52 protein-coding genes and 2 pseudogenes (2 of these 54 running past the window's edge) are annotated in these 56,706 nt (G+C 68.9%); 20 read left to right on the top strand and 34 right to left on the bottom strand.

Going from position 1 to position 56,706, the window contains the following annotated elements:
* From AC0IY1_RS10395 to AC0IY1_RS10525, 27 genes are all read right to left on the bottom strand, one after another.
* Window positions 1-1,429: the beginning of a hypothetical protein gene (locus tag AC0IY1_RS10395; RefSeq protein ID WP_471769362.1), read on the bottom strand. Its footprint begins 1,871 nt before the window's first position; the window shows 1,429 of its 3,300 coding nt (coding positions 1-1,429); the start codon lies at window positions 1,427-1,429; the stop codon falls past the left edge of the window.
* On the bottom strand, window positions 1,429-3,558 hold the full coding sequence (locus AC0IY1_RS10400; protein ID WP_471769364.1) for a hypothetical protein: 2,130 nt from the start codon (window positions 3,556-3,558) through the stop codon (window positions 1,429-1,431). Before AC0IY1_RS10400 ends, AC0IY1_RS10395 begins: the two co-directional genes overlap by 1 nt.
* A 4-nt stretch (window positions 3,559-3,562) precedes the next feature.
* Window positions 3,563-4,309: a hypothetical protein gene (locus tag AC0IY1_RS10405; RefSeq protein ID WP_471769366.1), complete on the bottom strand. Its 747-nt coding sequence runs from the start codon at window positions 4,307-4,309 to the stop codon at window positions 3,563-3,565.
* 9 nt (window positions 4,310-4,318) lie between these two features.
* Window positions 4,319-4,474 (bottom strand): hypothetical protein, encoded by a 156-nt coding sequence (locus AC0IY1_RS10410; protein ID WP_471769367.1) that lies wholly within the window; start codon window positions 4,472-4,474, stop codon window positions 4,319-4,321.
* Window positions 4,471-5,892, bottom strand: coding sequence for a hypothetical protein (locus AC0IY1_RS10415; protein ID WP_471769369.1), 1,422 nt, complete (start codon window positions 5,890-5,892; stop codon window positions 4,471-4,473). The genes AC0IY1_RS10410 and AC0IY1_RS10415 overlap by 4 nt, the downstream gene beginning before the upstream one ends.
* Complete coding sequence (locus AC0IY1_RS10420; protein ID WP_471769370.1) at window positions 5,892-6,272, bottom strand: hypothetical protein; 381 nt, start codon at window positions 6,270-6,272, stop codon at window positions 5,892-5,894. Before AC0IY1_RS10420 ends, AC0IY1_RS10415 begins: the two co-directional genes overlap by 1 nt.
* A gap of 1 nt (window position 6,273) precedes the next feature.
* A complete protein-coding gene (locus tag AC0IY1_RS10425) occupies window positions 6,274-6,870 on the bottom strand; it encodes a hypothetical protein (RefSeq protein ID WP_471769372.1) in 597 nt (198 codons plus the stop codon).
* 89 nt (window positions 6,871-6,959) lie between these two features.
* Entirely contained in the window at window positions 6,960-8,195 is a 1,236-nt protein-coding gene (locus tag AC0IY1_RS10430; protein WP_471769374.1) for a P22 phage major capsid protein family protein, read from the bottom strand.
* Window positions 8,196-8,227: 32 nt separating this feature from the next.
* On the bottom strand, window positions 8,228-9,079 hold the full coding sequence (locus tag AC0IY1_RS10435) for a hypothetical protein (RefSeq protein WP_471769375.1): 852 nt from the start codon (window positions 9,077-9,079) through the stop codon (window positions 8,228-8,230).
* A 249-nt stretch (window positions 9,080-9,328) separates the two neighbouring features.
* Window positions 9,329-10,087 carry a hypothetical protein gene (locus tag AC0IY1_RS10440; RefSeq protein ID WP_471769377.1) on the bottom strand — a complete coding sequence of 253 codons (759 nt, stop codon included), beginning with the start codon at window positions 10,085-10,087 and terminating at the stop codon, window positions 9,329-9,331.
* Complete coding sequence (locus tag AC0IY1_RS10445) at window positions 10,087-12,561, bottom strand: sialate O-acetylesterase (RefSeq protein ID WP_471769378.1); 2,475 nt, start codon at window positions 12,559-12,561, stop codon at window positions 10,087-10,089. Before AC0IY1_RS10445 ends, AC0IY1_RS10440 begins: the two co-directional genes overlap by 1 nt.
* Window positions 12,562-12,566: 5 nt before the next feature.
* Window positions 12,567-12,803: a hypothetical protein gene (locus AC0IY1_RS10450; protein ID WP_471769379.1), complete on the bottom strand. Its 237-nt coding sequence runs from the start codon at window positions 12,801-12,803 to the stop codon at window positions 12,567-12,569.
* Window positions 12,804-12,860: 57 nt separating this feature from the next.
* Entirely contained in the window at window positions 12,861-13,349 is a 489-nt protein-coding gene (locus tag AC0IY1_RS10455; RefSeq protein WP_471769380.1) for a hypothetical protein, read from the bottom strand.
* 2 nt (window positions 13,350-13,351) lie between these two features.
* Window positions 13,352-13,681, bottom strand: a complete 330-nt coding sequence (locus AC0IY1_RS10460) for a hypothetical protein (protein ID WP_471769381.1) — start codon at window positions 13,679-13,681, stop codon at window positions 13,352-13,354.
* The gene (locus AC0IY1_RS10465; RefSeq protein WP_471769382.1) at window positions 13,681-15,981 is read right to left on the bottom strand and encodes a portal protein; all 2,301 of its coding nucleotides are present in this window, start codon (window positions 15,979-15,981) and stop codon (window positions 13,681-13,683) included. The genes AC0IY1_RS10460 and AC0IY1_RS10465 overlap by 1 nt, the downstream gene beginning before the upstream one ends.
* Window positions 15,981-17,558: a hypothetical protein gene (locus AC0IY1_RS10470; RefSeq protein WP_471769383.1), complete on the bottom strand. Its 1,578-nt coding sequence runs from the start codon at window positions 17,556-17,558 to the stop codon at window positions 15,981-15,983. Before AC0IY1_RS10470 ends, AC0IY1_RS10465 begins: the two co-directional genes overlap by 1 nt.
* A complete protein-coding gene (locus tag AC0IY1_RS10475; RefSeq protein WP_471769384.1) occupies window positions 17,551-17,982 on the bottom strand; it encodes a DUF2280 domain-containing protein in 432 nt (143 codons plus the stop codon). Before AC0IY1_RS10475 ends, AC0IY1_RS10470 begins: the two co-directional genes overlap by 8 nt.
* Window positions 17,983-18,001: 19 nt before the next feature.
* The gene (locus AC0IY1_RS10480) at window positions 18,002-18,634 is read right to left on the bottom strand and encodes a putative metallopeptidase (RefSeq protein WP_471769385.1); all 633 of its coding nucleotides are present in this window, start codon (window positions 18,632-18,634) and stop codon (window positions 18,002-18,004) included.
* A complete protein-coding gene (locus AC0IY1_RS10485) occupies window positions 18,634-18,900 on the bottom strand; it encodes a hypothetical protein (RefSeq protein WP_471769386.1) in 267 nt (88 codons plus the stop codon). The genes AC0IY1_RS10480 and AC0IY1_RS10485 overlap by 1 nt, the downstream gene beginning before the upstream one ends.
* Window positions 18,901-18,902: 2 nt before the next feature.
* Window positions 18,903-19,262: a hypothetical protein gene (locus AC0IY1_RS10490; RefSeq protein ID WP_471769387.1), complete on the bottom strand. Its 360-nt coding sequence runs from the start codon at window positions 19,260-19,262 to the stop codon at window positions 18,903-18,905.
* A complete protein-coding gene (locus tag AC0IY1_RS10495; RefSeq protein ID WP_471769388.1) occupies window positions 19,262-19,474 on the bottom strand; it encodes a hypothetical protein in 213 nt (70 codons plus the stop codon). The genes AC0IY1_RS10490 and AC0IY1_RS10495 overlap by 1 nt, the downstream gene beginning before the upstream one ends.
* Window positions 19,471-19,677, bottom strand: a complete 207-nt coding sequence (locus AC0IY1_RS10500) for a hypothetical protein (protein WP_471769391.1) — start codon at window positions 19,675-19,677, stop codon at window positions 19,471-19,473. The genes AC0IY1_RS10495 and AC0IY1_RS10500 overlap by 4 nt, the downstream gene beginning before the upstream one ends.
* Window positions 19,674-19,814 carry a hypothetical protein gene (locus AC0IY1_RS10505; protein WP_471769393.1) on the bottom strand — a complete coding sequence of 47 codons (141 nt, stop codon included), beginning with the start codon at window positions 19,812-19,814 and terminating at the stop codon, window positions 19,674-19,676. The genes AC0IY1_RS10500 and AC0IY1_RS10505 overlap by 4 nt, the downstream gene beginning before the upstream one ends.
* Window positions 19,811-20,416 (bottom strand): site-specific integrase, encoded by a 606-nt coding sequence (locus tag AC0IY1_RS10510; protein ID WP_471769438.1) that lies wholly within the window; start codon window positions 20,414-20,416, stop codon window positions 19,811-19,813. Before AC0IY1_RS10510 ends, AC0IY1_RS10505 begins: the two co-directional genes overlap by 4 nt.
* A gap of 155 nt (window positions 20,417-20,571) precedes the next feature.
* Complete coding sequence (locus tag AC0IY1_RS10515) at window positions 20,572-21,597, bottom strand: hypothetical protein (RefSeq protein WP_471769394.1); 1,026 nt, start codon at window positions 21,595-21,597, stop codon at window positions 20,572-20,574.
* A 1,622-nt stretch (window positions 21,598-23,219) separates the two neighbouring features.
* The gene (locus AC0IY1_RS10520) at window positions 23,220-23,996 is read right to left on the bottom strand and encodes a calcium-binding protein (protein WP_055950448.1); all 777 of its coding nucleotides are present in this window, start codon (window positions 23,994-23,996) and stop codon (window positions 23,220-23,222) included.
* Window positions 23,997-24,913: 917 nt separating this feature from the next.
* The gene (locus AC0IY1_RS10525) at window positions 24,914-26,539 is read right to left on the bottom strand and encodes a hybrid sensor histidine kinase/response regulator (protein ID WP_055950451.1); all 1,626 of its coding nucleotides are present in this window, start codon (window positions 26,537-26,539) and stop codon (window positions 24,914-24,916) included.
* A gap of 399 nt (window positions 26,540-26,938) precedes the next feature.
* Here AC0IY1_RS10525 and AC0IY1_RS10530 point away from each other — a divergent pair, with 399 nt between their 5' ends.
* Together AC0IY1_RS10530 and AC0IY1_RS10535 are read left to right on the top strand one after the other, a co-directional pair.
* The gene (locus tag AC0IY1_RS10530; protein WP_471769396.1) at window positions 26,939-27,268 is read left to right on the top strand and encodes a CsbD family protein; all 330 of its coding nucleotides are present in this window, start codon (window positions 26,939-26,941) and stop codon (window positions 27,266-27,268) included.
* 48 nt (window positions 27,269-27,316) lie between these two features.
* Window positions 27,317-28,234: a PhnA-like protein gene (locus tag AC0IY1_RS10535; RefSeq protein WP_471769397.1), complete on the top strand. Its 918-nt coding sequence runs from the start codon at window positions 27,317-27,319 to the stop codon at window positions 28,232-28,234.
* A gap of 161 nt (window positions 28,235-28,395) precedes the next feature.
* On the opposite strand, the gene AC0IY1_RS10540 is transcribed toward AC0IY1_RS10535, so the two are convergent.
* A complete protein-coding gene (locus AC0IY1_RS10540) occupies window positions 28,396-28,683 on the bottom strand; it encodes a hypothetical protein (protein ID WP_055949687.1) in 288 nt (95 codons plus the stop codon).
* Between the two features lie 181 nt (window positions 28,684-28,864).
* On the opposite strand from AC0IY1_RS10540, the gene ada reads away from it, so the two are divergent.
* The 7 genes and pseudogenes from ada (at window position 28,865) to AC0IY1_RS10575 (ending at window position 38,635) form a co-directional block, all read left to right on the top strand.
* Complete coding sequence (ada, locus tag AC0IY1_RS10545) at window positions 28,865-29,956, top strand: bifunctional DNA-binding transcriptional regulator/O6-methylguanine-DNA methyltransferase Ada (protein WP_471769399.1); 1,092 nt, start codon at window positions 28,865-28,867, stop codon at window positions 29,954-29,956.
* A gap of 218 nt (window positions 29,957-30,174) precedes the next feature.
* Window positions 30,175-32,529 (top strand): annotated as a pseudogene (locus AC0IY1_RS10550) (TonB-dependent receptor family protein).
* A 388-nt stretch (window positions 32,530-32,917) separates the two neighbouring features.
* Entirely contained in the window at window positions 32,918-34,465 is a 1,548-nt protein-coding gene (locus AC0IY1_RS10555) for an ABC transporter substrate-binding protein (RefSeq protein ID WP_471769439.1), read from the top strand.
* A 204-nt stretch (window positions 34,466-34,669) separates the two neighbouring features.
* Window positions 34,670-35,623, top strand: a complete 954-nt coding sequence (locus tag AC0IY1_RS10560; protein WP_103709611.1) for an ABC transporter permease — start codon at window positions 34,670-34,672, stop codon at window positions 35,621-35,623.
* Window positions 35,623-36,552 carry an ABC transporter permease gene (locus AC0IY1_RS10565; protein WP_055949698.1) on the top strand — a complete coding sequence of 310 codons (930 nt, stop codon included), beginning with the start codon at window positions 35,623-35,625 and terminating at the stop codon, window positions 36,550-36,552. The genes AC0IY1_RS10560 and AC0IY1_RS10565 overlap by 1 nt, the downstream gene beginning before the upstream one ends.
* Complete coding sequence (locus AC0IY1_RS10570; RefSeq protein WP_471769401.1) at window positions 36,549-37,610, top strand: ABC transporter ATP-binding protein; 1,062 nt, start codon at window positions 36,549-36,551, stop codon at window positions 37,608-37,610. The genes AC0IY1_RS10565 and AC0IY1_RS10570 overlap by 4 nt, the downstream gene beginning before the upstream one ends.
* The gene (locus AC0IY1_RS10575) at window positions 37,607-38,635 is read left to right on the top strand and encodes an ABC transporter ATP-binding protein (RefSeq protein ID WP_471769402.1); all 1,029 of its coding nucleotides are present in this window, start codon (window positions 37,607-37,609) and stop codon (window positions 38,633-38,635) included. The genes AC0IY1_RS10570 and AC0IY1_RS10575 overlap by 4 nt, the downstream gene beginning before the upstream one ends.
* 152 nt (window positions 38,636-38,787) lie before the next feature.
* On the opposite strand, the gene AC0IY1_RS10580 is transcribed toward AC0IY1_RS10575, so the two are convergent.
* The 6 genes from AC0IY1_RS10580 to atzD form a co-directional block, all read right to left on the bottom strand.
* The gene (locus AC0IY1_RS10580) at window positions 38,788-39,678 is read right to left on the bottom strand and encodes an ABC transporter permease (RefSeq protein WP_471769403.1); all 891 of its coding nucleotides are present in this window, start codon (window positions 39,676-39,678) and stop codon (window positions 38,788-38,790) included.
* Between the two features lie 2 nt (window positions 39,679-39,680).
* Entirely contained in the window at window positions 39,681-40,631 is a 951-nt protein-coding gene (locus tag AC0IY1_RS10585) for an ABC transporter permease (RefSeq protein ID WP_471769404.1), read from the bottom strand.
* 70 nt (window positions 40,632-40,701) lie between these two features.
* Window positions 40,702-41,976, bottom strand: a complete 1,275-nt coding sequence (locus AC0IY1_RS10590; protein WP_103709606.1) for an ABC transporter substrate-binding protein — start codon at window positions 41,974-41,976, stop codon at window positions 40,702-40,704.
* Window positions 41,977-42,027: 51 nt separating this feature from the next.
* Window positions 42,028-43,023, bottom strand: a complete 996-nt coding sequence (locus AC0IY1_RS10595) for an ABC transporter ATP-binding protein (RefSeq protein ID WP_471769405.1) — start codon at window positions 43,021-43,023, stop codon at window positions 42,028-42,030.
* A gap of 124 nt (window positions 43,024-43,147) precedes the next feature.
* Window positions 43,148-44,569, bottom strand: a complete 1,422-nt coding sequence (gene hydA / locus AC0IY1_RS10600; RefSeq protein WP_471769407.1) for a dihydropyrimidinase — start codon at window positions 44,567-44,569, stop codon at window positions 43,148-43,150.
* A 4-nt stretch (window positions 44,570-44,573) separates the two neighbouring features.
* Entirely contained in the window at window positions 44,574-45,680 is a 1,107-nt protein-coding gene (gene atzD, locus AC0IY1_RS10605) for a cyanuric acid amidohydrolase (protein ID WP_471769408.1), read from the bottom strand.
* 174 nt (window positions 45,681-45,854) lie between these two features.
* Between atzD and AC0IY1_RS10610 the strand changes: the two genes are divergently transcribed.
* The 11 genes and pseudogenes from AC0IY1_RS10610 to AC0IY1_RS10660 form a co-directional block, all read left to right on the top strand.
* Complete coding sequence (locus tag AC0IY1_RS10610) at window positions 45,855-46,013, top strand: hypothetical protein (protein ID WP_471769410.1); 159 nt, start codon at window positions 45,855-45,857, stop codon at window positions 46,011-46,013.
* Window positions 46,014-46,068: 55 nt separating this feature from the next.
* Window positions 46,069-47,322 (top strand): ABC transporter substrate-binding protein, encoded by a 1,254-nt coding sequence (locus AC0IY1_RS10615; RefSeq protein ID WP_471769411.1) that lies wholly within the window; start codon window positions 46,069-46,071, stop codon window positions 47,320-47,322.
* An 8-nt stretch (window positions 47,323-47,330) separates the two neighbouring features.
* Window positions 47,331-48,203 (top strand): branched-chain amino acid ABC transporter permease, encoded by an 873-nt coding sequence (locus AC0IY1_RS10620; protein ID WP_471769412.1) that lies wholly within the window; start codon window positions 47,331-47,333, stop codon window positions 48,201-48,203.
* A 59-nt stretch (window positions 48,204-48,262) separates the two neighbouring features.
* The gene (locus tag AC0IY1_RS10625) at window positions 48,263-49,291 is read left to right on the top strand and encodes an ABC transporter permease subunit (protein ID WP_471769441.1); all 1,029 of its coding nucleotides are present in this window, start codon (window positions 48,263-48,265) and stop codon (window positions 49,289-49,291) included.
* The gene (locus tag AC0IY1_RS10630; RefSeq protein WP_055949727.1) at window positions 49,288-50,031 is read left to right on the top strand and encodes an ATP-binding cassette domain-containing protein; all 744 of its coding nucleotides are present in this window, start codon (window positions 49,288-49,290) and stop codon (window positions 50,029-50,031) included. Before AC0IY1_RS10625 ends, AC0IY1_RS10630 begins: the two co-directional genes overlap by 4 nt.
* Complete coding sequence (locus AC0IY1_RS10635) at window positions 50,028-50,741, top strand: ABC transporter ATP-binding protein (protein WP_055949730.1); 714 nt, start codon at window positions 50,028-50,030, stop codon at window positions 50,739-50,741. Before AC0IY1_RS10630 ends, AC0IY1_RS10635 begins: the two co-directional genes overlap by 4 nt.
* Window positions 50,742-50,780: 39 nt before the next feature.
* A pseudogene (locus AC0IY1_RS10640) lies at window positions 50,781-52,326 on the top strand (amidase).
* Window positions 52,327-52,763: 437 nt separating this feature from the next.
* Window positions 52,764-53,516 (top strand): DeoR/GlpR family DNA-binding transcription regulator, encoded by a 753-nt coding sequence (locus AC0IY1_RS10645; RefSeq protein WP_471769414.1) that lies wholly within the window; start codon window positions 52,764-52,766, stop codon window positions 53,514-53,516.
* Window positions 53,491-54,789 carry an allantoate amidohydrolase gene (locus AC0IY1_RS10650; RefSeq protein ID WP_471769415.1) on the top strand — a complete coding sequence of 433 codons (1,299 nt, stop codon included), beginning with the start codon at window positions 53,491-53,493 and terminating at the stop codon, window positions 54,787-54,789. Before AC0IY1_RS10645 ends, AC0IY1_RS10650 begins: the two co-directional genes overlap by 26 nt.
* A complete protein-coding gene (locus AC0IY1_RS10655) occupies window positions 54,786-55,760 on the top strand; it encodes a phosphotransferase family protein (protein ID WP_471769417.1) in 975 nt (324 codons plus the stop codon). The genes AC0IY1_RS10650 and AC0IY1_RS10655 overlap by 4 nt, the downstream gene beginning before the upstream one ends.
* 19 nt (window positions 55,761-55,779) lie before the next feature.
* Window positions 55,780-56,706: the 5' portion of a phosphotransferase gene (locus tag AC0IY1_RS10660; protein WP_471769419.1), read on the top strand. It continues 12 nt past the right edge of the window; the window shows 927 of its 939 coding nt (coding positions 1-927); the start codon lies at window positions 55,780-55,782; the stop codon falls past the right edge of the window.

Here is a 56,706-nt window from a genome sequence, read left to right on the forward strand (position 1 = left end):
TGCCCACGCCGGGCACGGTAAAGCGGTGCAGATCAGTCGCGGCGGCGTCGCTATCCAGGCGTAGTCCGCCGTTCCGCGCGATGAAGCGGGCGAGGCTTTCCGGGCCGGGCTCGGCCGCCACAGCGCCGGGGCGCTCGAACGGCTCGACCGGGCGCGGCGCATCGGCCTCGAATTGAGGGCGCGAGTAGGCGGGCTGGGTCACGATCGGCTCGCCCGGGCGCTCCACCGTCACGGTGCTCTCGACGCCAACGTTTTCGGGCGCGGCTCGCGCGGCAGCATAATCGCCATCGGCCTGCACCTTGCGGGCGGCCTCGCGCGCATCAGCGACGCCGCGCATCTCGCGCTGGATCACCTGCCCGGCCTGATCCTGGGTAACCCGCGGGCCGGCGGCCTGCTGCGCTCGGATCACGGCCTGACCTTCGGGGGTCGCGGCAACGCCGGCCTGCGCGACGGCCTGAACCGTACCTCCGAGCGCGGTCGGCGCTTGGTTCTGGGGACCGATCCCATCGAAGCCAGCGCGTCCGACGTTGTCGACCGCAGCGGGGCGTCCTGCATAGAACTCGCCCATGATGCGGCCACCTTCGCCGCCGGAGTTGCCGATCACCCGGGCGAGCTGCGAAGCGCGCGTGGCCTGGCCGCCCGTGACGGCGTTCAGCGCCTCGTCCAGGGTCAGGTTCACCCCGCCGCCGGGCAGGTTCTTGGCCTGCTCGATCAGGTACTGAGCCGAAGCGAGATCCTTGTCCGAGATGCCGTCCAGCGCCTCGGTCACAAGGGCTTGACTGCGTCCCTTACTGGTCAGCGCGCCGACGCCCTTGCCGACGAGTGCGCCGACGGCAGGGCCAGCAGCACCAAGCGCGCCACCGAGGCCAGCACCAACGAACGTCTGCTTGCCATCACCATCGGATCGGACCGCGCTATCCGCACCACCGAGAGCGGCGCCAGAGAGCAGCGAGGCGCCCATTCGGACAGGCAGCGAACCCGCGCCCGCGCCGAACGCAGCCGGAGCCGCCGCCACCAACGGCAGGGTGCCGGCGACGCCGCCGACGAATTCGCCCAGGCCGGCGGCCTTCGGGTTCTCCTTGGCCGTGGCCTCGCCGAACTTCTCGACCCGCTTCAGCTCCTCAGGGAAGGTGGTGCCGTTCTGGAGCGTGCGGGCCGCAGCCATTGCGCGGTTTACACCGCCGAGCAGATACGGACCGATGACGGGCACACCTTCGATGATACCGCGGCCGACCGCGGCCGAACCGTCGCCGGGTGTGCCATCGGCGGGGAGATCGCCCGTCGCTGGCCGAGCCGGTGCTGCCTGCTCGACAACCGGGGCAGCTACCACCTTGGGACGGAACGCAGCCCAGTCGTCCGCTGCCGGCGGGGCGGCATTAACGGCAGGAGCGGCGGGCTTCCGGAACGCGGCCCAGGCATCATCGCTCATTAGGGCACCACTCCTTCGGACCCATCGGGCAGGATCAGGCGCGTCCCCGACGGGTAGCGCTTCATCACATCTTCCGGCTTCATCTGAGGCGTCACGCGGACGGGCAGGGAGTTCCGGAGCTCAGTCGGCTTCGGACCGCCGGGCGCGCCGTCCTGCTTGTAGTAGGTCCCGCCGCGCAGGTCCTCGGCGCGGCGCTGGTTGAAGTCGAGCCGCTTCTGCGCGAGCGCGATGCCCCGGTCGAAGATCTTCTGGCGCACCACGTCCGGCTGATTCACGGAGCCTTGGATATCCAGCAGGATCTTCCGCTCACCCTCGGTCGGGTTGCCGCCGAAGATCGCCTTGAGCTGGCCAAGCGCGTTCGTCGTGACGACGTTGTGCAGGTCCTCGGTGGCGACACCAGCCTCGTTCCCGAAGATGCTGGTGACCGCACTACGCGCCCCAGCGGTCGGACCCTCGTAGGCCTGCCGCGAGAGCGTCTTGGCTTGGCCCAGCGCCTCGATCGCGGTCTGGGCCGAGAGCACGCCCTCGTCCGCCTCCTGGATGGCTTTCTTGTCCGTGGCAGACAGGTCCTGGTCGCGGCCGATCTTGCCCGTGCCGACGTAGGACTGCCAAGCGGGCGTGCCTTCCTTCAGGTTCAAGCCAGGAGCGGCCTGCCGGCGGGCTTCGATCTGAGCCGTGATCGCCGCCCCGCCATCCTTGTCGACCTTCGTCTCCGGCAGGGTGCCGTTGAGGATATATCGGCGGTTGCCCTCCTCGTTCGGGTCCAGGCCCCGGCCCAGAATCTCCGCCTCGCGGGCGCGCACCTGCGCTGTGATCTGCGCACCGGGATCTTTCTCGGCCTTCATGACGAGGCTGCGTTCGCCGGTCGTGGCGTTCCGCTTGAACTGGCTTCCGTCTGGATCGGTCTCGTCGGTGAAGCGCGGCCCCATGCCTGTGACGGGCACGATCTGCTGGGTCCGATTGTTCACCCAGGCCGACTGACCGTTGATGCTTTCGATCTTCCAGGGGCTGTCCTTACCCGTGAGGATCTGCTGGTAGAGCGCCGTCGCCATCGGTCGGGTGACGGGGTTCTTCCATGCCTGAGTGAGGATTGCCTGCTGCTCGGGAGACATGCGCGAGGCGGTGGTGCCGAACCCGGCGAAGCCCTGGGGCGCGGCGGGCGCAGCCGGAGCGGCCACGGGAGCGGCCGGCGCCGTGGCGCCCTGACCCGGGACGAAGAAGCCGGCCGGGCGCGCGTCCGGCGCCGGCATGTCGGCCTCAGCCGTGGCGGCGGTCGCACCGGCCGGCATCATGCCCATGCGCTGCTCCAGCGCCTGGGTCTGGGCCTCGTTCTCTGCGACCTGGACCGGGCGCTGAGCCGTGAAGGCGGGCGGAGCCGCCGCCACCATGCTCGGCACACCAGGAGCGTTCGGCGCCGCCGCAGCCGGCGCGTCGCCCCCGAGCTTCGCGAGGTAGGCCCGGGTCGAGTTGAGCCGCGCCTGTGCCTCGCCGCCGGGCCGATTGTAGCCCGCGAACTTCCAGGCGTCCGCCATCAGGCGGTTGGCCTCCTCCGGCGACTTGGCGTTCTGCAGCGCGAGGGTGAGGTCCGGGTTCTCGGTAAGGGTGAACTTGGCCTGCGCGACGACCGGATCCTGCGCACCGGCCGTCAGCCGGCGCATATTGGCGAACCGATCGCCGCGCCACGACAGGATGCCGCCCGACGTGCCGGGCGCGCCGCTTTCGCTCGGGTCCGACCACGAGCCGTTGATGTTGTTGCCCTTGTAGCCACTCTCGTGGGCGGCATAGGCCGCCACCGCCGCGAGGCCGTAGGGGTTGGTCAGGCCGCCATCCTTCAGCGCGCCGATGAACCGCTTCTCGGTCTCGCCACCGTTGCCGGGCGAGCGCATGGAGGCCTGCCCACCCGCGAAGGCGGGCACGGCGTTGCCGGCTGGCGCTGAGCCCTGTCCGAGGGTTCCAAGCGTGGTGCCTGGCGCCCCGGCGGCAGACGGTGCCGCAGTCATGCCGATCAGCTTCCCGAACAGGTCCGGGGCCTCATCCTCCTGGGCTTGCTTGCGCGCCGACTCGTAGGACTTCCCGAAGGAGTCCCCGATGCCGGTGATCATGCTGTAGATGCTGGTGCCGCCGCTCATCAGGTCACCCGAAGATCGAGAAGGCAGACTTCACGCCGCTGCCGAGCGACGACAGGTTCTTGCCGATGTTGCCGAGTGCGCTGCCGTTGCCAGCGAGGCCGCCCAGCGCGGAGCCGAACAGGTTGCCGATGCCCAGCACGGCGCCGAGCTTGGCCTCGTTGGCTTTCTGCTCCGCCTCGCCGACCTTGTAGGCGCCCTGCGCGACGGCGTTGCCGGCGTTCACGTCGATGCCCGCCTTGGCCGCGCCGGTCTGGTACCCGAGGTTTCCGAGCGCCCCGAGCGTGCCGGCCTGCCCCGTAGTCGCGGCGAGCGTCTTGCCGTCGTAGCCCGAGAGGTTCTGGAGCCAGGAGTTGAAATCCTGCGAGGCGAGGCCGCTTGCGAACTTCATCGCGTCGGTGTCGGCGTTGCCTGAGGCGAGCGTACCGTTGACCGCGCGTGCGCGCTGCAGGCCCTGGAGACCTTGATCCAGGTTAAAGGTGTAGCCCGGCGTCGCGGTGTAGGCCGAGCGGGCCGCGTCACTGGCGTCCTTGCCGTTCACGCCCAGCGCGTCGGCATAGAGCTTCGAGCCGGCCCCGTAGCCGGACGCGAGGTTGCCGAAGAGGCCGCCGGCCTGCCCGTACAGGTCCGCCGCCTGGTCATAGCCCTGGTCGAGCTGATCCTTGCCCTGGATTTGGCCGGTCTGGATGGCCTTCGCAGCGGTCGCGACGGCATCCTTGGTCGGCTTCGCGCTGAACGCGCCGAATAGGCCCATCGGGAACTCCTACTTCTGTTCGAGAGCAGAGATGCGGGCATCCTGCGCGACGAGCGCGGCTAGGAGGGCCTGCAGGAAGGTGAACCACTCGCGGTTCAGCACGCCGGTCGAGGCGACCACGGCGGGTGCCTGCGGGGAGGGGGTCGTCGGGAGATTGGAGCTCATTCGGTGCGGGCCTCGACTGCCATCGCGCCGCCCAGTAGGGCGCAGTAGACCGGATCGGACACGTCGATGCGCCAGATGCGGCCCTGCACGCCGGTCAGGCCGGTGCGAAGCACGTTGATGCGGGTGCGGGACTCGCCCTGACGGCCGAGCGCCCGGCGCAGCGGGTTCGACCAGGTCAGCCCACCATCATCCGACCACGAGATCAGAACGACGGGATCGCGGATGGTCGGATCGGCCGAGAGCCGACCCACCCCGAGCGTGAAATCGAAATCGGCCCGCGGGATCTGGAGTCGTTGGGGGAAGCCCTGGCCCGGCAGGCTTTCGACGCGGAAGCGCAGCGGGGCGCCGTCCTCGTCGAACACGTCCTCGCGAACCTCGAGGAGGCCGGTGCCGGCACTGTCGCCGATCAGCCAGCGCCCGAAGGCGTTGGTGCTCTGGGTGCCGCGCCACCGATCCAGGCCGGCGCTGGCGCGCTCGAACCATTGCTCGGTGGTCAGATCGTAGACCCAGGTCCGGTTCGGCATCGAGACGACCCAGAACGCGTGGCCGCCGATCAGGTGGACCGAGGCCTCGATCGCGGTCCGGTCGACCTTCGCCGCCGCGGCGAGGTCCCGCTCGACGTCATGGTTCGAGACGCGGGCCGGGGCGTAGCCCGTCAGCTTGTAGACGACCGAATCGTCGCCCACCCACAGCATCTCGTTCGACCATCCCTCCTCGTGGCCGGCGACGGCCCACGGCCCGATAAGGCCGCGCGGGATGCCGGTGACCCGGGCGAGCGGGAAGCCGTTGGCCTGCGCCTGGCCGCCGTAGACGCCGATCCCGGACGGGCCGAAGAGGAACAGCTCGTCGCGGAAGGCGATGCCGCGCAGCAGCCCGCCGGGCCGTGCCTGCTCCGTGGTCTTGTCCAGGGTGTTGAAGGTGGTCGCGTTCAGCCCCGACGCGAAGCAGGTCCCGTCGCCCGCCGTGAAGAACAGGAAGCCGAACAGCTCGCAGACCGAGTTGGGCTGGGGCAGGGCGTCCGGGATGATGAGGGGCTGGGGCTGGCCGTCGAGACGCAGCGTGTAGGCGCCATATTCCGTGGTCGCGACGATGTCCGGCGCCGGCGCGCGGTTGTTGCGCCCGATCGTGATGCGCTGCGATCCTGGGAGCGGCCCGAGCACCCGCACCGTGCCGTCCTCGGAGATCCGGGCGACCTGGTCGCGATAGCCGGCGAGCACATTCGCGCCGATCTCGCGCATGCCGCGCGGCCCGCGCAGGCCCGTGTCGACGAAGCGGCCCAGGCCCGGTGCACGGCGGCGGGACACGGGCGCACGGGCACCGTCGCCGAGCTTCTCGACAAAGGCATTGATCAGCCGGCCCGAGCCCTCCGCATCGGAGAGCCCAGGGCGCGACGAGAGCGGCCAAGCGATCGCGGGCATCAGCAGCGCCCGCGTCGTGAGCCGCAGCCGCCCCAGAACGGCTCGACCCGCATCGGCGGCCGGGCGTCATAGACCTTGTAGGCCAGCTGCAGGGACGTGCGCGCGCGCTCGGCGTTCGCCATCAGCTCCTGCGCTCGGGTGCCGCCGATGCCGAACGGCACCATGGCGGCTTCGGCGATGATCGCGGCGAGCGGCAGGTACACCGCGTCGTCGATCTCGTCGCCGTTCACCTTCGCGACCTCGTCCGCCAGCAGCTTGGCGCACACCGGCTCGATCAGGTCGTCGATCTCGGCCCGGTCCTCATCGGAGGGCTGCTGCCCGGCCGCGAGCACCCCGACGTCCTTCAGGACGCGTTTGATCAGGTCCTCGCGGGTGCGCATGCTACTTGGCCGCCTTGGAGGCCTTCGGCGCCGTGGCAGCGTCGAGGTCGACGCGGGCCTGGGCGAGTTCGGTCCGGAGTGTCTCCAGATCGGCGTTGGCGGCGTCACGCTCGGACACCGCGAAGCCGCCATCGGCCTGGGCCTGGGTGAGCTGCGCCTGCAGGTCGGTCAGGGCGGTGGTGGCGCCATCGAGCGCGGTCAGGGTGTCGGCGTGCGCGGCACGGGCCGTCTCAACCTCGGCGAGGGCTGCGTCGCGGGCCGCCTCTACGGCCTCGATCTCGTCGACCAGCTTCTCGTTCTCGGCCGTGCCGGTCTCGATGATGGTTGAGAGGCGGGCGATCTCGGCGAGCGCGTTGGTGAGGTCGGCATCCAGGACGGCGGTTGGTTGGGCGGTGGACTCGTCCAGGAGGTCGAGCATGGCCGGGGAGGGGCGGCCATCCACGCGGGCGGTCAGCGCCTCAGCGGTCGCCAGGGTCGGATCGGCGATGCAGTCGGGGGAGGCGTGCCAGCCGTCGGGCAGGCCCTCGCCGGGGGCAAGGTCGAAGATCTCGGCGGACCCGTCGGGCTTATAGCCCCAGGTCGGGGTGGTCTCGTTCATCGTGGGCCTCGTCTGCTGCGGGGCCGGGCCCCAGAACGACGAAGGGCGCCACGAGGGCGCCCTTTCGTCTTAGCGGTGGTGGGATGGCGTCAGCCGGCGAGGCGGACGGCCAGGTCCGGGTAGATCGCCTCCCAGCCGAACAGGATGTCGGCGCGGACGATCTCAACGTCGTTGGTCTCGTCGTAGGCCTTCAGGATGCGGACCGAGAGGCCATCGGCATCTTCGCGGGCCTTCCACACCACGCTATCGGGCATCTCCAGCGGGACGGTGACCATCGCCAGGGCGTTCTTGTGGAAGCAGAGGTTCTGCGGGAACACCTGGTTGGCTGCGCCCACGATGGTGATCGGGGCGCTGTCGGCCGGGGGCGCCGAGACAGTCTGGTACGGGCCGGAGACGATGATCGCGGGCGAGATCGTCAGGGTGCCGTTGCCCGAGGCGTCGGAATTGACGTTCGAGCGAACCACGAACTGCTGGAGGTAGGGCAGCACGGTCTTACCGCTGCCGCCCTCGCCCGGGACCGGGTTGACCGCGAATACGCCGCCGATGGTGAAGACGTCGCCCTCGCGGAGCACGCCAACCGAGGAGGCGGTCCAGCCCTTGGTGGAGAGGGTCTGCACACCCGTCTTCATCACGTCCCGGTAAAGGGACACCTGGCCAGCGCCGTTCACGAGCGGGGTACCCGCCTTGGTGCCGACGGTATGGCTGCGCAGGTTCACCGACTCGTGGGTGTTGAGGCCGGCGAGGTTGCCGATCTCACCGGTGGCCCAGGCGTCCGCGGCCTGCTGGGGCATGTTGAGCGTGGTCAGGGTGCCGGCGATCTTGTGGAAGGCCTCCGAGGTCATCACCGCGCGGCGATCCTGCTTCGGCACGGCCATTTCGGTCATGCGCTGGGCGACGGCACCGGCCGCGGCGTAGTTCGCCGGGGTGGTGCCGGGCGTGCCGACCACGTTCCAGACCTTGCGGTAGAGCGCGGCACCATAGGTGTCGACGGTCTGGGCCAGAGTGATCATCGCCGGCTTGATGTAGCGCTCGGAGTAGTCGTCGATCGAGAGCGTGAGGTCCTGGGTATTGAAGCCCCAGGAGACGTGCTTGCGCTGGTCGATCTTGATCGAGGTGCTGCCTTCCTCGACGTCCTGGTTGACGCGGGTGGCACCGTCCGTGGTCACGAACTTGACCGGCTTGCGGATGGTCACGGTGTCGCCGACCTTGGCGAACTCTTTCTTGTACTGGCGATGGGCCAGCTTGCCGAAGACGAGGGCGTTCTTCAGCTGCATCAGCGCCTCTTTGGCGATGATGGAGGGGACGAGCAGGGGCGTATTGGCCATGGGTCGAGGTGTCCTTCAGTCGGTCTGGGGGATCAGCGCTTGCCCGCGCGCCACTTCTCGTACTCGGCGAAGGACATCTTCGACGGGTCGGGACCGGGCGCGGCGGAACCCGTGACGGGCTTCGCGGGGGCAGGGGCGGCGGTGGCCTTGTTGGGTTTCGCCAGGGTCAGGCGAGCTTCGAGCGCGCCCACGGCCTTCGCGGCCTGGAGCGGGCTCATCCCGTTGAGCTTGGTCAGCTCAGCGGGGTTCTTGGCGAGGTAGTAGGTGAGCAGCCCACCCTTCTCGCTGTCGACGACGAGCTCCTGGACGTGAGCCTTGATCTCACGCTCAGCAGCACCCTTCACCACCGTGTCGAAGTCCGAGATCTTCTCCCGGGCATCGTCCATGCGGTCGTGGAAGGCTTCGATCGCCGCTTCACGGGCCTGCGACTGGGCGCGCGACGCGTGGGCGTCCCGCTCGTTCAGGCGCTGCTCGGCGAGGGCCTTGGAAAGGCGATAGTCCGCCTTGGCATCCTCGAACGCGGCATAGTCCTCGAAGTCGGCTTCCTTCGGGGGGGCTCCGATCTCTTTCTCGATGTCGGCCTTCCGATCACCGCTGGCACCCGTCGGCGCGCTGCGGGTTGCGGCAAGCTCGGCCTCGAGACGTGCGATCTTGTCCTTCGCCCGCTGGTAGCCGCTACGCTTCTTCTGCTTCTCCGCCTCGCTTTCCTCCTCGCCCTCGGGCTTCGGAGTGTCAGCGGCCGGATTGGCCTGCTCTGTCCCTGGCTGTGCGGCCTCGGCGCCTTCGGCCTGCTGGCCTTCGGGGGCTTCGGTCGCTTCCGAGGTCTCGCCACTTGCCGCTGGCGTTTCCGCCTGCGCGCCCAGCACGATCAGGTCCTCGTCCATGTGGTTCGTCCATGAAAAAACCCGCCCTGGTGAGGGGCGGGTGCGGGCATCATCGCGGCCTGCGCTTCATGCACTGGCCTGCGTGAAGGGGAGCGGACGTGCGGCGGGCCCGAGCGGGTCGGCCGGCACGTCGGAAATGGGGGCTGGCGCGAGCAGGGCCGATGCGGCCCACGCGTCTCGCGACAGGTAGCTATTGCGCGCAGAATGCCTGTGAGGTCAAGCGCGTTCGCCCGAGGAACTGCCGTCGGGTCAAGGGGCGGGCGTGGCGCCCCACGCGATCGCCTCGACCTGGACGACCAGGGGGAGCTGCCGGGCGGTCCATCGGTCCTTCGCGTAGATGCCCCATCCCGCATAGACGTCGCGCACGTCGTCGAAGCCGGTGACGCCGGCATAGTCGCAGACGGTCCGGGGTGCCTTGCCGTCTTCCGTGACCACGATGCGGAGGCGGCCGTTCGGCCCCCCCTTGGCGTCGACATAGTCCTTGCGGACCTTGAAGCCGTTGTTGCGCGGCACGATGACGTTCGCCGGCCCGACCTTCACGCCGCCTGGTGCTGCAGCGTGGCTCACGACGGCCTGGAAATACTCCATGCCGTTGCGGTTCACGATCTGCAGGGCGACCGGCGGGGACGTGGGCTTGTCGCCAGCGTCGGGTATGCGCTGGATCTGCGAGAGAACGAACCAGAAGTCGATGCGCGGGTCGGCGTAGCCCATCCGCGCGGGGGTGCCCTTGATGAGGAACCGGGCCTCGAAGAACGAGGGCACCAGGGCCGGCATCACGCCGACGGCGCCGGGGTTCAGCTCGTAGGGCGCAGCCATGGTCCGCACCTTCGCCTGGCCCGGGTCGTGGGCGACGACGGAGTTCGTGTCACCAGCCTGCAGCCGGAAGGTCTGACGCCCGACCTCGTCGACCTCGAGGCAGTGCCCGAGGCCGCAGTTGTAGGCGATCAGCCGTCCGAGTTGCGGAGCGGAGGGCAGGCGGAAGACCTGCCCGTCGAGGAGGCAGGCCATCAGTAGTTCGCCGCAGCCAGCGCCTGGTACTGGTTGTCGTTGAGCAGCGACGGCCCCACCGCGAAGAAGTCGATGCCGCAGTTCGGGTACGAGGCGGTGGACCCGCTCTGAGCCCGCATCAGCTGCACCGCGGTGTGCGCTGTGACCGCCTGCGTATCGGAGGCCACGGCCCCGCCGTTGAGGCAGAGGCGCCGCCCTGCCGGCGAGTAGCCCGAGGCTCCGCCGAACGCGCCGCCGAGCCCGCCGCTGCCCGCCGTGGCGCTCAGCGTGACACCGCCGGCCGTGGTCTGCAGCTGACCGCCCGCGCTGCGTGACATCAGCGTTTCGTTCGCCGTGTCACCCGAGGCGAAGGTCGCGGCGGACTGGGTCGGCCCCGTCGCGCGGACGATCAGCGTTCCGGCCGAGCCCTGGAGCAGGGCAAGGGCGGCCGACGACAAGCCGAAGTTCTCGGACGCGCGTGTCACCGCCGAGTTGGTCGTCTTGATCGCCGGGGTAACGAGGTTGACCTCGGACTGGCAGAACTGCACCGCGACGGCGTCGCCAGAGACCGCGAGCCGGAAGCCGACCTGCGGATTGGCCAGGGTCTGGCCCGAGACCGAGAACCGCGCCCAGGTCCCTGTGACCGCGACGGTGGTCCAAGTCGCGCCGCCGTCCTGGGTCATCTGCACGGCGCCCGTGCCGGTGATCCGCTTCAGGTGGGCCGAAAAGAACCGCAGAGCCGAAGCCGCCGTGATCGACTGCAGGATGGTGGCGTTGGCGGTCGTGGCCGTGATCGACAAGGCCGCGTTCGTCGGGCTGGTGAATTCCATCCCGGTCTGGTCGAGGGCCGCAGTGATGCCGCTCGAAACCCAGGTCGCCGACTGCGTCAGGTCGTGGCTGTAGAGGGCCGCGTTCTGCTGCTGCCCGTCCATGCGCAACTCGCGGCGGCTGCCCACGTAGTTGATCCGCATCGTGTTGGCGGCGAGATCGTTACGAAGGAAGCCGAACGCGTCGATGTAGGTCCGCGCCGTGGTCGCGGTGGTGGTGACCGCCAGCACGTCCGACAGGCGGCACGACTTCATCGTGGACAGGTCGCCGGCCACGAAGGGGATCGCGCAGCGGTCGTTCGTGATGTCGGCGATGGCGGCGAGGCCCGTGAACGGAGCCTTCGCCCACCAGCGGGTGCTCACGTCGTAGAACCGGGCGCCCATCGTATCGACGGCACCCGTGGTCAGGTGCAGGCTGTCGCCGATCGTCGCCAATCCGTCGGTCGAGACGAACTCGACGTCCTGGGCCGACGTCGCGAAGGTGCCCTGCGCGGCGTAGACCGTACCCCATCCGGCCGTGAAGCCGCTGTTGGTCTGCTCGATGTGCAGACGCATCAGCAGGAAGCGGCTGAACCCGAAGTCGGTCTGCGCGGTCTGCTTGAAGTTGCTGAGGTTGGTCCCGTAGTTCCCAGCCTTGGTCGCGTCTCGGGCATCCTGCTCGCCCTGGCACCACAGCATGATATTGCTGGCGATAGTCTTGCCGGCCGCGGCGATGAGCGTCTTGGCCGCCTGAACCTTGTTCTTGAGGGTCAGGTAAAGCTCGTTGGTCGAGGGCGACCAATCCTGCTGGCTCGCGTCGGCCGCCAAGCCGGTCGAGCCGATGCTGTGCTTGACGATGACCAGCGGGACGCCGGGGTTGTCGGCGAGGTAGCGCAGCGCGTAGGCGGCCTCGGGCCCCCAGGTGTTGCCCGGGTTCGCGCCCTGCTCGCTGTTCACGTAGGGCTGATACTGAGCCAGCGTGTTCGAGGCGGCGTCATAGATCAGGAGGTTGGCCGACGGACCGGTCCACCCGGCCGGCAGGACCTGCGAGGCCAGCGGGCCGCCGTTCGCCGTGGTGGCGGTGCCGAGCGACTGGCTGTTCGACTGACCCGCAACGATCAGAAGGTTGACGGCGGTGCTTGCCGCGGCCGGCGTCACGGTCGCCTCGGCGGTGCGCACACTCTCACCCGCGCCGTTCTTGGCGCTGAGCTGGTAGATGTACGGGGTGCCGTTGGTCAGGCCGGCGTCGACGTAGGGCGAGCCGGTGGTGATGAAGCCGACGAGTTGCAGGTTGCCCGAAACCGTGCCGCGGTAGAGACCGTGGCTCGTGATGGCGGATCCACCATTGGCGCCGTCGGTCCAGGCGATCGAGACCTGCCCGTTGCCGGCGGTCAGCGTCATGGTGGGCGCGGCCGGCGCGACGACCTGGCCCGGGCCGGCGTCCAGGCGCACGGGCGCGTCGATCACGTAGGACTGGCCCGGCTGCTTCACAGTGGTGAAGCTCGCCTTGCCCTGCGCATCTACCGTCACGGTCTCGATGGCGCCACCGCCGGCCGTGACGTTGAAGAGCGACGCGGAGGTTCCGGGCTTGAGACCGCTGGCGCTCGGCCGACCGCTGGTGTCGGTGGTTGCGGAGCCAGCGCCGGAGCGCCCGCCGCCGAAGACGGTGAAGGGGAAGCGCTGACCCATGGCGGTTACGCCAGAACCGTGACGACGGCCGTGGCGGTGGTGCCCGCCACGTTGACGTCGGTCACCTGCACATCGTCGATCTGGGCGTGCCCAACGGACGCCTGGATCGGGTAGAGCGAGCCATCCGTCATCACGAGCATGACGATGCCGGCCGCCGAGCAGGCAATACCGACGCCGTTGCCGGAGGTGACGCCGCCCTTGTTCGGGGTGATGACGCGCGCGGTCGTGTATTTGGCGGCCATGGTGGTGGCTCCATTCGGTAGGGATGCGAGGTGGGCGAGGGGTGGCGAGCGGACGCGCTACTGCGTCGGGTCGGCCGCGAAGAGGTTGACCTTGGTGGCGCCGGCGGCGGCCCCGAACAGGTCGAAGTTGATCAGGGTTGCCAGGGACAGGATCGTCGCCGGCAGGGTGCGCGAGCGCTGCGCCTTGATGCTCACTGCGGTGTGGGTGTCGTTCGTACCGTCGCTGGTGAAGGTCCGGCCAGTGATCTGCACGACGACGGGCGTGCCCGGGTCCTCGACCATGTACGTGATCGGCGGGACCTTCCCGGCCGCACACACGATCGGCCGCGCGAAGGTCCAGGTCAGCGTTCCATCGGTCGCAGTGGTCAGCACGGTCCGCTGCACGCGGGCGGCATGGGTGTGATCCTCTCGCGCGAACCGGGCCGAGGTTCCCTTGCCGCTGTCGAGCGCGGTCGCGGGCGGCGTCACGGTGGCCGGCGCCGGCATCATGGCGGTCACCATCGCCTCGACCAGCTGCTGGCTCTGGCCGGTGCCATACCCAGGCATGATCAGCCCCCGACCCCGGTGGTGATCTCGACCGACGGCGTGCCGGACTCCACCGCCAGGGCGACGAAGTGCTCGGACTGCTGGACGGTCCAGTACTCGACCGCCCCCGGGGCGATGCCGGCCGAGCCGCCGGACGCGCCCGGGATGGTAGCGACGACGCTGGCCCTGCCGAACTCGACGAAGACCTCGACCGTGCCGCGGTTGCGGACGCGGACCTGACAGCCGCCGCCAGAGGGGGCGCCGGCGAGGCGGACCGCGGCGCCGGGGGCGGTTATGGCGGACAGACGCAGGGTCGCCGCCGGGTTGGGACGGAAAGGCTGAAGGTCGGACATCACGCACCCATCATCGGAGCCGCGGGTTCGCCCATCGCGCTCGGGTCAAAAGAAAAGGCGCCCTGGGGCGCCTCGGTTGGTTCAGTGGGCATCTGGCCCGGTATGGGGTCCGGCAGCCCAGGCGGGCCGCCCTGCGCAGCGGGATCGGGCACCTGCGCCTCGGCCGGAGGGGTCATCTCTTCCATCAGCATCGAGACGAGGTCGGACAGGTGCTGGAGCGCGGCTGCGATGGCGTCGACACGCGGATCCTCGACCGGAGCACCGGCCGCGCCCTCGGCTGGGCGGTTGGCCTCGGCGATGCGGGCCTCGTGCTCGAGCACGGCTTTCTGGACCTCGCCCTGGATCTTCGCCATCTCGGCCTGAAGCTTCTGGTGCTCTACCTCGAGCTTCGCACCTTCGAGCTGATGCTTGGCCGCTTCGAGCTGCTCCTGCCGCTGCTGGGCCTGCATCGCAGCCTGCTCCTCGGGCGAGGGCGGCACGGGCGGCGGCGGAGGCTCGCCACTCTCCAGCGCCTCCTCGGCTTGGATCTTGGCCGGCAGCATCGTCTTGATGCGCTTGGCGATCTTGTCCGCCATCGGCCAATCCTGGGCCTTGGCCAGGAGGTCGAGCACCAGGGGCGCCACGTCGGGCGCGGCCTGGACGAGGGAGATCATGCCGTCGAGCGCGGCCTCGCGCCGGGTCGTGTACGAGGCACCCATCTCCATGGCGACGTCGTAGGCGCCGACCGTGACGTCGTTCTCGATCACCTGGGCTTGGCCATCCAGCGCCACACCCTGCGGCTTGTTGATGTCGACGAGGTCGACCTTGCCGTCCTCGCCCACGATCCGGAGCGTGCGCGCCGTGTCGTAGATGTGGGGGATCAGGTCGCAGACGATCGCGCCGGTGTGGCGGATCGAGCGGCTGAAATTCACGATGTAGACGAAGGACCCGACGTCGCCCTCCTGCTGCCGGGCGCGGATCGCCTTGCCAGAGGTCTCATTTGAGCGGGCGCCGAGCGAGGCGTCGTAGATGCCGGTCACCGCCTTGATGTCCTCAGCGGACTCGCGGGTCAGCTCGGCGAGGCCGGACGAGGCGACGGGCGGGGTCTGACGCTGCGGCGGGGTGGGAAACTTCGGGTCCGGGTTGAACGGCAGGAAGGGGTGAGCCTCGGTGTTGGCCGTCTCCCAGATGTGCTCGTAGCCCTTGAACTGCGCTGCGGTCCCGACGAACCCGGCCTTGGGCTGGAGCGCCACGACCTCGGTCTGGGTCGAGCGAGCATAGTTGTAGGCGCGCTGCGCGTCCTTGGCCTTGCGCACGACGCCACGGCGGGTGCGCTTCTTGCCGATGGTCATCTCGATGCCGATCGCGGGCACCACCGGGATGAACCGGCCCTTCCATTCGATCGGGCCTTCGAGGATGTCGGTCGCGCTGATCAGGTAGCTTTCGACCTTATGGCCGTCGCGCTGCTCGATCCGGGCGCCGACCGACTCGGCCAGGGCGAGGTTCTCGGCATAGTCCTCGGCGGCCTTGTCGGTCAGGTCTAGGATCTCGCCATCGGGCATCAGAGCGAGGGTTTTCTTGACCGGGGTCTTCACCCAGTACTTGGCGATCCGAACGATGTCGGCCGTCACCCATTCCGTGAGGCTGCGGCCAGCGTTGTCCGCGTCGCCGATGTCAGCGGCCGGATGGTCGGGATAGGTCTCGTCGTAGATGTCCCGGCTCATGTCGAACGGCACGAAGCAGAACTTGGCATCCTCCCGGGTCGGGAGCACCGCGTCGGGGTCCCAGCGCACGCCGATGCCGTCCGGGATCGGGGCGATGCGGATCTCCTGCTCAAACGTCGAGTCGGAGCCGTACTCGGTCAGGACCTGCCAGTGACCGATGCCAGCGGTGACCTGTTGATCCGCCGCCGCGAAGTAGGCCGCGGGCGCGTCGGAGCGGTTCTCGACGTACCGGGTCATGCCGGCGATGGTGTCGGCCGTCTTCACGTCGCCGCGGCTGTCGACCGGCACGACCTTGATCGCGGGCCGCATCTGCCGGATGTCGCCGGTGATTTGGAGGATGGACGTGCCGAGGCGATCAAACTCCAGGCAGGGCCGGCCTTCACGGGCGCGCTTCGCCTCCTCAGTCCACTGCGCGCCTTCGACCTCGACGAACTCCAGGTCGGAGTAGGCTTTCTCGCGGTTCTCGCGATCAGCGTCGTCGGCGCGATGCCAGCGGCGCATGGCGATCTCGTGCACCGAGAGCTTCGCTGTCGCGGCCTTCGGCTCCGAATTCGCCTCGGTGGCGGCCTTCGAGCGACGTGGTTGCTTCGCGGCCATCAGGCACCCATCCAACCGCCGGCGCGCCGGGCGCCGGTCTTGATCACGAGCGGAGCGGCGTCGACCACGGGCTCGGCGAAGGTCAGCGCGACGGCATCCCAGAGGTCAGGCGAGGGGATGCCCATGCCGCGCATCTTCTCTTTCGACCAGAGCTGCACCTGGCCGCGCGAGTTGTGGCCGTAGCCGGTGGAGCAGGCGTCGGCCTGGATCTCGTCCTCGTCCGGCAGGTCGACGCCGGCGGGGTCTTCGAGCCATTCGAGCGAGTTGAGCCAGATCTCGGCGCGCCGGTTAAGCGGGCCGGGCAGCTTCTCGCCGGTGGTGGGCGAGTAGCGCTCCTCCTGGATCGGAGAGCCGCCGAAGTTGACCGGGACGACGATGCCCCGGCCGGGCGAGCCGTAGCCGCGCTCCACCAGGATGTCGTAGACGCCAGCGCCGTAGCCGCCCGTCACGTCGATGAAGCACTTCACCGGGTTGTCCCGGTCGATGTGGCCCGCGACGTAGTTCGCGCTTTCCGGGATCGACATGCCCGGCTTGCCGCCGGCCCAGAGCACCTTGCGGCCGCGGCGCTTGGCCAGCGCGTGGCGGTCGCCGCCCTGGTGGGCCGGGTCGTAACCAAACACGAGCGGGCCCGAGGGCTCCACGGTGCGCTTGCGGGCGGCCATGACCAGTTTGGCGCTGATCAGCCCGTTGGTGTTCGCCATCTGGAAAGCCTCGGCCGCCGTGGCGGGATATTCCTGCCGGAACAGGGACTCGCCGAGGTCCGCGATCTTGCGGCGGCGCCAGAACATCTGATCGTGGTCGAGGCCGTGAGCCTCGGCGTAGTCGATCTCGGACTCGCCCTGCTCGTCGGGATCGGCGGAGAGCGCGAAGTCCGGGGGTGCGACCTTCCGGTAGCCGTCATCCCAGAACCACGGGACGAAGATCGGCTGAAACTCGGACTCGCCCCGCTCCGCCTTCCGCCATTGCTGGTGGAAGTAGTTGCCCACCCCGTTGGCCGTGCTTTCGAGGATCACCTCGGTGCCGGGCTCGTCCGCGATGGCCTGGAGGATGCCCGACGCGTGGCTGTGTGCGTGCGGCCAGAACCCGACCTCGGAGCCGTGGAAGAATTGGAGCGTGTTGCCGCGCCCGACTGCCTTCGAGCCCGCCGTGCCGACCTTGTACCCGCTGTCGAGGCGGTCGAAGAGCAGCTCCTTGGCGTTGGCCGCTCCGGCGGAGGGCCGCACCAGGGGCGGACAGTGCTCGTGGTACCGCGACACCATCTCGAACAGCGCCGCGGTGGAATCCTCCTGGTGGGTGAGGATGAAGGTTCGGACGCCGCGGTTGTGGCTGGTGCGCCAGAAGAACCGGCCGCCGATGTAGGTCGAGGCGCCCTGCTGCCGGCCCTTCAGGATCAGGGCTCGGACGCTGCCGGTGCTGAGCAGCTGCTCCTGCAGCCGGGCGTGGATGTAGCGCTGCGCCTTGTTCAGCGTGAACGGGACGATCTTGCCCGACTTGGTCCGGATGCGCAGGCACCGCGGGGCGTAGTGCTCGAAGTCGGATTTCAGCCTCTGCCGGATCGCGAGCTCGCGCTCACTCAAGATCCCCGAGAGCGTCTTCGTGGCTGCGGACGGTGTGGCTTGCATCAATCCGCTGCCGGTTCGTGAACACGTCGCCGACTTCCTTCGCGGCCTGGACGACCAGCTGCGCGGCGAGGGCGATGTTGCCCTGAGCCTCGGCCCGGTCCGCGAGGCGCTGGAGCGTCCGGAGGCGCGCGACCCGGTGCGAGATGCCGATCGACGCCGTGTCGTCGAGGAAGGCCTCGCGCGTCGTCCGGAACAGCTCGCGGTAGACCTCGGAGAGGCCCTGGCCCGCCCGGCGCTCCGGGTTGTAGGCCTCGACCTGCTGCGGTGTGACGGCCTCGCCGAACTCCGCCTTGACCGCCTTCACCACCACGGAGGGCGGGTCGAAGCACGCAAGCTGCTGGACGATGAAGGTTTTCACCTCGTCTGAAAGCGCGCTCACGGCCGAGATCCGATCAAAGTCACGTCAAAGTCCGGCCGCAGGTCCCGCACGCGCCGGCGATCTCCGCCTCGCTGATGATCGGGGCCCGGTTGGCCGCGGCGACCAGGGCTGCGGTCTGACCCGCCGCTGCGCCAGCGCCGTACCGCGCCACCACGCCGACGAACTCCTCGACGTCGTGGCCGCGGATCGTGAAGGCCGGCGATCCGTCCTTCCGGAACTTCGGGGCGCCGTAGGGGTCCCGCTCCTGGCCCGCGTGGTAGAGCTCGTGCTCGATCAGGCTGCAGAACGTGGCGTCGTCGCACTGGGCGGCGTACTCGGCGTCGAAGGTCAGCAGGAAGTGCGGCATCGTGCCGAACCACCCGGTGACCTGCTGCTCGAAGCGCGCCTTGGCCCAGCGGTTGCCCATGAAGGCGGTCGTCTCGCACATGCCGACCACCGCGTTGCCCTGGCGGGCGTTCGGGACGGCGCACCAGAGCACGCCGAGCCGCGCCTCGCGCAGGTGGGCGTGGTCCTCGTTCGCCAGCAGCGCGTCCTCATCAATGAAGGTCGCGCGCATCCAGTCGAGCAGGTTGGGCGCGGGGCGCACCGGGGTCTCGGTGACGGCACCCTCGGCGCCGATCAGGTCCTCGGGCGGGCGTGGACGGATCAGCATCAGAGCGCGCGGACCCGCGGCTCCAGCGCGGCCGGGACGCGCCAGACGCCATCGGCACCGCGGACGAGGTCGATGACGTCGGGCCCGTCGAACTTCGAGGGCTTGCGCGGTGGCGGGGGCGGCGCCTGAGTGTAGTGGAAGGTGCTCGACCGATCGCTGCCGGGGCGGGCCGGATCGAAGCCGTAGACGAAGGCCGAATTGGCGCGCGGGTGCGTCGCGGCTTCGCGCAACATGGCTTCGAGCACCGACCGGTCGAACGCATTCATGGTCAGCTCTTCCGCCGCTCGCAGGCGATCTTGTGCGTCTCGCCCGGGGCGAGGCTCAGATGCGTGGCCAGCACCGCGCCGACTTGGGCGCAGGCGGTGACCAGCGGGACCGGCTGCATCGCCATGTCGAGGGCGTTGTCGCGCGAGCAGTCCAGGGCCTCCACTCCAGCCGGACAGACCAGCACCACGGCGCGGAACCCAGCCTCGTCGGCGTGGGCCGGCTGTGGCAGCAGGTGGACCCAGAGGATGATGCAGGCGATGACGATCGTGCCGAATACCATGCGCCAGACGTCGACCACCGGCGGCGGGCCGTGATCAGCCGGGCCGGGCCCGAGCAGCTCGCGGAAGAGGCCGGACAGCATCAGCGGCCGCCCTGCTTCACGCCGAAGCACCGCAGGGCTTCCTCGGCGGAGAGCTTCTCTGGATCTGGGCCGGTCATGCCGAGGGTTGCTGCGCCATCGGAGAGCCGAGCGCCGATCGAGACCAAGCGCATCCGAGGCTCCATCGCCTTGCCGACCTTCAGCGGGGAGCCGGGCACCTGGCACAGCGTGGAAGTCGGACGAGGCTTGATCACGGGCGGCTTCCTGAGCGGGGTAGCGGGTCGAGGCGGACGCGGGCGCGGCCAGCGATGAACTCGATTGTGCGGGTGTGGCCTGGGACCGGATCGGCCTGGGCGGCGAGGGCCATGGCAGCGACCCAGTGCGCGGCGGTGGGCCGGCCCTGGCTGACAGTGAGGGCGAGGCCGGCGAGGCGCCGGGAGAGCGTGACGGCGTTCATGCGGTCCGCGCCTTCCGAGCCTCCGCCTCGCGGCGGGCCTTAATCAGGATCCAGTAGGCGGCAGCGGCCGGGTCGCGCTTGAGATCGCGCTGGGCCTGGGCGGCCTGCGCTGGCGTCCAGTCCGGGCGGGCGGTCACAGGAAGCCCTTGCCGGCGTTCTCGCGGAACAGCTCGCCGTCCTCGATGTAGCCGAGGGTCGTCTCCAGCTTGGCGTGCCGCATGTGCTTGGCGGTCAGCCGCAGGTCGGCCCCGTCGTCGCCGGCAGTGGTGGCGAAGCCGCGCCGGGGCGAGTGGCCGCTGAAGGCGTCGGGGTCGAGGCCGGCGGCGGCGCACCGGGATTTCAGAACGCGGGCAAACTGCCCGGCCGTGAGCCGGTCCGGGGAGAGGCGGCCGCGATCGGCGCCCCGGAACACCGCGCCGTCCGTGATGCCGGAGGCGTCAAGCCAGGCCGCGACAGCCGCGGGGATCTTCAGCTTGCCGTCCAGGATGGCGACAGAGCGACCGACGCCCTGCTGGTCGGTCTTGCTCTTGCCGATCCGGACGAGGAGGCCGCGCCGATGCCGCTCCAGGTCGGGCACGTCCAGCGCGACGAGCTCGGACCGGCGGAGCGCCGCACCGAAGCAGACCAGGATCAGCGCGCGGTCGCGGACGCTGGCGAGGTCGTCGCCCCGGATTTTCTTGATGACCTTCGCCAGGAGGTCGGCGGTCAGGGCCTGCTTCTTCTCCGGCCGACGCCCAATCTACGCGAAATTCTCGCCCGAGGCACTGAGCCGAGGCGCCGCCGCGCTGGAATTGGACGATGACGAGCCAATCGCCGTTGTGGGCCGCCGGACAGCCTAGCCTCTGACATCCAGCATTTCTTGCTGAGTAAAGCGCCGTCTTGCATAGCGAGCGGTCACTCAGAACCCGCTCTGCCCGATCCAGCTGAAGGCTTAAGCGCCGTAAGGAGATCGTCGGCTTGAAGATAGTAATACGAGCCCTTCGAACTAGACATCTTTGGCTTGTATGACGCCGAGCGAACAGTATCTCTAAAACTGTGTTCACTAAATTGGAGCGACCGGAAGAAATCTTCGTCGAGATATAATTCGTTACGGCCGTGTTCGCCATTCCTGATCGCAGCGCGTGCAGCGTGCTCGATCAGCATAATCTGCGCGAATGGTAAGCCGAGGCTGTTCAGTGAGATGTGATTACCGGAGTGCGATGTGTGCGTGAGAGCGTCGTCGTAGTATTCGTTTGAGCCTTGCGCGTAGACGCCATATATCTCAAGCCCGAGGATCGCTCGATAGATCTCGCGTATCTCAGTAAAAAGAACTATAAGGTCCTCTGGACGGTAGTTGTATACAACTCCCGTGTCAACTGCGCCCACCACCCAATTAGTCTTAATAAGCAAACTATCGGCAAATGATATAAAAGAGATATCGCTGTGCTTGGCTGCGAGTAAATCGATTGAATCGCGAAGATCTATAAGCTTATCGCGACTTAAATTTCCGCGCTCGATCTCCTTGGTCATGTCTACAGCGTCAATCATTGCAAAAACTGAATTTGAGCGCAAATGGATGGCTTGGAGCCATCTGCTTTTTACAAATATTGTCGGCCGCCTCTCAAAGGCCCACGCTTCGACGGCGACAATGAAGGCATCGCGTGGCAGCGTCGTTATCACTTTGTGGAAGCGGTCGTGGATGTTGGGAAACCAACTAATCTCGATGCCACCGGGCGTCACTGCAGTTACGCTGGCACGTGAGATGTAGCCTACTAGGAACGGTTTACCGTCCCGGCCTTCGGCAGTTTTAACCCACTCCGCCGCCCAATCTTCCATCCATTCTTGTCCCATTAGATAGACGTCTATGTCCAACGGAACTGAGAAGTACCCATATGTACGGAAGCAGTCATGGCTGAACGGTCGTGGGTTCATGTTGTTCATTGAGATTTTTCCATCCTTTCGAAAATGCTATTCGTTGCTAATCGTCTCAGCTGACCACGAAGTCGCGACCGCGTCGCAAACCGGATTGTATTCTGTAGGTTGCGTGCCAGAACCGATTCCCATCGATGACGTGCGCAGACTGCCTGTGTCGGCCCTGAGTCGAAAGCTCCCTCTCAAGCCTCCAGGCCAGTGCGCTTGGATCCTAGGTAGTGCTCTTGGGTTCGCCGCGCCTGTTCCCCGTGAACGCAGCCGGAACAAGACGCGATTTTACGGAGGGGGACGCGAGGCAACCGTCAACGATTAGAGGCAGTTGGGGGAGGGGAACAAACTTGACATGGTAGGGGTCACAGGTTCGATCCCTGTCGCGCCCACCATTACTCCTCGATCGGAGTAGTGGTCTGCAAAAGGCGGCCTTCGGGCCGCCTTTGTCGTTTCTGAGGGTTCCGCCCGGGACGATGACAAGCGATTGATGGCGGGCCGCTGAGAGTCGAGATCCGTGCGGATTGGCTTCGACGGACCCTGAACTCCACCGTGTTGTCTGAGGGATCATGATCTGAGAGGTTGGGGCCATCACGAAGTGATCTCAGCCATTCTCATCGGAGCGATGCGGGCAGCGAAAAAGCCCGCTGGAACGCCCGGTTCGGAGGACGGTGTACTTCGCATGTTGGCAGCGAGGATCGCCAGCTCGGGCAAGATTCCGCGTGATGGTCGTCCAGCAGGCCCCGCGTGCACTGCCCGTTTCGCGATAACGCAGAGCGGGAAAAGGAGTCCGCGGTGCAGAGGGGCTGAGATCCTGCCGAGTTGCGCCATACGGGCAGCGGTTCCCAGGATCGGGATCCGAGGGTTACTCCAGCGCGTCTGGCCCGCGGGCCGGGACAGCACCGCCTTCTGGATAGCCGTGGTCCCCAGCCGGCTCGACTGAGCGCTTGGGGCTGAAGTACGAACGGGCTGTCGGCCGCGGAATTTTGCCGTCGTCGTGGCCTGCGGCGTGTTCGCCGGCTTCACGCATCGGGTTGCAGGTTGACGCGCGCGGGGTGTGGAGGGCGTGCTCGCGAGCGGGAGCCGGCCCTGCGAGGGGGCTGACCCGGTCGCCGCCGCGTCCGTCTCGCGATCACGGGTCGCAGAATGGACTCTGTCCGCCAGGCCGGCCGATGCGGCGAAGAGGCCTCATGCCGGCCGTTGGCGGCTCGGCGGAGATCGCCTTCGTGACGGTGCACGCTGAAGCGGTGGTCCAAGCCGGGCCCGCCCAATTCGATCGGACCGCCTCCGGACCACGAATGGGGGCAGAGGCCGCATTGCGCGAGCCTGCTGAACCCGACCGGGCCGTATGACGGTTCGCCCCGATGCCGGGGAGGGTCCTGGGAAGGGCCGGGGCGAGTCCGAGGCGCACGGTGCAGCCGTGAAGAGCGCATCGTCCGAGCCTGAATCTCCAGTCCAACCTCGCGTGTCGCGCTGGGGCGCGACCGGGCGGGTCCCCGAGACATGTCTGGCCAAATCTGATCGCGGGGGCCTCGCAACGAGAAACAGCCGCCGCCCCCCAGCGGGGACGACGGCCGTCGACGATCAACCGCCGACCAGTCCACGGACGGGTCTGGCGGCCATGTTACCCGGCGAGCGCCAGCTCAGGCATAGAGCGGGGCGGTGTAGACCAGGAAATCGTCCGCATGGAGCTCGACGGGCTTCGTGTCGAGATGCGCGAAGACAACCGCCTTGCCGGCCCCAGCGGTCCCATCCGCATCGAAGGAGATGTTTCCGCTCGTGCTGTCATAGATGATCGTCGGCGCGCCCTTCTGGGAGGCCTCGCTGCCGGGGCGCAGAACGAAGTGATTGTCCACTCCGGTCCCGTCCACCAGCTGAGCATAGCCGTTGTAGATCGGCGTGCTGTTGTTGAAGACGCCGAAGATCGAGCTGTCCAGGACGATCTTGTCGATGCCGACCTGGAAGTCGGTGATGTTGTCCGAGTTACCAGATGTCAGGGACGCATCGAAGATGAACTTGTCCGCACCCGCTCCACCGGTCAGGAAATCATGACCGGACCCACCGGAGATCACGTCGTCGCCAGCGCCACCATCGATCGTGTCGCTGCCGGCACCGCCACGCAGGCTGTTCATGCCGCTGTTACCGACGAGGATATTGTCGCCGTCATTGCCGGCGCCGCCGATGTTGGCCGACCCTTCGAGGTAGAGGTTCTCGAGATTGACGCCGAGCGCCCAGGTCACGGTCGAGTGGACGTTGTCGATACCGCCGCCCTCGCCGTTGAACTCGACGATTTTATCCTCGCGGTGATACACATAGTAGGTGTCATCGCCAGCACCGCCTTCAAGACGACTGTTCTGGTTCTCCGAGGCGTACAGTGTATCGTTACCATCGGTGCCGCGGGCGGAGTATCCGAAAGCCATACCCAAATTTCCTTCCCACAATCCTTATACGGCACGGACTACGGAATACTGCGTTCGAGAGAGAACGACTCTCCGCAGCAAGTGCGCCCCGCGCTGTAGCGGGAGCTTTAATAGAAGCTTAACCCAAAGCCAAGAGGCCGGAAGCGGCCGATCCGCATTTAAGCTGCGTAGGTCGGCTGGTTCAGCAGTCATTCCGCCCAAGGAAAACTACTTAGACGGCGGAGAACTGACTTGGGACGGTCGTTCCGGAAATCACCCCGCGAACGATGTTGAGGAACGGTCCTTGGATCGAACTGGATAGTTCCGAACAGCATTCCTCGGATAATGCGTCCACGAAAAAGAAGCACAGGACCCAGGAAGAACGCTGAGCGAACGCTCGAACACGCAGCTCGACTGGGATTTGCAAGCAAGACTGGCGAATGACACGGGCTGATCGTGAGACATCAGCGGGTCATGTCATGGACGGACACGCCGGCGATTGAGGCGTTGCTGCGCCAACATACAGGTCGGCCGGATCGCGGGGTCCGAGGCTGCCGGGATCACAACGTCGTGAGGGAGACACCGAGGCGACCGCAGAGGCCGGCTCACAGTCCCTTGCCCCGGCACGGCGATTCGCTTGCCGCGGCCCCCGTCGCTGCAGGACGCTGCGTCTGGACCTTCATCTTCTCCGGGCAAAAGGATCCCAGGGTCAGTCTTGCGCGAGAGGGTACAGGCCTTCAGCGGCCCGGCCTTGAGGGCGGCCCGGCCTTGAGGGCGGCCCGGCCTTGAGGGCGGCTCGACCGGCGCTGCGGCGCGGGAGAGAGGTCCACCCACCCCGCGCCGGATCTGGAGCCACCTTCGCCAAATCGCGCAATCCAGACAGCCGCCGGGCCAGGAGGCCGAGCCCGCGGTCGGCGGGCGCCGTCCAGATCCTTGCCTCAGCCGACCCCGGTGGGACCGTCGATGACGCGCCGCACGCGCCGCGCGAGTTCCAGGCGCTTGTAGGGCTTGTTGATGATTTCGAACTCGGTGCCGCCCGCATCGGTGCGCTCCAGGGACGCCTCCGCGTAGCCCGTGGTCAGCAGCACCTTGATCCGGGGCTGACGCTCGCGCGCGGCGCGGGCCAGCATGACGCCGTTCATGCCCCCCGGCATGATGAGGTCGGTGAACAGGAGGTCGATCCGTCGCTCGCCGTCGAGGATCTCGATGGCAGCCCGGGGGCCGTCGGCCACGATGACCTTGTAGCCGAAATCCTCCAGGATGATGCTGGCGGTCTCGGCCACGTCCACCCGGTCGTCCACGACCAGCACCGTCTCGGTTCCATGCCGGTCCGCGGACCGCTGCGAGGCCTTGCGCTCCTCCTCGATCTTCTGGTCGCTCGCCGGGAACAGCAGGCGCACCGTCGTGCCGTGCCCGACCTCGGAGTAGACCTTCACCGAGCCGCCCGATTGCTTGGCGAAGCCGTAGACCATCGCGAGGCCAAGACCGGTGCCCTTGCCCTCGCCCTTGGTGGTGAAGAACGGCTCCATCACGCGCTTCAGGATCTCGGGCGGCATGCCGCTCCCGGTGTCGGTGACGGAGACCACCACGTAGGCCCCCGGTCCGACCGTCTTGAACAGGGCGGCGTCCTCGTCCTCGACGAGGAGGTTCTCCGTCTTCACCGTGACGGTGCCCCCGCCCGGCATCGCGTCGCGCGCGTTCAGCATCACGTTGAGCAGGGCCACCTCGGCCTGGGTCGGGTCGATGCGGGTATTCCAGAGCTCGGGCAGGAGGTCCTGGCGCAGGGTGACGTGGTCTCCCAAGGTCCGCTCGGCCATCTCGCTCATGCTCTGGACGAGGCCGTTCAGGTTGAGCAGTCGCCCCTCGAGCCGCTGCTTGCGCGAGAAGGCGAGAAGCTGGTGGGTCAGCTTGGCGGCCCGCTCGGACGCATCGCGGACCGCCTCACCGGCCCGGCGCAGGCGTCCGACATCGATATCGGGATGGTCGACCAGCGCGAGCATGACCTCGTTATGTCCGGAGATCACCTGCAGCAGGTTGTTGAAGTCATGCGCGATGCCGCCGGTGAGCTGGCCCAGGCTCTCCATCTTCTGCGCCTGATGCAGGGACTCTTCGGCATCGCGTCGCCGGGAGACGTCGAGCTGCGAGCCGAAGAAGTAGACGAGTTCGCCGGACCGGTTGAACACCGGGGACACGAACAGGGCGTTCCAGAACGAGGAGCCGTCCTTGCGGTAGTTGATGATCTCGGTTGAGAACTCCCGCTGTTCCTGGATAGCCAGGCGCAGCTCGCTCACCACCTCGCGGTCCGTCTCCGCGCCCTGCAGGAAGCGGCAATTCGTGCCGATCAGCTCGTCCCGGGTGTAGCCGGTCATGCGCTCGAAGGCGCGATTGACGAAGATGATCGGATTGTCCGCCTGATGCGGATCCGTGACGATCATCGGCATGCGCGTCGTTTCGACGGCGGCGAAGAAGATATCGTGGTGCTGATCAATGACGCCCGACGGACCGCGGCCGCTGACGGGGGTCTTGGGACCATAAGTCTTCGGCTTCTCGGGGGACGTCGTCAATGCGAAGCTCCAGTCTTCGAGGCACCGGGCGCGCCTTGAACCAGTCCAAATCGACAGATGCCATACGGTGTAAAACCGGTGAATGGCCATTGAACAAAACTTGAACCGCCTTCCGCGGGCGCGTCGTCGCAGGCCGTGTTGACCCGGTTCGATCCCGGTGAACCGAGGACGCCGTCGGCGCGGGAGGGCCAGGCGATCCAAACATCGGCGGGCGTATCACCGCGGTCCTTCTGCCCGTCCCCGTAGTGCGTCCGTACCAGAAATCGCGAGCGTGGCCGGAACAGGATTGCGCACAACCCGTTTGTGCACGGTTGCTGACGCGCCCGACCACCGTCGACCGGGCCGCAGCCGCGCTTTGACCGACCCAGCCATTTCGACGGACGACGACAGGAGAACATCATGGTCGATACCAACCGCGTGACCGGCACCGCCAAGGAACTCGCCGGCAAGGCCCAGGGCGCCATCGGCGACCTCGTGGGATCCCGGGACGATTCGGTGAAGGGCCGCCTGCGCGAGGTGCAGGGTTCAGCCGAGAACCTCTACGGCCAGGCCAAGGATGCCGTCCGAAACGTCGCCGACGACGTCTCGGACTATGCCGAGGACGCGTACGACCAGGGCAAGCGCCAGATGCACGAGGTCTACGAGCGGTCCGTCGCGTGGCCGCACGCCTCGCTTCTCGTGGCCGGCCTCGTGGGCTTCGGCCTGGGCCTCCTCGTCAGCAAGCTCTGACGCTTCCGCGCCGCATTTCCTAGAACCACCGAACGTTCGGAGCATCCCGTGGCCGCCTCGCCCATTCTGTCCTCGTCCCCCGCCGCATCCACCGACACCCGCACGGTCCTGCTGAACCAGGTCTCCTGGGGGGCGATCTTCGCCGGCGCCGTCACCGCGCTGGTGACCCAGGTCATCCTCAACATGGTCGGGGTCGGCGTCGGCCTGTCCAGCGTCGGCCCGGTGGCTGCCGACAACCCGGCCGCCTCCACCCTGTCCCTGAGCGCCGGCCTCTGGTTCGTCGGCTCGGGCGTGCTCGCCTCCCTGGCCGGCGGCCTCATCGCCGGACGCCTCTCGGGCAAGCCCGTCACCGGCGCGGCCGGCCTGCACGGCCTGGTCTCCTGGGCGGTGACCACCCTGGTGGTGCTCTACCTCCTGACCTCGGCCGCCGGCGGCCTGATCGGCGGCGCCTTCTCGGGCGTGACCAGCACGCTGGGCGGGGCCGGCTCGCTGGTGGGCGGCACGGTGCAGACCGCCGCGCAGGCGGCCGCGCCCTCGCTCTCCAAGATCAGCAACCCCCTCGACGGCATCGAGCAGTCGGTGCGCAACCAGGCGGCCGGGCAGGACCCGCAGGCGGCCAAGGACGCGGCCGTGGCCGCCATCCGGGCGCTGTTCACCGGGGATCCGGCCCAGAAGGCCCAGGCCGAGACCCGCGCGGCCGACGCGCTCGCCAAGGCCCAGGGCATCCCGGTCGAGCAGGCCAAGGCGCAGATCCAGGACTACCGCAAGCAGTACGACGAGACCGTGGCCGCCGCCAAGGTGAAGGCCGAGGCCGCCGCCGTGGCCGCCAAGTCCGCCGCCACCCAGGGCGCCTTCTACGGCGCGCTCGCCCTGATCCTGGGCGCGCTCGCCGGCTTCCTCGGCGGTCGCCTCGGCGCCCCCAAGCGCCTCACCCTCGCCGACGGCACCGACGCCCGCCGCGTCTGAAGCGAATGGGGCTGACCCTGGAGGTCGGCCCCGCACGCCTCCCATCGGGCGACCCCGTCAGGCTTGCACCGAGCCACGGAGCCTCCGACCGCCGATGCGAACCGCCAGCGCCCTAGGGTCTGCGCGACAAGCAGGCCGAACGCCGACGCGTCCTTGCTGACCTACAGGCCGCCGGCGCCGCCTGCGCCGCCACCGGCACTGCCCGTGCCGTTCGCCCGCGAAGGCTGACCGGCGTTCCCGCCCGCGGCGGAGTTCGACGTGGTGGTGTCGGCCCCGGTCGCGCCGCGCGACAGGGTCCGCCCGCGACGGCCGCCCGTGGTATTCTGACTGCTGGACATCGCGATGCCGCGCTTCTTGTGCCGTGCCCGCGCGTCGGCGGTCGTGCTCATCTGCACCAGCACGAGGGATGACAGGGCCAGGGCGCAGGTCGAGAGCGTGAGCGTTTTCATGGTCACTCCTGTTGCTGACTGCGATAACTCAGGATCACCGTCCGGTTTCCCTGCGGGCGCGTCGCGGCCTGGATTGGAAAGCAAGGATCGGGATGCGGCGGCGGTCATTTCAGGCCAGGACAGGCCGAGGCGCGGCTGTGACAGGCGGCGACCGGCCCTGGACGACGGAGGACGTTTCCCCATGCAGAGCGCAGACCTCCAACGGGTCAGGGACGACTCGATCACCCTCGACGAGGAGGCGCAGCGCTGGGCCGCGGTGACCGCCCGGGACGCTCGAGCCGACGGCGCCTTCGTCTACGCCGTTCGCACCACTGGGGTGTATTGCCGCCCCAGTTGTCCCTCCCGGGCGGCCAACCCGAAGAACGTCAGCTTCCACGCCACCTGCGATGCGGCCGAGGCTGCAGGCTTCCGCCCGTGCCGGCGCTGTCGGCCGAACGACGTGGCCGCGGCCGAACGGCACGCTGCGGTGATCGTCCGGGCGTGCCGCCGCATCGACGCGGCCGAGACCATGCCGAGCCTCGAGGACCTCGCGGCGACGGCGGGCCTGAGCACCTTCCACTTTCACCGCGTCTTCCGGCGGATCACCGGCATCACACCGAAGGCCTACGCGGCAGCCAAGCTGGCAGAGCGAATCGCGCAGCGCCTGCCCCAGGCCGGGACGGTGACCGAAGCGGCCTTCGCAGCCGGCTTCAACGCCTCGAGCCGCTTCTACGCGCAGGGGCCGGCTCGGCTCGGGATGAGCCCATCGGCCTATCGTGCGGGCGGCACCGGTACGGCGATCCGCTTCGCGGTGGCCGCGTCCTCCCTCGGCGCGCTGCTCGTCGCGGCGACCGCCCGGGGCCTCTGCGCCATCCTCCTGGGCGACGATCCCGACGCCCTGGTCCGCGATCTCCAGGACCGCTTCCCCAGGGCCGACCTGGCGCCCGGCGACTCCGCCTTCGACGCGTGGGTGGCGGCGGTCGTCGGCTTCGTCGAGACGCCGGGCCGCGAGCTCGACTTGCCGCTCGACATCGGCGGCACCGTCTTCCAACAGCGGGTCTGGGCCGCCCTGCGTGCCGTCCCCATCGGCACCACGACGACCTATGGCGCGATCGCCCGGGCCATCGGCGCCCCGACGTCCATGCGGGCCGTGGCCCAGGCCTGCGGCGCCAACCGGCTGGCGGTCGCCATCCCGTGCCACCGGGTGGTCCGCTCGGACGGGTCGCTTTCCGGCTACCGATGGGGCGTCGAGCGCAAGCGCCTGCTGCTCGACCGCGAGGCCGACGCGCGATGAGGGCCGCGCAGCGCCCCCGACCGTCGGACGTGGTATGTGCGCCACAGGTCACGACCACAGAATGTCCGACCCGTCGCGTACCCCCGTGTCACAGGCTACAAGTCATGCCGGTACGTTCGGACATACGACACGCCTGATGGGACGTGCCGGTTGGCACCCGTCCGGGCCGGCCTCCCCATGCGGCGTGATCCGCCTCCACTCCCGTGGTCGAAACCGGCATGGCCGCTGCTCCCCGCTCTTGCCGTTCCCAGGCCGTCGCGTCCCGAAGTGCGGGCTCTCGGTCCGGAGCCGTCCGGTTCGCCTGCTTCGTCGCCCTCCTCGCCGCGACCGACGCGCGCGCCGAGGACGCGGCGGGGATCGTCCTGGAGGAACTCTCGGTCTCGGCCGAGGGCCGCCCGGCACCGGCCGCGGTGCCCTTCGGCGTCTCGGCACCTCCCGGTTCGAGCCCGAGCCTGATCGAACAGCCCCTGGGCACCACCGCGGCGCGCGTCGGACGCACCGACACGATCGAGAACCGGCCAGCCACCAGCATCGGATCGGTGCTGCTGGACAGTCCCGGCGTCACCGTGCGCCAGGGCAATGGCGGGCGCGACGTGGTGATCTCCATCCGGGGCAACAATGCCCGCTCCACCGGCGTCATCCGAAACATGGTCGTGCTGGAGGACGGCTTCCTCCTGACCCAGCCGGACGGCGCCTCGCGCTTCGACCTCGTCGATCCCCGCGCCTACAGCCGCATCGACGTGTTCCGTGGCCCGCAATCGGCGCTGTTCGGCAACTACGCCACCGGCGGCGCACTCGCCTTCCGCACCCGGACGGGCCGCGAGATCGGCGGCTTCGAGATCGGCACCGATGCAGGCGGCTTCGGCTACCTCAGCAATTCTTTCACGGTCGGCGGCGTCAGCGGCCCCGTCGAGATCAGCCTGTTCGCCAGCGACGTCCGCGCCGGCGGCTACCAGGATCACAGCGCCTACGACACGCAGACGATCAACCTGCTGGCGAGCTACACCCCGACACCGGACAACCGCTTCACCCTGAAGCTGATCAACAACCAGCTGCAGGCGGACCTGCCGGCGCGCGCTTCCCTCGAGCAGTACCGGATCAACCCCGATCAGCGCGGCTGTGCCCGGGCGGCGACGGCCGCGCCCGGCTGTACCCTGACGACCCTGTTCGCCAACGGCGCGTTCGGCCGGACGGTGGGCGTCACCGCGGCCGAGGGCGGGTTCGGACGCGACGACCGGCGCACCGTCGTGGCCCTGCGCTGGGAGCACGACCTCGACGCGCAGACGACCTGGCGCACTCAGCTCGGCTTCGACGAGCGCAACTTCGACCAGCCGTTCTACACCTCCGCGTTCCGTGGCAGCTACCCGTCCCTGACCTTCCTCACCGACCTCACCCGGCGCTACGACCTGATGGGCCTGCCGGCCGTGGGCTACGTGGCCTTCACCTCCGAGATCCTCGACAACCACGTGACGACGTTCAACCGGGCGCCGGGGGCGGGGCGACCGGCCCTGGGCGCCCTGATCGGAGATCTGCGCGGCGACCAGACCAATCTCGGCGGGCGCGCCCGCACGGAGGTGGCACTCTCCTAGCACTGGACCGGGCTCCTCGGGATCAGCGCGACGAACACCACCATCACCGGCCGCAACATTGCCTACGGCTATTCCGATGCCGGACGGACCGTGTCGGTGGTCGATGCCGCGCGCAGCTTCCTCAACGTGGCGCCGGAACTCGCGCTGGTCTATCGGCCCCAGGACGCCTGGAGCTTCCGGGGCCGCGTCGCCACCGGCTACGCCACGCCGACGGGCAGCAACCTGTTCGTCACCAGCGCGGGATTGCCGGGCAACAACACGCAGCTCCAGGCGCAGGAAAACCTCGGCTTCGACCTCGGCGTCGACTGGACGCCGGTGGAATCCCTGCGGATCAACCTGACGGGCTTCTACGAGTTCTTCCGCAACGAACTCCTGTCGCAATCACCGGGCGGGGGCCGCCTGAGCTACTTCGTCAATGCCCCGGCCTCGGAGCACCGCGGCGTCGAACTCGGCGGCGAATGGGCCTTCGCGCCGGTCTGGCGCGGAACGCTGGCCTACAGCTTCGACGACCAGCTCTACACCCGGTTCACCGAGCAGCTGAGTGCCGGGGCCTTCAGCGCGCGCTTCGACCGGGCGGGCCAGTCCATTCCCGGCGTCCCCGCGCATCAACTCCTGGCGCGGGTCGGCTACGACCAGGTCGGCGGCCCCCTCAACGGGCTCGGCGCCTTCCTGGAGACCGTGGTCCAGGACGGCGTCCTCATCGACAACGGCAACCGCCTGCGGACACCCGGCTACGCCGTCCTCAACGCGAATATCCACTACGCCACCGAACTGCCCGCCGGCTACGCCAAGCGCCTCAGCCTGTACCTGGAGGTCCGCAATCTGCTCGATACCACCTACATCGCCTCGGCCCTGAACCTGACGAGCACCCTCAGCCGGACCACCGGCCTGGAGAACGGGGCCGCCACCCTGGCGGGGACGGCCGGATCGATCCTCGCGGGAGCGCCACGCAACGTCGTCGGAGGGCTCAAGCTCTCGTTTTAACGAACGGCGCTCTGGTGAGCTGCGAGTCCGGAAGGCATTCCCGACGCACTGCCCACAAATTAGGCACGCAGCGTAGACCTTTCGAACGACGTCAAGATTTCCGCATGTCTTAGAGGCAGCGACTGGCCGTGCGCGCGGCCGCCGGGACAGCATCGACGCTTTCCGCGCCAGTGCGGCCCCCGACCCGGATCATGGGCGCTCAGAACTGATCGGGGCGCGGGTTTGTTCCGGGCGCCCGACAGCAGCGCAGCGGTTTGGCCGATGGATTGCATTCACGGTCTCGTCATACCGCCTGCAGCCCAGGGAAACCCGTCCGCGCATGTTTGCTTCCGTCTCCCGTTGGTCGAAGTCCCGTCTTCTGGCCGCCACCCTGCTGTCCGGGGCCCTGATGCCCACGGCCCTCGCGCAGGGCGTCCTCAAGATCGGCATGACGGCCTCCGACATCCCGCTCACCACGGGCCAGGCCGACAATGGTGGCGAGGGCATGCGGTTCACGGGCTACACGGTCTATGACGGGCTCATCAACTGGGACCTCTCCTCCGCCACCAAGCCCTCCGTGCTGGTGCCGGGCCTCGCCACGAGCTGGGCCGTCGATCCGGCCGACAACACCAAGTGGACCTTCAAGCTGCGCGAGGGCGTGACCTTCCATGACGGCTCGCCCTTCACCGCCGAGTCGGTGGTGTGGAACCTCGACAAGCTCCTGAAGACCGACGCGCCGCAATTCGACCCGCGGCAGTCGGCCCAGGGACGCTCGCGCATCCCGGCGGTGGCCAGCTACCGCGCCATCGACCCGACCACCCTCGAGGTCGTCACCAAGAACCCCGACGCGACGCTGCCCTACCAGATCGCCTGGATCATGATCTCGTCGCCGGCCCAGTGGGAGAAGGTCGGCAAGAGCTGGGACGCCTTCGCCAAGAATCCGGCCGGCACCGGACCGTGGAAGCTCACCCTGTTCGCCCCGCGCGAGCGCGCCGAGATGGTTCCGAACAAGGAGTACTGGGACAAGGCCCGGGTGCCGAAGCTCGACAAGCTCGTGCTCGTGCCGCTGCCCGAGGCCAATGCCCGCGTGGCCGCACTGCGCTCGGGCCAGGTCGACTGGATCGAGGCGCCCCCGCCGGATGCCGTCGCGTCCCTGAAGGCCGCCGGTTTCGGCATCGTCACCAACGCCTACCCGCACAACTGGACCTGGCACCTGTCCCGCGTCGAGGGCTCGCCCTGGAACGACATCCGCGTGCGCAAGGCGGCCAATCTCGCGGTGGACCGCGAGGGCATGAAGGAGTTGCTCAACGGGCTGATGATTCCGGCCCAGGGCTTCATGCCGCCGGGCTCGGCCTGGTTCGGCCACCCCACCTTCAAGCCGAACTACGATCCGGAAGCCGCCAAGAAGCTCCTGGCCGAGGCCGGCTACGGCCCGAACAAGCCCATCGTCACCAAGATCCTGATCGCGCCGTCGGGCTCGGGCCAGATGCAGCCCCTGCCGATGAACGAATTCATCCAGCAGAACCTCGCGGATGTCGGCATCAAGGTCGAGTTTGAGGTGGTCGAGTGGAACACACTCATCAACCTGTGGCGCGCGGGCGCCAAGTCCGACATGTCGCGCAAGGCGACGGGGATGAACTTCTCCTACTTCATCCAGGACCCCTTCACCGGCTTCATCCGCCACCTCCAGTGCAACCTCGCGGCACCCAACGGCACCAACTGGGGCCATTACTGCGACCCCGAGATGGACAAGCTCTTCGATCAGGTCCGCACCACCTTCGACCCGGCCGAGCAGACCAAGGTCCTGGAGAAGGTGCACGAGAAGTACGTCAACGACGCCCTGTTCCTGATGGTGGCCCACGACACCAACCCGCGCGCCCTGAGCCCCAAGGTGAAGGGCTTCGTGCAGGCGCAGAACTGGTTCCAGGACTTCTCGCCGATCTCGATGGGCAAGTGATCGGATGACCAGGAGAGTCGCGCGGCAGACCCCTCCAAATTCTGCGGGGGAGGGTGCCTGCGGAGCCGGCGGGAGAGGCGATCGCGACCAACCCGGGTTCGGTGGTGCTCCCCTCTCGCGGGACTTCGTCCGGGCACGACCCGCGCTCCTGCGAGGCCGATCCTTCGCCGTTGGGCGAGAAGGGACGATCCGAAAGTCGGTGCCATGCTGAAGTTCATCCTCCAGCGCCTGCTGACCGTGACCCCGGTGGCGCTCGGCGTGAGCGTCGTCTGCTTCATGCTGGTCCACCTTGCCCCCGGCGACCCCTTGAGCGCGGTGCTCCCGGTGGACGCGACACAGGAGACCATCGACGCCATGCGGGCGGCCTATGGCTACGACAAGCCGCTGCCCGTCCAATACGTGATCTGGCTCTGGCACGTGATCCAGGGCGATCTCGGAACCTCCATCGCCACCGGCCGCCCCGTGGTGCAGGAGGTCGGTCGGGCGGTGGTGAACAGCCTGATCCTCGCCTTCGTCGCGACGCTGATCGGCTTCACGTTCGGCTGCCTGTTCGGCTTCGTGGCCGGCTACTTCCGCAACTCGATCCTGGATCGGCTCGCCTCGGCGGTCTCGGTCTTCGGGGTGAGCGTACCACATTACTGGCTCGGCATGGTGCTGGTCATCGTGTTCTCGGCCCAGCTCGGCTGGCTGCCGCCCACCGGGGCGGGGCCCGACGGCTCGGGCAACTGGCGGCCCGACTTCGACCACCTGCGCTACATCATCCTGCCGGCGCTCACGATGTCGGTGATCCCCATGGGGGTCATCGCCCGCACCATCCGGGCGCTGGTGGGCGACATCCTCGCGCAGGACTTCGTCGGAGCGCTGCGGGCCAAGGGCATGAGCGAGTTCGGCGTGTTCAAGCACGTCGTCAAGAACGCAGCCCCGACGGCACTGGCCATCATGGGCCTGCAGCTCGGCTACCTGCTCGGCGGCTCGATCCTGATCGAGACGGTGTTCGCCTGGCCCGGCACCGGCTTCCTCCTCAACGCCGCGATCTTCCAGCGCGACCTGCCCCTGCTGCAGGGCTCGATCCTCGTCCTGGCGATGTTCTTCGTCGCCCTCAACCTCATCGTCGACGTCGTGCAGACGGCGCTCGACCCGCGCATCGAGAGGGGCTGATGGCACTCGCGACCCAGTCCGCCGCGCCGATCCTCGACATTGCCGGCGGGGCCGCCCCGGCGCCGGCGGCACCCGACGCCTTCGTGCCCTCGCGGGGGTTCTGGGGTCAGGTCGGCCACAAGCTCCTGCGCGATCCGGTGGCGATGGCCGCCGCCTGCATCATCCTCGCCATCGTGGCGGTGGCGCTGCTCTCGCCCTGGATCACCCCGATGGACCCCTATCGCGGCTCGATGCTGCGACGCCTGAAGCCCATCGGCGATGCGACCTACATCCTGGGCTCGGACGAGCTCGGCCGCGATATGCTGAGCCGCCTGATGCTGGGCGGACGCCTGTCCCTCTTCATCGGCGTCACCCCCGTCATCCTCGCCTTCGTGATCGGGTCCGGCATCGGCATCCTGGCCGGCTATGTCGGGGGCTGGGTCAACACCGTGCTGATGCGCACGGTGGACGTCTTCTTCGCATTCCCCTCGGTGCTGCTCGCCATCGCGCTCTCGGGCGCCCTCGGCGCGGGCATCTTCAACTCCATCGTATCGCTCACCTGCGTGTTCGTGCCCCAGATCGCCCGCGTGGCCGAGAGCGTGACCACCCAGATCCGCGCCCGTGACTACGTCGACGCCGCGCGCCTCTCGGGTGCCTCGACCCTAACGATCCTGCGGGTGCAGGTGCTCGGCAACGTGCTCGGGCCGATCTTCGTCTACGCCACCAGCCTCATCAGCGTGTCGATGATCCTGGCCTCGGGCCTGTCCTTCCTCGGCCTCGGGGTGAAGCCGCCGGAGCCCGAATGGGGCCTGATGCTGAACACCCTGCGCACGGCGATCTACGTGAACCCGATGGTCGCGGCCCTGCCGGGGCTCGCCATCTTCATCGTCTCGATCTCGTTCAACCTGTTCTCCGACGGCCTGCGGTCCGCCATGGAGGTGAAGGCATGAGTACGCCCATCGGCCTCGCCACCGTGCCGCTCGCCCGCGATCGGGGTGGCCCGGCCCAGCCCCTCCTCACCGTCGAGCGCCTCGTGAAGCACTTCCCCGTCAAGAAGGGCTTGGGCGGCGCACGCGCCGTGGTGCGGGCGGTGGACGGCGTCGACTTCGAGATCCTGAAGGGGGAGACCCTCGGCGTGGTCGGCGAGTCGGGTTGCGGCAAGTCCACCACCGCCCGGCTCATCATGGGCCTGATCCGCCACGATTCCGGCGACCTGCTGTTTGACGGCGAGCGCATCGGCAGCCGGGCATTGCCCCTGCGGGACTTCCGGGCCCAGGCCCAGATGGTGTTCCAGGACAGCTACTCCTCCCTCAACCCGCGCATGACCATCGAGGGCTCCATCGCCTTCGGGCCGCAGGTGCACGGGGTGCCCAAGCGGCAGGCCATCGAGCGCGCCCGCAGCCTGCTCGCCCGGGTGGGGCTGGAGCCGGCACGCTTCGCCGCGCGCTACCCGCACGAGCTCTCCGGCGGCCAGCGCCAGCGGGTGAACATCGCCCGGGCGCTCGCGCTCGAACCCCGCCTCGTGGTGCTCGACGAGGCGGTCTCGGCCCTCGACAAGTCGGTGGAGGCGCAGGTGCTGAACCTGCTCATGGACCTCAAGCAGGAGTTCAACCTCACCTACCTGTTCATCAGCCACGACCTCAACGTGGTGCGCTTCATCTGCGACCGCGTGGCGGTGATGTATCTCGGCCAGGTGGTGGAGATCGGTCCCGCCGACACCGTGCTGGCCGCCCCGGCCCATCCCTACACGACCGCGCTGCTGTCCTCGATGCCCTCGATGGACCCGGATGCGCGGACCGAGGTCGCGCCCCTGGCGGGCGACCCGCCGAACCCCATCAACCCGCCGGCCGGCTGTCGCTTCCATCCCCGCTGTACCCTCGTCGAAGAGGTCTGCCGCGGCACGGTCCCGCCCCTCGAGGCCCTGGATGCACGCCACCGGGTCGCCTGCCTCGCCCGCCAACCCGGCTCGGGCCATTCCCTCGCGCCCAGCCTGACGGTGGCCGCATGAGCGCGCCCGCACCCGAGCCGGCGGTCGCCATCCGCGGCCTGAGGGTGGTCTTCGGCGGCGTGGTCGAGGCCGTCGACGGGGTGGACCTCACCCTGGAGCGCGGCCAAGCCGTGGCGCTGATCGGCGAATCCGGCTCCGGCAAGAGCGTCACCTTGCGGGCGATCATGCGCCTGAACCCGGAGCGCCGGACGCGGATCGGCGGCACGATCCGGGTCGGGGGCGCGGACGTGATGGCGATGTCGCCCAAAGCCCTGCGGGCCCTGCGCGGCCGGGCGGTGGCGATGATCTTCCAGGAGCCGCTGCTGGCCCTCGATCCCGTCTACACGGTGGGCCAGCAGATCACCGAGGCGATCCGCCAGCATGAGCGGATCAGTGCCGGGGCGGCCCGCCAGCGCGCCCTGGCCTTGTTCGAGCGGGTCCGCATCCCGAGTCCCGAGCGGCGCCTCGATGCCTATCCGCACGAGATGTCGGGGGGCATGCGCCAGCGCGCCATGATCGCCCTGGCGCTCGCCTGCCGGCCGCAGGTGCTGCTCGCCGACGAGCCGACCACGGCGCTCGACGCCACCGTGCAGATCCAGATCCTGCTGCTCCTGCGCGAGTTGCAGGCGGAACTCGGCCTCTCCACCATCTTCGTCACCCACGACCTCGGCGCCGCCGTGGAGGTCGCCGACCGGATCGCGGTGATGTATGCCGGCCGCATCGTCGAGGAGGGCTCCGCCCGCGACGTGGTGTTGAACCCGCACCACCCGTACACGATCGGCCTCCTGCGCAGCCGCGCCGACGGCGCCCTCGCCAAGGGCACGCGCCTGAAGACGATTCCCGGCAGCCCGCCCGACCTCGCCAACCGCCCGCCGGGCTGCCCCTTCGCACCGCGCTGCTTCCTCGCCGAGGAACGCTGCCGGGTCGAGGCGCCGCCCGCCGTGGCGGTGCAGCCCGGCCATCGGGCCGCCTGCTGGCGGACTGAGGCGGCCTACGCAGCGTTCCAGGGGGACCGGGCGCCGGTGCTGGCGGACGCGGCGGTGTGAGGACGCAATCCCTCCCTCGGCTAACGGGGAGGGAGCTTGCGGAGCGAGGCGGGAGAGGGGACACGACCTGTCCGGACATGGCGCGCCCCTATCCGACCCGCAGGCGCGGGCCACCGTCTCCCGCGAAAGGGCGAGGAACGCGACGACGCGGTTCAGCCCAATCGCAGCCCCGCCTTCGCCTTTCGCCTTTGCAGGTACAGGCTCGTCCCCAACGCCAGCCCGATCACCGCCAGCGACATGCCGGTGGTGAGGGTGCCCAGCGCGTAGATCTCCGGCGTCGTGACGGTGGTGGTCAGGCCCTGCAGCTCCAGCGGCAGGGTGTTGCGGCCACCGATGGCCTGGCTGGTGCGGGCGAGTTCGTCGAAGGACAGGGTGAAGCCGAAGAGGGCAACGCCGACCAGGGAGGGGCCGAGGATCGGCACCACCACGTGACGCAGGGTTTGGGATCCGGTGGCGCCGAGGTCGCGTGCGGCCTCCTCGTAGGCCGGGTCGAACCGGTTGAAGACCGCGAACATGATCAGGAGGCCGAAGGGCAGGGTCCAGGTCAGGTGGGCACCCAGCGCCGAAGTGTAGAGCCCCATCAGGGTGCCGTGCTCCTGCAGCCAGCCCCATCCGGTTTCGGCCGCAACCCATTTCACCGCCTCGTCGAGGAGGCGGAATTCCAACCCGATGCCGAGCGAGACCACGATCGAGGGAACGATCAGGCTCGCGACCGCGATCGTGAACAGCGCACGCTCGCCGCGGAACCGCTTGCGGAAGGCGAGGCCCGCGAAGAACGCGATGACGACGGTGAGCAGCATCACCACGAGGCCGAGGCGCAGGGAGCGCCAGAGCGCGCCCCAGATGTCGACGATCCCGAGGCCGGCCCAGAGCTTGCCGAACCAGTGCGTCGAGACCCCGTTCATCGGGAAGGTGAGGCCGCCCTGCGGACCCTGGAAGCTGAGGACGAGGATCGTCAGCGTCGGCCCGTACAGGAAAGCGACGAAGAGGGCGAAGAACGCCGCCAGGGCGTAGAACGCCGGGGAGCGGGGGCGGTCGCTCACGTCTAGAGCTCCTTGCGCAGGTCGATGAGCCGGGTCATGGCCACGATCATCAGCATCACGGCGCCCAGCAGAACCACCGCGTTGGCCGCGGCCGCCGGCAGCTGCAGGGCCGACATCTGGACCTGGATGACCTTGCCGACCGAGGCGATCTGCTGGCCGCCCATGACGCCGACGGTGACGAAGTCGCCCATCACCAGGGTCACCACGAAGATCGACCCGATGGCGATGCCCGGCTTGGCCAGCGGCACCACCACGTTCCAGAGGGTCTGCCAGCCGGTGGCGCCGGAATCATAGGCCGCCTCGATCAGCGACCGGTCGATGCGCGCCATGCTGTTGAAGATCGGCACGATCATGAAGACCGTGTTGAGGTGCACGAAGGCGAGCACCACCGAGAAGTCGGAGTAGAGCAGGCCCTCGATCGGCGACTTGATCAGTCCCATCCCCATCAGCGTGTCGTTGACGAGGCCGTTGCGGCCGAGCAGCGGGATCCAGGAAATCATCCGGATCACGTTGGAGGTCCAAAACGGGATCGTGCAGACGAGGAACAACGCCATCTGCAGGGTGCGCGAGCGGACGTGGAAGGCGACGAAATACGCGACCGTGAAGCCGATCAGGAGGGTGCAGGCCCAGGTCAATGCGCAGAACTTGAGGGTCGAGAGATAGGTCCGGACAGTCGTGCAGGCATCCGACGTGTTGAGGCACCCCTCGAAGACGTCGACGTAGTTCTGCACCGTGAAGGCGGGGATGATTTCGTACTCGTTGTACTCCCAGAAGCTGACGATCAGGGTGAGCGCGAGGGGCACCACGAAGAACGCGAGGAAGACGAGCGCCATCGGCGCGGCCTGGAGATAGGCCAGCGCGCGGTGACGGCGGGTTTTCGTCGTGAGGCTGGCGGCGGGAGCCTTGGCGGGCGCCGCCTCCGTCACGGCGGCCGGCAGGGCGATGTCGGTCATGGCTCAACCCCTCGTGACAGGCGAAACCCTTCCCCCCGCTGCCGGGGAGAAGGTCGCATCGTCGCCCCGCTCAGGCGGCAATGAACTCGTTCCACTTGCGGACCATGTAGGTGTTCTCGTCCATCACGGCGTTCCAGCAGGCGACGCTGCCCATGCGAGTCTCGAAGGAGCCGCCGTCGCGGGTGGCGCCGGCCTTCTCCAGCACGCTTCCGTCCGGCCCCTTGATGTCCTTCTCGGCGGGCTTGCCCTCCATCCAGTAGGCCCACTCATAGGGCTCCATATGGGCCTTGGCCGTCTCCAGCACGGCCGAGTAGTAACCCTGCCGGTTGAGGTAGGCGCCGGCCCAGCCGGAGAGGAACCAGTTGATGAAGTCGTAGGCCGCGTCGAGCTTGCGGCCCGTCAGGGTCTTGGGCAGGCCGAAGCCGGTGGCCCAGGCGCGGTAGCCCTCCTTGAGGGGCTGGTAGGTGCAGGCCACGCCCTGGCTGCGGACCTTGGTGACGGCGGGCGACCACATCGACTGGATCACGGTCTCGCCCGACGCCATCAGGTTCACCGATTCGTTGAAGTCCTGCCAGAAGGCGCGGAACTGGCCGGCACGCTTGGCCTCGATCAGCAGCTTGATGGTGCGATCGATCTCGGCCTTCGTCATGTTGCCCTTGTCGGGATAGGTGTAGTCGCCCGTGGCCTCGATCACCATGGCGGCATCCATGATGCCGATGGAGGGGATGTTGAGGATCGAGGCCTTTCCCTTGAATTCGGGATTCAGGAGTTCCTTCCAGCTGGAGATCGGACGCTTGATCAGGTCCGGGCGGATGCCGAGCGTATCGGCGTTGTAGGTGGTCGGGATCAGGGTGATCCACTCGGTGGCCGAGCCTGCAAAGGTCTTCGCGTTTTGCCCCTCGAGATAGAAGACTTTCTTGGGCGCAGTCCCCTGGTCGCCGATCTTCTTGCCCCCGACCTCGCCCTTGGTGAAGACCGGGGTGATGTTGTCGGCCTGCTTGATCCGACGGGCATCCATGCCCTGGATGTTGCCCGACGGGATGAGCTTCTTCAGGCTGAAGAACTCGGTGTCGAGGAGGTCGAAGGAATTCGGCTGCGTCACCACGCGCTTCGTCACCTCGTCGGTGACGACGGGGATGTACTCGATGGTGATCCCGAGATCCTCCTTCACCTTGCGGGCGATGTCGCCGGATTGGTTCACGGCGGTGCCGAGGTAGCGCAGGGTCACGGGCTCGGCGGCGATCACGTTGGGAAAGCCGGTGATCGGGCCGGCGCCGAGCGCCAGTCCGGTGGCACCCGCGCCCTGGAGCAGGGTGCGGCGGCTCAGCTTGATCGTGGTCGTCATGCAGGGTCCTCTGAGGAAACGAAGGCGGATCAGGCGCTCGGGCGCGGGGGCTCAGGCGCGAGGGCTCAGGCGATGGGCGGCGTCGGCGTCCCAGCCGAGGGGCACGGTCTGGCCCAGGGCGAGGGGATCACCGGCATAGGCGCGGTCGTCGATCACCGCCGTGAGGGCGGTGGCGGTCCCACCCGGCCCCTCCGCCTCGAACCCCACGTGCACGCTGGTGCCCTGGTACTCGACCGAGACGACGCGGGCCGGCACCGCCCCCGGGCCGGCCAGAGCGCCGAGGCGCATCCGGTCGGCGCGCACCGCCACCTCGGTCGCGTCGGGCAGGCGGATGATGTTGTGACCGCCGATGAAGCGGGCGACGAAGGCGGTGGCCGGGCGTTCGAACACGGTGCGGGGGTCGGCCGCCTGCTCGATGCGTCCGCCGTTCATCACCACCACGAGGTCGGAGAGCGCCATCGCCTCCTCCTGGCTGTGGGTGACGTGGATGAAGGTGATGCCGAGTTCGGCCTGGAGCCGCTTCAGCTCGGTCCGCATCCGCACCCGCAGGAACGGATCGAGGGCCGAGAGCGGCTCGTCGAGGAGCAGCACCTTGGGTCCGGTGACCAGCGCGCGGGCGAGCGCCACGCGCTGCTGCTGGCCACCGGAGAGTTGCGCCGGCAAGCGTTCCGCCAGATGGGCCATCTGCACGAGGTCGAGCATCGCCAGCGCCTTGGCGCGGCGCTCGGCCTTCGCGAGGCCCCGCATCTTCAGGCTGAAGGCGACGTTGTCGCGGCAGTTCAGGTGGGGAAACAGGGCGTAGCTCTGGAACATCATCGCCGTGCCGCGCTCGGCCGGCGTGGCGTCCCCCACGGAGCGCGGACCGATGACCACGTCGCCGCCGGAGACCGTTTCGTGGCCACCGATCATCCGCAGGGTCGTGGTCTTCCCGCAGCCCGAGGGGCCGAGCAGGCAGCAATAGGCACCCGAGCGAACCTTCAGGTCGATGCCGTCCACGGCGGTCGTGTGGCCGTAGCGCTTGGTCAGGCGGATCAGCTCGACGTCCATGCGGTCTCTCCCCACCCGATCCCCAGCAAGGGATGGGCCAGACGGTCCCCGTTTCGCGCCCGAAAACGCCCCCCGATCGTCGGCAGCCGGGCTTGCCCGCGCCGTCCGGAGGCGGCCGGCGGGATCAGGCGGCAGGACCCGGCACCGGCGTCCGGTCGAGGACCTGTCCGTGCCCGGGCGCCCCGGTCACCCGCCCATCCTCGGCCACGACCTCTCCGCGTGCGAGGGTCATCACCGGCCAGCCCGTCACGGAAAACCCTTCCCAGGGGGTGTAGTCCGCCCCGTGGTGGAGGTTGGCCTGCCGGATCGTCTCGCGGCGGTTCGGGTCCCACAGCGTCAGGTCGGCGTCGAAGCCGATCCCGATCGAACCTTTGCGCGGGTAGAGGCCGTAGAGCTTGGCGTGGTTGGTGGCGGTGAGTTCCACGAAGCGATTGAGGGAGATGCGCCCCGCCGAGACGCCCTCGGAGAACAGGATCGGCAGACGGGTCTCGATGCCCGGAATCCCGTTGGGCACCCAGCGAAAGGAGGTCCGGCCCTTCGGGTTCAGCTTGCCGGCGGGATCGTCGTAGCGGAAGGGGCAATGGTCGGAGGAGACCACGTCGAACAACCCGGTCTGGATCCCGCGCCAGATCGCGGCTTGGTTGGAGGCCTCGCGCGGCGGTGGCGAGCAGACGTATTTCGCCCCCGCCATCGGGTCGTCCGAGCCGAGGCCCTTCATGTGGTCGGCGGTCAGGGTCAGGTATTGCGGGCAGGTCTCGGCATGGATCTTCAGGCCGCGCTCCCGGCCCCAAGCGATCTGCTCCATGGCCTGCTCGCCCGAGACGTGGACGATGACGATCGGCAGGTCGACGAGTTCGGCGTGGCTGATGGCCCGGTGCGCCGCCTCGCGCTCGACCACCTGCGGTCGGGACAGAGCATGGCCGAAGGGGCGGGTTTCCCCGGCCTTCTCCAGCCGCTCGGTCATGTACCGGATGGCATCGTAACCCTCCGCATGGACCATGACCCGCGCGCCTTCCCGCCGCGCCAGGTCGAACACGTCGAGGATCTGGCGGTCGTTCAGGACGAGGTCGTCGTAGGTCATGAAGACCTTGAACGAGGTGTAGCCCTCCGCGATCAGCGCCGGCAGTTCCTGGCCGAGCACCGCCGGCGTCGGGTCCGAGACGATGAGGTGGATGGCCACGTCGATGTGGCACTGCCCGTCCGCCAGCGCCCGGTAGGCGTGGGTCGCCGTGCGGAGCGACGCGCCGCGGGGCTGGAGCGCGAACGGCATCACGCAGGTATTGCCACCCGCCGCCGCCGCGCGGGTGGCCGAGGCGAAGTCGTCCGCCATGACGATGCCGGGCCCGGAATCCTGGGCGATGTGGACATGGCTGTCGATGCCCCCGGGCAGGACGAGGAGGCCGGAAGCGTCGATCGTGCGGGCCGCATCGGCGATCCGCTCGCCGATCGCCGCGATGCGACCGCCGCGAATGCCGACATCGGCGGCAAACGTGTCGGTGGCGGTGACCAGGGTGCCGCCGCGAATGGCGAGGTCGAAGTCGGGCATGTCCTCAGTCCCTTACGCGGGCGATGATCGCCACCGGGCCGCCGCCGTCCGGTCCCTGGTGCTCGGCGCCGCCCGAGACGAAGAGGTCCGTGCGCCCGATCGCGGCGGCAGCCACCCCACCCACCAGGGCGCGGGCATGTCGGGTGGCGTTGATGTCGCTGTCGTCGTTCATGATGTGGCGCCGGCCCCGGATCAGCCCGTCATGCGACGGCTCGGCCTTGGCGAGCAGGGCGACCACGCGCTCCGACTCCCCGGGGGCCAACTGGCCCGACGGGGAAAACCCGAGATCTGCCAGGACACCCTGGATCGCTCCGAAATCGATGCCGTCGCGCATGACGCGGTGGGCGATGGCGTGGGGGCCTGACCAGCCACGGGCATTGCCGAGGACGATGATCTCGTTGCGCATCAGCTCGATGCCCGCGGAAGCACTGGCGCGGCCGGAATAGAGTTCGCGCCGCGTGCCGATGGCGGCCTCCGAGAGGTCCTCGCCCGAGACCTCGCCCAGGGCCAGGGCGATGCCCAGCGCCGAGGCCCCGCGCGACAGGCCCATGGACGCGTAGGTGTCGTGGGTCGCCACGCCCTGTCCGCGTCCGGCGGCCTCCTGGATCCGCGCGCTGGTGAGGAGCGGGCATTTCACCTGCACGAAGTGGACGTCCTCGGGATCGTCGATCCCGGCCTGCGCCATGGCCTCGCTCACGGCTTCGGCCGTCGCCCGTACCTGCGCCATCCGGCCGATTCCCTCCGGCCGGAACTCGGCGGTGAACGCAGTGCCGATCGCCAGCGCCGACATACCTTCGGCCTTAGGAGCATCGCGGCGCGCCAGCACGAGGAGGTGTGGGGAGAGGCCGCCCTCGGTGCCGCCGGACATGACCAGGGCGACCCGCGCGCCGACCGCCTCGGGGCGGCAGCCCATTGCACCGGCGAGGGCGGTCTCCAGGGCCGTCACGGCGAGCTGGCGGGTGAAATCGTTGACGCACCCATTGCCCTCGGTCTTGCCGAAGATCGCCACGATCTCGTCCGCCGCCACGGCACCGGTGGTGACGAGCTCCATCACCCCCGAGACGTCGGCGGGATGCCGGGTCGGCACGCGGAAGACGAGGCATTCGGGCATGGCGTGTTCGCGACTGGATGAGAGGACGATCCAAGCTAGGCCGAGCGCCCGGCCTGCGCGAGTGCTGGTTTGCGTACGCCGCGCTCCCGAACCGGCAACGGCCCCGATGGCCCCGGCGGTACGGCTCTTGCCGAGCCTCGGGCGACAGGGCGGCCGATCTCGGACCTCCCGGGTTTGAAGCTGCACGATTTGTGGCTTTCTGCTCCCGATGATGGCGCTCAATTGTCCGATCTGACCAAGCGGGCGGCACGCGAAGCATCGATTGACAGCGATGACCGATCTGTGGGTTTTGTTGGCATTGCTTTTGCCATGTCGGGTTTCGCGAGGCCCTGACTGCGCCCGGCGGCAGACACGGCCTCCTCCCGGCATTTCTGAGGAGCACGAACGCATGACACACCCGACGATCAGCCGACGCGGCGCGCTCAAGCTCGGAACGGCCGCCGCAGCGGGCGCCCTCGCGACGCCGTTCCTCGGCCGCAGCGGCCTCGCCGCCGAGGAACCGATCAAGCTCGGGAGCCTCCTCGACGGCAGCGGCGCACTCGGCCTCGAGGGCAAGCGGATGATCGAGACCACCGAGTACGCGGTGGAACTGCTCAACAAGGCCGGCGGCCTTCTCGGTCGGCCGATCAAGATCATCGCCTACGACACCCAGTCGAGCATGCAGCTCTACACGCAGTACGCCCAGCAGCTCGCGCTGAAAGAGAAGGTCGACGTCATCCAGGGCGGCATCACTTCAGCCTCGCGCGAGGCGATCCGGCCAATCTTCGGTCGGTCCAAGACCCTGTACTTCTACAACACCCAGTACGAGGGCGGCGTCTGCGACCGCAACGTATTCTGCACGGGCACGACACCAGCCCAGACCGTGAATCACATCGTCGATTATGCCCTGAAGACCTGGGGCAAGAAGGCGTACATCGTCGCGGCGGATTACAATTACGGCCACATCACCGCGAGCTGGATGACGAAGTTCATGAAGGAGGGCGGCGGCTCGGTCGCCGGCACCGACTTCTTCCCCCTCGACGTGACGAATTTCTCCTCCGCGATCAGCCGGATCCAGCAGGCCCAGCCCGACCTGGTGCTCTCGGCCCTGGTCGGCGCCAACCATTCCGGCTTCTATCGCCAGTGGGATGCCGCCGGCATGAAGGGCCGGATCCCCCTGGGCTCCTCGGTCTTCGGGCTGGGCGACGAGCTCACCACCATGGACGCCTCGACCACGAACGGCATCGTCACCTGCTACGGCTGGTACAACGACCTGCCCGACGCCCGCAGCGTCGAATTCGTGAAGGGGATGCAGGCCAAGTTCGGCGCCGACGTCACCGACCTCAGCGAACTCGACACCGCCACCTACGACGGCATCATGCTCTGGGCCGAGGGGGTGAAGAAGGCCGGCTCTCTCGACCGCGACAAGGTCATCGCCGCCCTGGAATCCGGCATCTCCTACGAAGGGCCGACCGGCAAGGTGACCATGGACGGGGCGACCCACCACACCACACGCAGCACCTATCTTGCCCGGCCCAAGGACAAGAAGTGGGAGATCCTGGCGAGCTTCCCCGACCAGTTCCCCGCCGATACCGCGGGCGCCTGCGACCTGCAGAAGAACCCGAAGACCAACAAGCAGTTCACCCCCGACCTGAAGGGCTGAGGCGGAGCATGGCGCCCGACCTCATCGGCCTGCTCGGCTTCAACGTCCTCGCGGGCATCGCCACGCTCGCGCTGATCACCCTGGGCCTCGGGGTGATCTACGGGATGATGCGGATCATCAACCTCGCCCATGGCGAGTTCATGATGCTCGGCGCCTACACGGCGGTCGCCGCCTCCGATGCCGGCCTCAACATCTGGGTCGCCATGCTGGTGCTGCCGCCCCTGGTGGTCGGGCTGATCGGCCTCGTCCTCGAGCGCACCGTGATCCGCTTCCTCTACGGGCGGATGATGGACACGATGCTGGCGACCTGGGGCATCAGCCTCGGACTCATCGGCCTCGTCACGTCGATCTACGGGAACGTCGTGCGGGGCGTGTCGACGCCCGTGGGCAGCTTCGAGATCGGGCGGTACGGCGCAAGTCTCTACAGCCTCGTCATCGTGGCAGTGGCCTGTGCGGCCCTGGCCGGCCTCTACCTGCTGCTCCGCCTGACGAAGTTCGGGCTGATCCTGCGGGCGACGATGCAGAACCCGCGCATGGCCGCCTCCCTCGGGGTCCCTCCGGACCGGATCTACATGGCGACCTTCGCCCTCGGCGCAGGCCTCGCGGGTCTCGCCGGCGGCGTGCTGGCACCGATCTCCGGCATCTCGCCGGCCATGGGCGCGGCCTACATCTCGCGCGCCTTCATCACGGTGCTGGGCGGCGGACCGGCGATCCTCACCGGCACGGGCCTCGCCTCCACCCTGTTCGGCTTCATCAACGAACTCGTCTCGTTCAAGACCACCCCCGTCATCGGCGACGTGGCCCTCCTCGTCGCCGCGGTCCTGCTCATCCGGGTGCTGCCCCAGGGCATCACCGGCCGCTACCTGAGGCGCAGCCTATGACCCGTCCCCCGTCACCGCTCCGCGCCCTGGTCCGCCCGGCTTCCCTCAGCTTCCTCGCCATGGTCGCCTCCGGCCTCGCCATCCTGTTCGGTGCCCCCCACGTCCTCGACACCTTCGGCCTCGTGCAGATGACGGGCTTCACCGCCATGGCGATGTTCGCCCTCAGCCAGGGCTTCATCTGGGGCTATGGCGGGGTGATGTCCTTCGGGCAGGCCGCCTTCCTGGGACTGGGCGGCTACGCCTACGCCGTCGGGGTCCTGAACATGGGCGACTCGACCGTGCCCGTGTTCCTCGCCATCGCGGTGCCGATGCTGTTCGCCGGGCTGCTCGGCTACTTCATGTTCTACGGCCGGATTTCGGACGCCTATATCGGGGTCATCACCCTGACGGTGTCGGTGATCCTGTTCCAGCTCGTGAACACCACCTCGGGCAGTCAGTACCGGATCGGAGAGGCCGAGCTCGGGGGCTTCAACGGCATCCCGGCCATCCCGGCCCTCAACCTGCCGGGCGATGCCGGCAACCAGCTCGACCCCGAGGGCATCTGGTACGCCGCGATGGGGAGCCTCGTCGTCGTCTACATGATCCTGCGCGCCATCCTGGCAAGCCGGTTCGGCCGCGTGGTCGTGGCGATCCGCGAGAACGAGACCCGGGCGCAGCTCATCGGCTACGACCCGCGCCTCTACAAGCTCCTGGCCTTCATGATCTCGGCCGGCATCGCGGGCCTCGCCGGCTGCCTCTTCGCCAACTGGGGCGGTTTCATCAGCCCGACGGTGTTCGGCCTGACCATGTCGGCCCAGGTGATCATCTTCGTCCTCGTCGGCGGGCTCGGCACCCTGCTCGGGCCGATCCTCGGCGCGGTGCTGATCCAGTGGCTGACCATCGAGGCCGGCGCCCAGAACGTCATCGATTCCAACCTCGGCCTGGGCGCGATCCTCGTCACCTTCGTGCTGCTGATCCCGCAGGGGCTGGTGCCGGTGGCCCGCAACCTCGTCCTGCGCCTCGGCACGGCGCTCAGCGGCCGGCGCATGAGGCCCAAGCCCCTCGGGCCCGCCCCGGGCACGGCCCTTGCCGGGGAGGTCCGTCGATGAGCGTGTCTCCTGCGACGAAGCCCGTCCGCCCCCTGCTGGAAGCCAAGGGCGCCACCATGCGCTTCGGCGGCGTGACCGCCGTCAACGCGGTCGACTTCGTCCTCGGCGAAGTTGAGCTGCGCTGCCTCATCGGCCCGAACGGCGCCGGGAAGAGCACTTTCTTCAAGATGCTCACCGGCCAGCTCACGGCGAGCGCCGGACGCATCCATTTCCGCGACACCGACATCACGGCTGCGCACCCGCACGAGATCGCCCGCCTCGGGGTCGGCATCAAGACGCAGGTCCCCAACGTCTTCAACGGCCTGTCGGTGCGCGAGAACGTCTTCGTCGCGGCAGGGCGCAAGAAGTCGCTCGCCCGCACCCGCGCCATCGTCGAAGAGACGCTGACCCGCCTCAAGCTCACCGAGATCGCCACCCGCCTCGTCGGGCAGCTCGCCCACGGCCAGCGCCAATGGGTCGAGATCGCCACCGTCCTCGCCCAGGAGCCGGAGCTGATCCTCCTCGACGAGCCTGCCGCCGGGATGACGAAGGAGGAGGTCGAGCGCACCGCCGCTCTCATCCGCGAGATCAACCGCACCCACGCGGTCATCGTGGTGGAGCACGACATGCCGTTCATCCGGATGATCGCCAAGACCGTGACGGTGTTCAACCAGGGCCGCATCCTCATCGAGGGCGACGTCGACACGGTGCTGTCCGACACGCGCGTCCGCGACGTCTATCTCGGCAAGCAGGCCGCATGACCGCTCCCATCCTGACCGTCGACGACCTGCATTCCGGCTACGGCCGCATCCCGATCCTCGGCGGCGTGTCGCTGCAGGTCGGCGAGGGCGCGTTCGTCGGCATCCTCGGCCATAACGGCATGGGCAAGTCGACCCTGCTGCGGACGCTCACCGGCAACCTGCCCGCCGCGGCCGGATCAATCACGTTCGACGGGCGCGACATCACGCGGCTCTCCCCGACCGCCCGGGCCCGGGCCGGCATCGGCTACGTTCCTCAAGGCCGCGAGATCTTCCCGGCGCTGAGCGTCCACGAGAACCTGCGGATGGGCTGCCTGCTGTCCCGGGACAAGGAGGAGGCGGTCATCGCCGATATCCTCACCCTGTTCCCGCGCCTCAAGGCCTATCTCGACCGGCCGGGCGGCGCACTCTCGGGGGGCGAACAGCAGTTGCTGGCGCTGGCCCGCTGCCTCTGCGGGGCTCCCCGCATCCTCCTCCTCGACGAGCCCACCGAGGGCATCCAGCCCTCGATCATCGAGGAGATCATCGAGACGCTCCAGGCCATCGGCCGGCAACGCGGGCTCACGGTGCTGCTGGTGGAGCAGAACCTGAACTTCATCGCGTCGCTCTCGCAGCGCGTGCTGATCCTGCAGAAGGGCCGCATCACCCGCGAGGTGCCGCCCGATGTCGCCCGCGACCGGGCGATGATCGACGAATTCGTCGGCATGGCCTGAAGGCCATGCCCGTCTTGTTCCAGTCAGGAGACCTCCGGAATGGATGCCACGACACACAGCCCCTTCGACGTGGTCGAGATGACCCTGGCCGATGCGGCCGACGCCTTCGCCAGCGGTGTGACCTCCGAGGCGCTGACGCAGGCCTTCCTCGATCGCATCGCGGCGCATAACCCGCACTACAACGCCCTCATCATCATGAACCCGGATGCCCTGGCCGATGCCCGCGCCATCGACGCCCGGCGGGCGGCCGGCGAGGCCCTGGGGCCCCTCGCCGGTATCCCCGTGGTGATCAAGGACCCGATGGACATGGCGGGCCTGCCGACCACCGCCGGCTGGCATTTCCTGAGCGCCCGGGCCGGCGGCGTCGACCTCATCCCGGAGACCGACTCGCCCGTGGTGGCGCGGATGCGGGCGGCCGGCTGCGTCATGCTCGGCAAGACCAACGTGCCGGTGCTGAGCGCCACCGGCAGTCACGCCAACGACAGCTGGGCTGGCCCGACCCTGAATTCGGCAGCGCCCGAGAGCCTGCCGGGTGGCAGCAGCGCCGGGACGGCGACCGCCGTCGGTGCCAGCTTCGCGGTGCTGGGCCTCGCCGAGGAGACGGGCGGGTCGATCCAGAATCCCGCATCGGCGCAGGGTCTGGTCGGCATCAAGCCAACCTTCGCCCTGGTGCCCAATGCCGGCGTGGTGCCGCTCGCCGGCAGCACCCGCGACGTGGTCGGCCCCATCGCCCGCTGCGTGCGCGACGCCGCGCTGACCCTCGACGTGCTGGCGGGCTACACGCCCGCCGATCCGAAGACCGTGGCCGGCATCGGCAAGCGCCCCCGGGGCGGCTACACCGCCCGCCTCGACACCGGTGCGCTGAAGGGTCAGCGCCTCGGCCTGTTCGGACCGGGCTGGCGCGACCTGCCGCTCTCCCCGGAGGCGGGCGCGCTCTATGCCCGCGCACAGGACGAGATCACCGCCCGCGGCGCCACGCTGGTGGCCGATCCCTTCGCCGGGACCGGCTTTGCCGCGCTCGGCCGTCCCACGCCGGGCCTGAACCACTTCGACGCCCGCGGCATGGAATCGGTGCCCTACGACCTGCACCTCTATCTGCAGCGCCTCGGCCCGAGCGCCACCCTCCGCAGCGTCGAGGCCTTCGCCGCGGCCACCGAGGCGGAAGACGCCTTCGGCCCCGTCGGCGTCCTGCGCTACCTGCACAGCATCCCGGCCTTCGCGCCGATCCTGGCCAACCCGACCGTACCGCCGGATCTCTCCGCCTTCCTCACCCTGCGGGAGGCCTACCTGGCGATCTTCGACACGGCGATGGATGCGAACCGGCTCGACGGCCTCGTCTTCCCGCAGATGCGGAACGAACTGCCCCCCCCTTCACGGCGAGGAGGCGATCAACGAGACCACGGTGTGCGAGATCAATATCGCGGGCTTGCCCGGCGTGACGGTTCCGGCCGGGTTCTACGCCTCGGGGGCGCCGTTCAACCTGATCTTCGTCGGCCGGATGTGGAGCGAGGCGGACCTGCTCGGCTTCGCCTACGACTACGAGCAGGCGACGCGTCACCGCCGCGCTCCGGACCTGATCGGCTGAGGCTCGGGCGCGTGTACCGCGCGGGCAGGATTGCCCAACGGACCGGCAGGCCGCCCTGATGATGAGCAATAAACCACATAACCCACAAACATCACATTTTCCGTTTGACCTCCATCCCGTGACGCGGCGTAGTCGGTCAGCGGAGAAGTTCCGTCGGCGACCCGGTCGATGCCCCCGCCGGGGGCGGGCGAACTGCGCAGCGACAGTGGGCCGGCCGTCCTCGGCGGTGCCGCCGGGTTTCGGGGTACGGCCTGTGGGTGTGGTTTCTGACCGAGCAGTCATACGCGCTCAAAACGAAATGCGAGAGCCGATGCATCATTCCGGTTGCATTACAACGCGAACGAGCATGGGATACCGCATGCCGCTTCCGCATTCCCGCGCGACCGCGGCCACGGATCACCGTTATCATCGGGTGAACGGTAGGACGGCCATCGAGCATGCTGACGGATCATCGCCACCAGGAAATCCTGTCCCGCCTCCACGGGACCGGCCGGGTCGGCGTCGCGGATGTGGCCCTCTTCCTGAAAGTCTCCGAGGAGACCATCCGCCGCGATCTGAAGGTGCTGGAGGAACGTGGCCTGCTCCGGCGCATCCATGGCGGCGCCGTGCCGCCGCGCCTCGACCAGGAGCGCCCGCTGCAGGAGCGCGGCAAGCTCAACACCCGCGAGAAGGGGCGGGTCGCGGTCCTGGCCGAGGCCCTGGTGCTCGACGGGATGTCGATCTTCATCGACACGGGCACCACCACGCTCGCCCTCGCGCGGCGGCTCACCGGGCGCAATCTCACGATCACCACCAATTCGGTGGACGTGGCCCTGCATCTCGGCGGCGGCCCGGCGCGGGTCAACCTGACGCCTGGCACCCTGCGGAGCAAGGACAACGCGCTGGTGGGCTACGAGACCGTGGCCTACGCGCAGCGCTACTTCTTCGACATCGCCTTCATGGGGATCGCGGCCTGCGATCTCGAGCACGGCTGGATGGATTACGAGGAGCACGAATCGGTGCTGCGCCGGACCCTCAGGGGGCAGTCGCGCCGGGCCGTCCTGCTCGCCGATTCCCGCAAGTTCGGCCGGCAGGCCAATCTCTGCACCTTCGGGCTCGGCGAGAAGCTGAGCATCGTTACCGACAAGCCGCCGCCGGAGGCGTTCCAGGACGCGTTCGCGCGGCATGAGATCGAGACCATCCATACCTGAGGCCGGCGCGGCGAGCGCCCTCGCGGCGCTGCTCGAACGCTTCTCCGCCTGCGGCGCCACCCCGGGGGGCGGCGTGACGCGGCTCTGCGCCAGCCCGGCGGACGGGGCCGCCCGCGCGGTGTTCGCGGAGGGGGTCCGGGCGGCCGGCGGCGCCCTGCGGGTCGACGCGGTGGGCAACCAGTTCGGCCTGTTTTCGCTGACGGGCCAAGGGGATGCGCCCCTCGTCATGATGGGCTCGCACCTCGACAGCCAGAGCCGCGCCGGCCGCCTCGACGGCACCTACGGCGTCGCGGCGGCCCTGCAGGTGGGCGCCGGACTGATGACGGCCCGCCGCGCCGGAGCGCGCTTCACCGCCGATTTCTGCGCCGTGAACTGGACCAACGAGGAGGGGGCCCGCTTCCGGCCGAGCCTCCTCGGCAGCGGCACCTATCTCGGCCGGCACACGGTGGCGGAGGCCCTGGCCTGCCGCGACGACGACGGCATCAGCCTGGGCGCGGCGCTGGCGGCGATCGGCCTGGCGGGCGACGACGCACCGCCGCCGCGTCCGGCCTGCTACCTCGAGATCCACGTGGAGCAGGGCACCGCGCTGGAGGAGGCCGGGCGGACCATCGGCATCGTCACCCGGAACTGGGGCGCGACCAAGATCGAGGCGGTCTTCACCGGCGTTCAGGCCCATACCGGGCCCGGACGGATGGAGCGCCGGCGCGACGCGCTGCTCGCCGCCGCCTATGCGATCGCGGACATCCGGGCGCTGGCCGACGCGTGGCCCGGCCTGCTGTATACCGCGGTAGGTCGTGTCCAGGTCGCGCCGAATTCCGCCAACGTGGTCGCGGCACGCGTCGCGATCTCGGTGGAGCTCCGATCCGCCGACGACGCCATCCTGACGGAGGCCGGAGGCCGGGCCGACCGGCTCCTGGCGGGAGCCGCGGACCGGGCCGGCACCGGGCTGACGATCACCAGCCGGGGCGAGCGCCCGATCCGGGCGATGCCCGAGGCGGTCTGCGACCTCGTCGCCGCCTGCGCCGAGGCGCAGGGGCTCGGGGCCCTGCGGATGGACACGGTGGCGGGGCACGACGCCCTGAGCTTCCTCGGGATCTGTCCGACCGGACTCGTCTTCGTGCCGAGCATCGACGGCATCGCCCACAACGAGGCCGAGGCCACCGACCCGGCCGACCTCGCCGCCGGACTGGCCCTGATGCGGGAGGCGGCCGAGCGCCTGTGCCGCCGGGGCGGCGACCCGGTGCGGGCCGCGCAACCGGAGCCGACGGAATGAGGCCGCCCGAACCCGACTTCGCGACGCGAATCGCCGCCGCCCTGGCGCAGCTCCCGGGCTGGGAAGCCGGGACGGGGCAGATCGCCCTGGCGGCGGCGCCGGTCGCGTCCCCGACCCACCGGGCGGTGGCCTCGGACTGCGCCCGGGTCCGGCGCGACGGCGCCGATCCGGTCTTCGTCAAGCGGCGCCACGCCGACATGGCCGCCGACCTCCGGCCCGCCATGGCGGAGGCGACGCGCCGGGCCGGCGCTCTCGGCCTCGGGCCGGCCCTGCTGGCGGGAGGTGGGGCTGAGGGCGACGGCGTGGTCGTTCTGGCCGACCTGCCCGAGCCCTGGCGCTACGCCCGGGTCGGCGACCTGCAGGATGCGGACACGATGGCGCAGGTCCTCGGGGCCCTGCGGCGGCTGCACGGGGCGGAGCCCCTGGGCCAGACCTTCTGCCCGTTCGAGCGGATCGCCGCCCTCGCGGCGGAGGCCCGGGCCTGCGCCGCCCCGGTGCCCGACGACATCGACGCGCTCCTGGCGGATGCCGCGCTGATCCGGGAGGCGATCGCGGCGGCCGGCTTCGACCGCCGCTTCAGCCGCAACGACGGCACCGCCTCGAACCTCATGCTGCGCTTCGAAGGGAGCGGCCTCGCGCCGGACGGGGTCCGGCTCGTGGATTTCGACCTCGCGGGCGACTTCGACCCCTGGTTCGAGGTCGGCGCGCTCCTCAACGAGGCCACCACGTTCGACCCGGAGCGCCGGCAGGCCATCGAGATCTATGCCGGGCGCTGCACCGAGGCCCTGCTCGCCCGCTGCCGCCTCTACGGCGCGGTGGACGACCTGATGTGGGGCCTGTGGGGGATCACCCGGGCCGTGACCGTGCGCCGGCCCGGCATCGAGTTCTTCAAGTACGGCCAGTGGCGGCTGCTGCATGCGCGCACCACCCTGGCGGCGCGCGACTTCGAGCTCTGGCTGCGCCAGCTGTGACGGCCGCGGGGAGGGGACGATGAGCTGGACACGCATGGGCGAGGGGCGGGGCGCCGCCGAGCAGGCCCTGGAGGCGATCCTCGCCCGGGTGCCGGCCTGGGCGGGCGCCCCCCTGCGCTACCGCGCCGTCTCGGGCGGCATCAGCAACACCAACTGGCGGGTCCAGGCGGGGGAGGGCACGGACGTCTTCCTCAAGGTCCCGGGGCGCGGCACGGAGATGTTCATCACGCGGGACGCCGCCCACGAGGCGAGCCGGCGGGCGGAGGCCTGCGGCTTCGGGGTGGCGGTGCTCGACTACCTGCCCGAGGACGGCGTCGAGATCTTCGCCTTCCTGGACGACTTCCGGGCCTCCTCGAACCTCGACTTCCTGCGCCCGGTCGTGCGCCACAACGCGGTCCGGGCCCTGCGGGCCTTCAACGATGCGCCGGCCCTGACCCTGACCAAGACGATCTTCGACATGATCGAGGAGCATGTCGGGCAGGTCGAGGCCGTCGGCGGCCGGGTGCCGCCGGATTCGGCCTTCCTGATGCGCCGCTACGGCCAGGCCAAGGCGGCGCTCCTGGCCTCGGGCCTCGACCTCGTGCCCTGCATGAACGACACGCTGGCCGGCAACTTCATGCTCGACGGGCAGGACCATGTCCGCCTCGTCGACTTCGAGTACGCCTCCAACAACGAGCGCGCCTACGAGCTCGCCCTGTGGTTCGACGAGATGGCGTTCTCGGCCGAGGTCGAGCGCGAGATGATCGCGGCCTATTGGGGCCGCTGGACCCCGCAGATCCACGCCCGCACCGAGGTGCTGAAGGCTTTGGGCGACCTCAAATGGGCGACCTGGGCGATGATCCAGGAGCGGGTATCGACCCTCGACTTCGACTACTACAAGTACGGGACCTGGAAGCTCTCGCGGGCCCGGACCCTGTTCCACCATCCCGACTGGCCGCGCTGGCTG

Source organism: Methylobacterium sp. AC690, from assembly GCF_979256535.1.

Coding starts and splice junctions, on each gene's coding strand:
- ada (WP_471769399.1), top strand. CDS start 28,865: ATGCAGAGCGCAGACCTCCAACGGGTCAGGGACGACTCGATCACCCTC.
- AC0IY1_RS10630 (WP_055949727.1), top strand. CDS start 49,288: ATGAGCGTGTCTCCTGCGACGAAGCCCGTCCGCCCCCTGCTGGAAGCC.
- AC0IY1_RS10575 (WP_471769402.1), top strand. CDS start 37,607: ATGAGCGCGCCCGCACCCGAGCCGGCGGTCGCCATCCGCGGCCTGAGG.
- AC0IY1_RS10405 (WP_471769366.1), bottom strand. CDS start 4,309: ATGGGCCTATTCGGCGCGTTCAGCGCGAAGCCGACCAAGGATGCCGTC.
- AC0IY1_RS10645 (WP_471769414.1), top strand. CDS start 52,764: ATGCTGACGGATCATCGCCACCAGGAAATCCTGTCCCGCCTCCACGGG.
- AC0IY1_RS10565 (WP_055949698.1), top strand. CDS start 35,623: ATGGCACTCGCGACCCAGTCCGCCGCGCCGATCCTCGACATTGCCGGC.
- atzD (WP_471769408.1), bottom strand. CDS start 45,680: ATGCCCGAATGCCTCGTCTTCCGCGTGCCGACCCGGCATCCCGCCGAC.
- AC0IY1_RS10485 (WP_471769386.1), bottom strand. CDS start 18,900: ATGAATGCGTTCGACCGGTCGGTGCTCGAAGCCATGTTGCGCGAAGCC.
- AC0IY1_RS10415 (WP_471769369.1), bottom strand. CDS start 5,892: ATGCCCGCGATCGCTTGGCCGCTCTCGTCGCGCCCTGGGCTCTCCGAT.
- AC0IY1_RS10430 (WP_471769374.1), bottom strand. CDS start 8,195: ATGGCCAATACGCCCCTGCTCGTCCCCTCCATCATCGCCAAAGAGGCG.
- AC0IY1_RS10620 (WP_471769412.1), top strand. CDS start 47,331: ATGGCGCCCGACCTCATCGGCCTGCTCGGCTTCAACGTCCTCGCGGGC.
- AC0IY1_RS10460 (WP_471769381.1), bottom strand. CDS start 13,681: ATGTCCGACCTTCAGCCTTTCCGTCCCAACCCGGCGGCGACCCTGCGT.
- AC0IY1_RS10595 (WP_471769405.1), bottom strand. CDS start 43,023: ATGGACGTCGAGCTGATCCGCCTGACCAAGCGCTACGGCCACACGACC.
- AC0IY1_RS10635 (WP_055949730.1), top strand. CDS start 50,028: ATGACCGCTCCCATCCTGACCGTCGACGACCTGCATTCCGGCTACGGC.
- AC0IY1_RS10480 (WP_471769385.1), bottom strand. CDS start 18,634: ATGCTGATCCGTCCACGCCCGCCCGAGGACCTGATCGGCGCCGAGGGT.
- AC0IY1_RS10425 (WP_471769372.1), bottom strand. CDS start 6,870: ATGAACGAGACCACCCCGACCTGGGGCTATAAGCCCGACGGGTCCGCC.
- AC0IY1_RS10650 (WP_471769415.1), top strand. CDS start 53,491: ATGAGATCGAGACCATCCATACCTGAGGCCGGCGCGGCGAGCGCCCTC.
- AC0IY1_RS10500 (WP_471769391.1), bottom strand. CDS start 19,677: ATGAACGCCGTCACGCTCTCCCGGCGCCTCGCCGGCCTCGCCCTCACT.
- AC0IY1_RS10570 (WP_471769401.1), top strand. CDS start 36,549: ATGAGTACGCCCATCGGCCTCGCCACCGTGCCGCTCGCCCGCGATCGG.
- AC0IY1_RS10435 (WP_471769375.1), bottom strand. CDS start 9,079: ATGGACGAGGACCTGATCGTGCTGGGCGCGCAGGCGGAAACGCCAGCG.
- AC0IY1_RS10515 (WP_471769394.1), bottom strand. CDS start 21,597: ATGAACAACATGAACCCACGACCGTTCAGCCATGACTGCTTCCGTACA.
- AC0IY1_RS10445 (WP_471769378.1), bottom strand. CDS start 12,561: ATGGGTCAGCGCTTCCCCTTCACCGTCTTCGGCGGCGGGCGCTCCGGC.
- AC0IY1_RS10625 (WP_471769441.1), top strand. CDS start 48,263: ATGGTCGCCTCCGGCCTCGCCATCCTGTTCGGTGCCCCCCACGTCCTC.
- AC0IY1_RS10455 (WP_471769380.1), bottom strand. CDS start 13,349: ATGCCTGGGTATGGCACCGGCCAGAGCCAGCAGCTGGTCGAGGCGATG.
- AC0IY1_RS10410 (WP_471769367.1), bottom strand. CDS start 4,474: ATGAGCTCCAATCTCCCGACGACCCCCTCCCCGCAGGCACCCGCCGTG.
- AC0IY1_RS10555 (WP_471769439.1), top strand. CDS start 32,918: ATGCCCACGGCCCTCGCGCAGGGCGTCCTCAAGATCGGCATGACGGCC.
- AC0IY1_RS10530 (WP_471769396.1), top strand. CDS start 26,939: ATGGTCGATACCAACCGCGTGACCGGCACCGCCAAGGAACTCGCCGGC.
- AC0IY1_RS10400 (WP_471769364.1), bottom strand. CDS start 3,558: ATGAGCGGCGGCACCAGCATCTACAGCATGATCACCGGCATCGGGGAC.
- AC0IY1_RS10420 (WP_471769370.1), bottom strand. CDS start 6,272: ATGCGCACCCGCGAGGACCTGATCAAACGCGTCCTGAAGGACGTCGGG.
- AC0IY1_RS10450 (WP_471769379.1), bottom strand. CDS start 12,803: ATGGCCGCCAAATACACGACCGCGCGCGTCATCACCCCGAACAAGGGC.
- hydA (WP_471769407.1), bottom strand. CDS start 44,569: ATGCCCGACTTCGACCTCGCCATTCGCGGCGGCACCCTGGTCACCGCC.
- AC0IY1_RS10655 (WP_471769417.1), top strand. CDS start 54,786: ATGAGGCCGCCCGAACCCGACTTCGCGACGCGAATCGCCGCCGCCCTG.
- AC0IY1_RS10590 (WP_103709606.1), bottom strand. CDS start 41,976: ATGACGACCACGATCAAGCTGAGCCGCCGCACCCTGCTCCAGGGCGCG.
- AC0IY1_RS10585 (WP_471769404.1), bottom strand. CDS start 40,631: ATGACCGACATCGCCCTGCCGGCCGCCGTGACGGAGGCGGCGCCCGCC.
- AC0IY1_RS10465 (WP_471769382.1), bottom strand. CDS start 15,981: ATGGCCGCGAAGCAACCACGTCGCTCGAAGGCCGCCACCGAGGCGAAT.
- AC0IY1_RS10560 (WP_103709611.1), top strand. CDS start 34,670: ATGCTGAAGTTCATCCTCCAGCGCCTGCTGACCGTGACCCCGGTGGCG.
- AC0IY1_RS10520 (WP_055950448.1), bottom strand. CDS start 23,996: ATGGCTTTCGGATACTCCGCCCGCGGCACCGATGGTAACGATACACTG.
- AC0IY1_RS10615 (WP_471769411.1), top strand. CDS start 46,069: ATGACACACCCGACGATCAGCCGACGCGGCGCGCTCAAGCTCGGAACG.
- AC0IY1_RS10490 (WP_471769387.1), bottom strand. CDS start 19,262: ATGCTGTCCGGCCTCTTCCGCGAGCTGCTCGGGCCCGGCCCGGCTGAT.
- AC0IY1_RS10440 (WP_471769377.1), bottom strand. CDS start 10,087: ATGGCCTGCCTCCTCGACGGGCAGGTCTTCCGCCTGCCCTCCGCTCCG.
- AC0IY1_RS10540 (WP_055949687.1), bottom strand. CDS start 28,683: ATGAAAACGCTCACGCTCTCGACCTGCGCCCTGGCCCTGTCATCCCTC.